The organism is Kocuria sp. CPCC 205231, assembly GCF_040980965.1.
Classification (GTDB): Bacteria; Actinomycetota; Actinomycetes; order Actinomycetales; family Micrococcaceae; genus Kocuria; species Kocuria rosea.
The window spans coordinates 1-57,047 of sequence record NZ_JAVKPP010000012.1; the positions used below are offsets into that span (position 1 = coordinate 1).

Annotated in this window: 51 protein-coding genes, 5 tRNA genes, 1 other RNA gene and 1 riboswitch (1 of these 58 running past the window's edge); of the genes, 42 read left to right on the plus strand and 15 right to left on the minus strand. The window is 72.9% G+C overall.

Annotated elements, in window-relative coordinates:
• Positions 1-1,652, minus strand: a 1,652-nt coding sequence (aceE, locus tag RF640_RS12935; protein WP_368828100.1) for a pyruvate dehydrogenase (acetyl-transferring), homodimeric type, incomplete at its 3' end; no start/stop codon positions are given.
• A 453-nt stretch (positions 1,653-2,105) separates the two neighbouring features.
• Here aceE and RF640_RS12940 point away from each other — a divergent pair.
• From RF640_RS12940 to RF640_RS12955, 4 genes are all read left to right on the plus strand, one after another.
• A complete protein-coding gene (locus RF640_RS12940; RefSeq protein ID WP_017833737.1) occupies positions 2,106-2,522 on the plus strand; it encodes a DUF3052 domain-containing protein in 417 nt (138 codons plus the stop codon).
• Between the two features lie 35 nt (positions 2,523-2,557).
• Entirely contained in the window at positions 2,558-3,016 is a 459-nt protein-coding gene (locus RF640_RS12945) for a peroxiredoxin (protein ID WP_176337497.1), read from the plus strand.
• 31 nt (positions 3,017-3,047) lie between these two features.
• On the plus strand, positions 3,048-3,950 hold the full coding sequence (locus tag RF640_RS12950) for an NAD-dependent protein deacetylase (protein ID WP_368828102.1): 903 nt from the start codon (positions 3,048-3,050) through the stop codon (positions 3,948-3,950).
• A gap of 130 nt (positions 3,951-4,080) precedes the next feature.
• Positions 4,081-4,156 (plus strand) — tRNA-Val (locus tag RF640_RS12955).
• A gap of 42 nt (positions 4,157-4,198) precedes the next feature.
• On the opposite strand, the gene RF640_RS12960 is transcribed toward RF640_RS12955, so the two are convergent.
• Positions 4,199-4,486, minus strand: coding sequence for a hypothetical protein (locus tag RF640_RS12960; protein WP_109267990.1), 288 nt, complete (start codon positions 4,484-4,486; stop codon positions 4,199-4,201).
• Between the two features lie 218 nt (positions 4,487-4,704).
• Between RF640_RS12960 and gndA the strand changes: the two genes are divergently transcribed.
• Positions 4,705-6,162 (plus strand): NADP-dependent phosphogluconate dehydrogenase, encoded by a 1,458-nt coding sequence (gene gndA, locus RF640_RS12965; RefSeq protein WP_126346263.1) that lies wholly within the window; start codon positions 4,705-4,707, stop codon positions 6,160-6,162.
• A gap of 76 nt (positions 6,163-6,238) precedes the next feature.
• Here gndA and epsC read toward each other — a convergent pair whose 3' ends face one another.
• From epsC to msrA, 3 genes are all read right to left on the minus strand, one after another.
• Positions 6,239-6,823 (minus strand): serine O-acetyltransferase EpsC, encoded by a 585-nt coding sequence (gene epsC / locus RF640_RS12970; RefSeq protein ID WP_109222445.1) that lies wholly within the window; start codon positions 6,821-6,823, stop codon positions 6,239-6,241.
• A gap of 158 nt (positions 6,824-6,981) precedes the next feature.
• Complete coding sequence (gene cysK, locus RF640_RS12975) at positions 6,982-7,917, minus strand: cysteine synthase A (RefSeq protein ID WP_035929871.1); 936 nt, start codon at positions 7,915-7,917, stop codon at positions 6,982-6,984.
• A 136-nt stretch (positions 7,918-8,053) separates the two neighbouring features.
• Positions 8,054-8,656, minus strand: a complete 603-nt coding sequence (gene msrA, locus RF640_RS12980) for a peptide-methionine (S)-S-oxide reductase MsrA (protein WP_232035287.1) — start codon at positions 8,654-8,656, stop codon at positions 8,054-8,056.
• Between the two features lie 104 nt (positions 8,657-8,760).
• Between msrA and RF640_RS12985 the strand changes: the two genes are divergently transcribed.
• Both RF640_RS12985 and RF640_RS12990 read left to right on the plus strand, forming a co-directional pair.
• Positions 8,761-9,720 (plus strand): Nif3-like dinuclear metal center hexameric protein, encoded by a 960-nt coding sequence (locus RF640_RS12985; RefSeq protein WP_126350220.1) that lies wholly within the window; start codon positions 8,761-8,763, stop codon positions 9,718-9,720.
• A complete protein-coding gene (locus tag RF640_RS12990) occupies positions 9,717-10,451 on the plus strand; it encodes a zinc ribbon domain-containing protein (protein ID WP_095650532.1) in 735 nt (244 codons plus the stop codon). The genes RF640_RS12985 and RF640_RS12990 overlap by 4 nt, the downstream gene beginning before the upstream one ends.
• Positions 10,452-10,497: 46 nt before the next feature.
• On the opposite strand, the gene rnpB is transcribed toward RF640_RS12990, so the two are convergent.
• An RNA gene (rnpB, locus tag RF640_RS12995) (RNase P RNA component class A) lies at positions 10,498-10,891 on the minus strand.
• Positions 10,892-10,960: 69 nt separating this feature from the next.
• On the opposite strand from rnpB, the gene RF640_RS13000 reads away from it, so the two are divergent.
• Positions 10,961-11,734 (plus strand): YaaA family protein, encoded by a 774-nt coding sequence (locus RF640_RS13000; protein ID WP_368828106.1) that lies wholly within the window; start codon positions 10,961-10,963, stop codon positions 11,732-11,734.
• Between the two features lie 31 nt (positions 11,735-11,765).
• Here RF640_RS13000 and def read toward each other — a convergent pair whose 3' ends face one another.
• The 3 genes from def to orn form a co-directional block, all read right to left on the minus strand.
• Complete coding sequence (def, locus tag RF640_RS13005; RefSeq protein ID WP_368828108.1) at positions 11,766-12,335, minus strand: peptide deformylase; 570 nt, start codon at positions 12,333-12,335, stop codon at positions 11,766-11,768.
• Between the two features lie 98 nt (positions 12,336-12,433).
• Positions 12,434-12,507 (minus strand) — tRNA-His (locus RF640_RS13010).
• Between the two features lie 129 nt (positions 12,508-12,636).
• A complete protein-coding gene (gene orn / locus RF640_RS13015) occupies positions 12,637-13,254 on the minus strand; it encodes an oligoribonuclease (protein ID WP_368828110.1) in 618 nt (205 codons plus the stop codon).
• Between the two features lie 156 nt (positions 13,255-13,410).
• On the opposite strand from orn, the gene mptB reads away from it, so the two are divergent.
• From mptB to ettA, 6 genes are all read left to right on the plus strand, one after another.
• Positions 13,411-14,982 carry a polyprenol phosphomannose-dependent alpha 1,6 mannosyltransferase MptB gene (gene mptB, locus RF640_RS13020; protein WP_368828112.1) on the plus strand — a complete coding sequence of 524 codons (1,572 nt, stop codon included), beginning with the start codon at positions 13,411-13,413 and terminating at the stop codon, positions 14,980-14,982.
• 69 nt (positions 14,983-15,051) lie between these two features.
• Positions 15,052-15,124 (plus strand) — tRNA-Arg (locus tag RF640_RS13025).
• Positions 15,125-15,840: 716 nt separating this feature from the next.
• On the plus strand, positions 15,841-16,071 hold the full coding sequence (locus RF640_RS13030) for a hypothetical protein (protein WP_017834571.1): 231 nt from the start codon (positions 15,841-15,843) through the stop codon (positions 16,069-16,071).
• Positions 16,072-16,507: 436 nt separating this feature from the next.
• Positions 16,508-16,642: a hypothetical protein gene (locus RF640_RS13035; protein WP_017834572.1), complete on the plus strand. Its 135-nt coding sequence runs from the start codon at positions 16,508-16,510 to the stop codon at positions 16,640-16,642.
• Positions 16,643-16,847: 205 nt separating this feature from the next.
• Positions 16,848-17,447 (plus strand): single-stranded DNA-binding protein, encoded by a 600-nt coding sequence (locus tag RF640_RS13040; protein ID WP_368828114.1) that lies wholly within the window; start codon positions 16,848-16,850, stop codon positions 17,445-17,447.
• 134 nt (positions 17,448-17,581) lie between these two features.
• Entirely contained in the window at positions 17,582-19,264 is a 1,683-nt protein-coding gene (ettA, locus tag RF640_RS13045; protein WP_368828116.1) for an energy-dependent translational throttle protein EttA, read from the plus strand.
• Positions 19,265-19,372: 108 nt separating this feature from the next.
• On the opposite strand, the gene RF640_RS13050 is transcribed toward ettA, so the two are convergent.
• Positions 19,373-20,263: an acyl-CoA thioesterase gene (locus RF640_RS13050; RefSeq protein ID WP_368828118.1), complete on the minus strand. Its 891-nt coding sequence runs from the start codon at positions 20,261-20,263 to the stop codon at positions 19,373-19,375.
• 64 nt (positions 20,264-20,327) lie between these two features.
• Here RF640_RS13050 and RF640_RS13055 point away from each other — a divergent pair, with 64 nt between their 5' ends.
• Both RF640_RS13055 and RF640_RS13060 read left to right on the plus strand, forming a co-directional pair.
• On the plus strand, positions 20,328-20,813 hold the full coding sequence (locus RF640_RS13055) for a thioesterase family protein (RefSeq protein ID WP_272026258.1): 486 nt from the start codon (positions 20,328-20,330) through the stop codon (positions 20,811-20,813).
• Between the two features lie 5 nt (positions 20,814-20,818).
• On the plus strand, positions 20,819-21,487 hold the full coding sequence (locus RF640_RS13060) for a hypothetical protein (RefSeq protein ID WP_272026259.1): 669 nt from the start codon (positions 20,819-20,821) through the stop codon (positions 21,485-21,487).
• 13 nt (positions 21,488-21,500) lie between these two features.
• Here the strand turns inward: RF640_RS13060 and RF640_RS13065 are convergent, their stop codons facing one another.
• Together RF640_RS13065 and pepN are read right to left on the minus strand one after the other, a co-directional pair.
• Positions 21,501-21,920, minus strand: coding sequence for a globin (locus RF640_RS13065; protein ID WP_081615853.1), 420 nt, complete (start codon positions 21,918-21,920; stop codon positions 21,501-21,503).
• Positions 21,921-22,042: 122 nt separating this feature from the next.
• Positions 22,043-24,610: an aminopeptidase N gene (pepN, locus tag RF640_RS13070; protein ID WP_272026260.1), complete on the minus strand. Its 2,568-nt coding sequence runs from the start codon at positions 24,608-24,610 to the stop codon at positions 22,043-22,045.
• 246 nt (positions 24,611-24,856) lie between these two features.
• On the opposite strand from pepN, the gene RF640_RS13075 reads away from it, so the two are divergent.
• The 3 genes from RF640_RS13075 to RF640_RS13085 are packed head-to-tail and all read left to right on the plus strand — an operon-like array spanning position 24,857 to position 26,943.
• Positions 24,857-25,378, plus strand: a complete 522-nt coding sequence (locus tag RF640_RS13075) for a ribose-5-phosphate isomerase (protein WP_368828121.1) — start codon at positions 24,857-24,859, stop codon at positions 25,376-25,378.
• Entirely contained in the window at positions 25,379-26,269 is an 891-nt protein-coding gene (locus RF640_RS13080) for an Fpg/Nei family DNA glycosylase (RefSeq protein ID WP_368828123.1), read from the plus strand.
• A 32-nt stretch (positions 26,270-26,301) separates the two neighbouring features.
• Entirely contained in the window at positions 26,302-26,943 is a 642-nt protein-coding gene (locus RF640_RS13085) for a methyltransferase domain-containing protein (protein WP_144836224.1), read from the plus strand.
• Positions 26,944-27,025: 82 nt separating this feature from the next.
• On the opposite strand, the gene RF640_RS13090 is transcribed toward RF640_RS13085, so the two are convergent.
• Positions 27,026-27,096: transfer RNA gene (locus RF640_RS13090), tRNA-Gly, on the minus strand.
• A gap of 225 nt (positions 27,097-27,321) precedes the next feature.
• Here RF640_RS13090 and RF640_RS13095 point away from each other — a divergent pair.
• The 6 genes from RF640_RS13095 (at position 27,322) to RF640_RS13120 (ending at position 32,658) form a co-directional block, all read left to right on the plus strand.
• Positions 27,322-27,394, plus strand: a tRNA-Pro gene (locus tag RF640_RS13095).
• A gap of 109 nt (positions 27,395-27,503) precedes the next feature.
• Positions 27,504-28,955: a trigger factor gene (gene tig / locus RF640_RS13100; protein ID WP_158279214.1), complete on the plus strand. Its 1,452-nt coding sequence runs from the start codon at positions 27,504-27,506 to the stop codon at positions 28,953-28,955.
• Between the two features lie 268 nt (positions 28,956-29,223).
• Complete coding sequence (locus tag RF640_RS13105) at positions 29,224-29,811, plus strand: ATP-dependent Clp protease proteolytic subunit (RefSeq protein WP_229587529.1); 588 nt, start codon at positions 29,224-29,226, stop codon at positions 29,809-29,811.
• A gap of 61 nt (positions 29,812-29,872) precedes the next feature.
• Positions 29,873-30,550: an ATP-dependent Clp protease proteolytic subunit gene (locus RF640_RS13110; RefSeq protein ID WP_017834585.1), complete on the plus strand. Its 678-nt coding sequence runs from the start codon at positions 29,873-29,875 to the stop codon at positions 30,548-30,550.
• A 151-nt stretch (positions 30,551-30,701) separates the two neighbouring features.
• The gene (clpX, locus tag RF640_RS13115) at positions 30,702-31,997 is read left to right on the plus strand and encodes an ATP-dependent Clp protease ATP-binding subunit ClpX (RefSeq protein ID WP_017834586.1); all 1,296 of its coding nucleotides are present in this window, start codon (positions 30,702-30,704) and stop codon (positions 31,995-31,997) included.
• A gap of 64 nt (positions 31,998-32,061) precedes the next feature.
• Positions 32,062-32,658, plus strand: coding sequence for a DsbA family protein (locus RF640_RS13120; protein ID WP_109267982.1), 597 nt, complete (start codon positions 32,062-32,064; stop codon positions 32,656-32,658).
• Positions 32,659-32,748: 90 nt separating this feature from the next.
• On the opposite strand, the gene valS is transcribed toward RF640_RS13120, so the two are convergent.
• Complete coding sequence (gene valS / locus RF640_RS13125) at positions 32,749-35,409, minus strand: valine--tRNA ligase (RefSeq protein WP_109244346.1); 2,661 nt, start codon at positions 35,407-35,409, stop codon at positions 32,749-32,751.
• A gap of 85 nt (positions 35,410-35,494) precedes the next feature.
• On the opposite strand from valS, the gene RF640_RS13130 reads away from it, so the two are divergent.
• The 5 genes from RF640_RS13130 to ndk all read left to right on the plus strand — a co-directional run bounded on the left by RF640_RS13130 (position 35,495) and on the right by ndk (position 42,307).
• Complete coding sequence (locus RF640_RS13130) at positions 35,495-36,274, plus strand: SDR family oxidoreductase (RefSeq protein ID WP_017834589.1); 780 nt, start codon at positions 35,495-35,497, stop codon at positions 36,272-36,274.
• A gap of 347 nt (positions 36,275-36,621) precedes the next feature.
• Positions 36,622-39,978: an isoleucine--tRNA ligase gene (gene ileS, locus RF640_RS13135; protein WP_368828124.1), complete on the plus strand. Its 3,357-nt coding sequence runs from the start codon at positions 36,622-36,624 to the stop codon at positions 39,976-39,978.
• A complete protein-coding gene (locus RF640_RS13140; protein WP_017834591.1) occupies positions 39,975-41,348 on the plus strand; it encodes a folylpolyglutamate synthase/dihydrofolate synthase family protein in 1,374 nt (457 codons plus the stop codon). The genes ileS and RF640_RS13140 overlap by 4 nt, the downstream gene beginning before the upstream one ends.
• Before the next feature lie 64 nt (positions 41,349-41,412).
• A complete protein-coding gene (locus tag RF640_RS13145) occupies positions 41,413-41,847 on the plus strand; it encodes a DUF4233 domain-containing protein (protein WP_081994585.1) in 435 nt (144 codons plus the stop codon).
• 43 nt (positions 41,848-41,890) lie between these two features.
• Positions 41,891-42,307: a nucleoside-diphosphate kinase gene (gene ndk, locus RF640_RS13150; RefSeq protein WP_017834593.1), complete on the plus strand. Its 417-nt coding sequence runs from the start codon at positions 41,891-41,893 to the stop codon at positions 42,305-42,307.
• A gap of 121 nt (positions 42,308-42,428) precedes the next feature.
• On the opposite strand, the gene RF640_RS13155 is transcribed toward ndk, so the two are convergent.
• Complete coding sequence (locus RF640_RS13155; protein WP_035930031.1) at positions 42,429-43,061, minus strand: vitamin K epoxide reductase family protein; 633 nt, start codon at positions 43,059-43,061, stop codon at positions 42,429-42,431.
• Positions 43,062-43,488: 427 nt separating this feature from the next.
• Between RF640_RS13155 and RF640_RS13160 the strand changes: the two genes are divergently transcribed.
• The 12 genes from RF640_RS13160 to nadD form a co-directional block, all read left to right on the plus strand.
• Positions 43,489-46,854, plus strand: coding sequence for an Rne/Rng family ribonuclease (locus RF640_RS13160; RefSeq protein WP_368828125.1), 3,366 nt, complete (start codon positions 43,489-43,491; stop codon positions 46,852-46,854).
• A 193-nt stretch (positions 46,855-47,047) separates the two neighbouring features.
• Positions 47,048-47,782: a nuclear transport factor 2 family protein gene (locus RF640_RS13165; RefSeq protein ID WP_126350212.1), complete on the plus strand. Its 735-nt coding sequence runs from the start codon at positions 47,048-47,050 to the stop codon at positions 47,780-47,782.
• A 49-nt stretch (positions 47,783-47,831) separates the two neighbouring features.
• Positions 47,832-47,925, plus strand: a riboswitch (TPP riboswitch).
• A 42-nt stretch (positions 47,926-47,967) separates the two neighbouring features.
• Entirely contained in the window at positions 47,968-48,792 is an 825-nt protein-coding gene (gene thiM / locus RF640_RS13170; protein WP_017834597.1) for a hydroxyethylthiazole kinase, read from the plus strand.
• Positions 48,789-49,472: a thiamine phosphate synthase gene (gene thiE, locus RF640_RS13175; protein ID WP_368828126.1), complete on the plus strand. Its 684-nt coding sequence runs from the start codon at positions 48,789-48,791 to the stop codon at positions 49,470-49,472. Before thiM ends, thiE begins: the two co-directional genes overlap by 4 nt.
• Positions 49,469-51,004, plus strand: coding sequence for a bifunctional hydroxymethylpyrimidine kinase/phosphomethylpyrimidine kinase (locus tag RF640_RS13180; RefSeq protein ID WP_368828127.1), 1,536 nt, complete (start codon positions 49,469-49,471; stop codon positions 51,002-51,004). The genes thiE and RF640_RS13180 overlap by 4 nt, the downstream gene beginning before the upstream one ends.
• 220 nt (positions 51,005-51,224) lie before the next feature.
• A complete protein-coding gene (gene rplU / locus RF640_RS13185; RefSeq protein WP_017834600.1) occupies positions 51,225-51,536 on the plus strand; it encodes a 50S ribosomal protein L21 in 312 nt (103 codons plus the stop codon).
• A 60-nt stretch (positions 51,537-51,596) separates the two neighbouring features.
• A complete protein-coding gene (gene rpmA, locus RF640_RS13190; protein ID WP_017834601.1) occupies positions 51,597-51,854 on the plus strand; it encodes a 50S ribosomal protein L27 in 258 nt (85 codons plus the stop codon).
• 142 nt (positions 51,855-51,996) lie between these two features.
• On the plus strand, positions 51,997-53,556 hold the full coding sequence (gene obgE / locus RF640_RS13195; protein ID WP_368828128.1) for a GTPase ObgE: 1,560 nt from the start codon (positions 51,997-51,999) through the stop codon (positions 53,554-53,556).
• A 160-nt stretch (positions 53,557-53,716) separates the two neighbouring features.
• Positions 53,717-54,970 (plus strand): glutamate 5-kinase, encoded by a 1,254-nt coding sequence (proB, locus tag RF640_RS13200; RefSeq protein WP_035930013.1) that lies wholly within the window; start codon positions 53,717-53,719, stop codon positions 54,968-54,970.
• Positions 54,967-56,325 (plus strand): glutamate-5-semialdehyde dehydrogenase, encoded by a 1,359-nt coding sequence (locus tag RF640_RS13205; protein ID WP_336649794.1) that lies wholly within the window; start codon positions 54,967-54,969, stop codon positions 56,323-56,325. The genes proB and RF640_RS13205 overlap by 4 nt, the downstream gene beginning before the upstream one ends.
• Positions 56,326-56,447: 122 nt before the next feature.
• Positions 56,448-56,696 (plus strand): hypothetical protein, encoded by a 249-nt coding sequence (locus tag RF640_RS13210; RefSeq protein ID WP_017834605.1) that lies wholly within the window; start codon positions 56,448-56,450, stop codon positions 56,694-56,696.
• Positions 56,697-56,790: 94 nt separating this feature from the next.
• On the plus strand, positions 56,791-57,047 hold the 5' end (the start) of the coding sequence (gene nadD / locus RF640_RS13215; RefSeq protein WP_336649813.1) for a nicotinate-nucleotide adenylyltransferase. 391 nt of this gene lie beyond the right edge of the window; 257 of the gene's 648 nt are visible here — the first part of the coding sequence; the start codon lies at positions 56,791-56,793; its stop codon lies beyond the right edge, outside the window.

A 57,047-nucleotide genomic window follows, 5' to 3' on the forward strand; every position in this document is an offset into this window, starting at 1 on the left:
GTGGGGAAGAACGAGTCCATGCCGAAGGTGCGGGCCTCGTCGGGGACGATGGGCACGATCCGGTGGCCGAACTCCTTCTCCCGCAGGAGGTCCTTCAGGATGCGCACGAAGGCCATGGTGGTGGCCGCCATCTGCTTGCCCGAGCCCTTCTTCGCGGACTTGTACGCGGCGTCCGTGGGCAGCGCGATCTCGTGCTGCTCGTGCGGGCGGTCCGGGACGAAGCCGCCGAGCTCCTTGCGGCGCTCCAGGAGGTACTTGACCTCCGGCGAGTCCTTGCCGGGGTGGTAGTAGGGCGCGCCGTAGAGGTCGCTCTCCAGCTCCTCGTCCGAGATGGGGATGCGCAGCTGGTCGCGGAAGGCCTTGAGGTCCTCCAGGGTCAGCTTCTTCATCTGGTGGGTCGCGTTGCGCGCCTCGAAGTGGCTGCCCAGGCCGTAGCCCTTCACGCCCTGCGCCAGCACCACGGTCGGCTGGCCCTCGTGCTCGGTCGCGGCCTTGTAGGCGGCGTAGACCTTCTGGTAGTCGTGGGCGCCGCGCTTGAGCTCCCAGATCTCGTCGTCGGTCATGTCCGCGACGAGCTCCTTGGTGGCCGGGGACTTGCCGAAGAAGTGGTCGCGGATGAACCCGCCGGACTCGGCCTTGTAGGTCTGGAAGTCGCCGTCGAGGGTCTCGTTCATGATCCGGACCAGCTCGCCGTCCTCGTCCTTGGCGAGCAGCTGGTCCCACTCGCGGCCCCAGAGGACCTTCACGACGTTCCAGCCCGCGCCGCGGAAGAAGGCCTCGAGCTCCTGGACGATCTTGCCGTTGCCGCGCACCGGCCCGTCCAGGCGCTGCAGGTTGCAGTTGATGACGAACGTGAGGTTGTCGAGCTTGTCGTTGGCGGCCAGCTGCAGCAGGCCGCGCGACTCCGGCTCGTCCATCTCGCCGTCGCCCAGGAACGCCCACACGTGCTGCTCCGAGGTGTCCTTGATCCCGCGGTTGTGCAGGTAGCGGTTGAACTGGGCCTGGTAGATCGCGTTCATCGGCCCGATGCCCATGGACACGGTCGGGAACTGCCAGAAGTCGGGCATGGAGCGGGGGTGCGGGTAGGAGGGCAGCCCGTTCGGGGCCTTCGTCTTCTCCTGCCGGAACCCGTCCAGCTGCTCCTCGGTGAGCCGGCCCTCGAGATAGGCGCGCGCGTAGTTGCCGGGGGCCGAGTGGCCCTGCCAGAAGACCTGGTCGCCGCCGCCGGGGTGCTCCGGGCCGCGGAAGAAGTGGTTGAGGCCCACCTCGTAGAGGGTCGCCACACCGGCGTAGGAGGAGATGTGACCACCCACGCCGATCTCCGGGCGCTGGGCCCGGTGCACCATCACGGCGGCGTTCCAGCGCAGGAACGCACGGTAGCGCCGCTCGATCTCCTCGTCGCCCGGGAACTCCGGCTCCTGGTCCACCGGGATCGAGTTCACGTAGTCCGTGGTGGTGACCATCGGCACGCCCACGCTCTTCGCGCCGGCGTGCTGGAGGAGGGCGCGCATGATGTACTGCGCCCGTTCCGTGCCCTGCGTCTCGATCAGGCCCTCGAAGGACTCGATCCACTCCCGGGTCTCCTCGGTGTCGGAGTCCTTCAGGTTGTTGGTCAAGCCACTGAGGATGTGGTGGTTGCTGGATGAAGGCACGTTCAACCTCTCTTCGTCGAGTTGTCCGACGGATCCCGGGCGGGTGCGCGCGCGAGGGCGCGGCCGGGACGTCCGACAGTCTCAAAATACCCGTTGCCCGTTCCGCTGTCCGAACGCCACCCGGAAGGGGCGGACGTCCGGGAACCGGGCCCGTCGTGCGGATCGCGCCGCCGGGGCCGTCTCGGGCGTACGGGGTGTCTGTGGGGACCATGCTTCCACACCCGGGGCCGGCCGTCACACGGCGTGTCAGCCCACGCGTCACCCCCATGATTCGGAGGCGCTCACCGTGCGGGAGCTTGAAAGAGTCCCTGATCCGGTGTTGTCTGGACGGTGAAGCCGGTATCCGGCCCGCCACCGTGCCCCCGCGGTCCGCCGACGGGCAGGCGGAGCCCAGCACCGGTACGCAGTGCGTGGTCGTCGTTCGTCGGCCCGATCCCAGAAGGAGCAAGAACAGTGAGCGAGGCCAAGACCACCGCGGGTGACGCGGTAGTCCAGCTCGGTTTCAAGGATGGCGACTACATCCAGGAGTTCGGATACGACGAGGACGTCGACCTCGACCTGAGGGACGGCATCGAGGAAGTGATCGGGTCGGACCTGCTGGACGAGGACGACCAGGAGGTCGTCGACGCGGTGCTCCTCTGGTTCCGCGAGGGTGACGGTGATCTCGTCGACACGCTGGTGGACGTCACCACCACCCTGGACGAGGGCGGCGTGGTGTGGGTGCTGACCCCCAAGGCGGGCCGCGACGGCTACGTGCCGCCCGCGGAGGTCCAGGAGGCCGCGCCCACGGCGGGGCTGCACGTGACCACGACCGCCCGCGTCAGCGCGGACTGGGCCGCGACCCGGCTCATGCCCAAGCGCAACGTCTGACCGGGCGTCCCGGACCCCAGCGGAGGAGACCACGCATGCTCGAGATCGGCGCGCCCGCCCCGGACTTCACCCTCAAGAACCAGTTCGGCGAGCCGGTGACCCTGAGCGCCCTCCGCGGTCGCCCCGTGGCGATCGTGTTCTACCCGTTCGCGTTCTCCGGGGTCTGCACCGGCGAGCTGTGCCGGCTCCAGGACAGCCTCTCCGTGTTCGACGACGCCGGGGTGAAGCTGCTCGCGGTGTCCGTGGACTCGAAGTACACGCTGCGGGCGTTCGCGCGGGAGGAGTCCTTCGACTTCGACCTGCTGTCCGACTTCTGGCCCCACGGGGAGGTGGCCCAGCGCTACGGGGTGTTCGACCCGGTGGCCGGTCTGGCGGAGCGGGCCACCTTCGTGCTGGACGCGCAGGGCGTCGTCGTCGACGCCTTCCGGTCGGAGCGCGGCACGCCGCGGGAGCTCGAGGCCTACCGCACCGCCCTCACCAGGCTGCACGGCTGAGCCCGGCCGGCCCGGTCCCCCGCGAGCAGCGATGCCCACCGTCCGCGCCGGCTACGGCGCCCCCGTGCACCCCGACCAGTTCCCGGACCCCGACGCCGCCGGGCTCGAGGCGGGCCTGGCCGGGGCGGCCGCGCTGCTGGGCGGGCGGCGGACCGCCGTCCTGACGGGCGCGGGCATCAGCACGGAGTCCGGGATCCCGGACTACCGCGGCCCCGGCTCCACTCCCCGCACCCCCATGACCTTCGACGAGTTCATGGGCAGCGCCGCCATGCGCAGCCACTACTGGGCGCGCAACCAGTACGGGTGGCGCCACCTGGCACGGGCCCGGCCCAACGCCGGGCACGCGGCCCTGGCCCGGCTCGAGGAGTCGGGGTCCGTCACGGGAGTGGTCACCCAGAACATCGACCGCCTGCACCAGGCCGCGGGGTCCCTCAACGTCGTGGACCTGCACGGGCGCTACACGCAGGTCGGGTGCATGCGCTGCGCCACCCGCATCCCCCGGGCGGTGCTCTCCGACCTGTTCGACGAGCTCAACCCCGGCTTCTACGACTCGATCTCGTCCCCGGACGACATCGACTTCGCCCCGGACGCGGACGCGGTGGTGCCGCGCACGGCCGGGTTCCGGGTGCCGGACTGCCCGGTCTGCGGCGGGGTCCTGAAGCCCGACGTCGTGTTCTTCGGGGAGAACGCGCCCCGGCACCGGGTGCTGCGCGCGCTGCGCATGGTGGACGCCGCCGACGCCCTGCTGGTCGTGGGCTCGTCCCTGACCGTGAACTCGGGGCGCCGCTTCGTCCGGCACGCGGTGCGCGCCGACGTGCCCGTGGTGATCGTCAATCACGGGCGCACCCGGGGGGACGCCGCGGCGCGGCTGAAGGTCGACGCGTCCGCGACCGCCTTCCTGGTGGGGCTCGAGCGGCGACTCGCCCGGCCGTAGGGCGGGCGGCGAATATGGCGAACGTCACGCCGGGCGGAGCCCGCACCCGGTCGGCACCGGTGCGCCCCGGCGGGTAGCCTGTTCGGGAACCGGGTGCCGGCGGTTGCGAAAACCGCCCACCCGGTTGTCAGGGTCTTTAGCTCAGCTGGTAGAGCGCCACGTTTACACCGTGGATGTCATCGGTTCGATCCCGGTAGGACCCACCACCAGCCGGTCGCGACGCCCGCGGGAGCCGGTGCGGAGCACGACTAGCGGAAGTACACCTGCTTGGACCCGGCCCGGGTGCACAGGACCACGATGCTCCCCGTGCTATCGGCCTTCCGGGCCTTCTTCACGTAGGAGGAGGCCTTGCCCCCGCACAGCTGGGCCGCCTTCTCGCTGGCCCGGGCGATCGTCGCCTCGTTGAGCACCTCCTTGGCGCCCACGACCACGTCGACCTTGCCGTCGGCGGCCGCCGCGGCAGGTGCGAACCCGGCGCCCGACCACAGGGCGGCGCAGGCCGCGGCCCCGATCATCGTCCTCTTCCACGCGTCCATGCCAAGCCCCCCGGCTCTCGTGCTCCACCACCAATGTAGGAGCCCCGGCGGGGGGATTGGCGATTGTGACGCAGGTTCTTCCGCGGACTTCTCCGCCGGGCCTCCGGTCCGGACTCCGCCCCGGCCCCCGCCTCGGCGATCGCGCCGTGACCCCGGCGGGCCGCGGCAACAAGTGCGCACCGGACGGAGCGCCCTCCCGGAGTTTGTAGGCTGGGGGCATGGCAGCAGAACAGAAAGCTCAGATCGGGGTCACCGGCCTCGCGGTCATGGGCGCGAACCTCGCCCGCAACTTCGCCCGGCACGGTTACACCGTCGCCCTCCACAACCGCTCCGTCGAGAAGACCGACGCCCTGCTCGACGCCCACGGCGACGAGGGGACGTTCATCCGCACAGAGACCCTCCAGGAACTCGTGGACGCCCTCGAGACCCCCCGCCGCATCCTCGTGATGGTCAAGGCCGGCGCCCCCGTGGACGCCGTCATCGAGCAGCTCGTGCCGCTGCTCGAGAAGGACGACATCATCATCGACGGCGGCAACTCCTACTTCCAGGACACCCGGCGCCGCGAGCGCGAGCTCGCCGAGAAGGGCCTGGACTTCGTGGGCATCGGCGTCTCGGGCGGTGAGGAGGGCGCCCTGCTCGGGCCCTCCATCATGCCCGGCGGACCCCGCAAGTCCTACGACTCCCTCGGCCCCCTCCTCGAGGACATCGCCGCCAAGGCGGAGGACGGCACGCCGTGCTGCGCCTGGATCGACACGGACGGCGCCGGCCACTTCGTGAAGATGGTGCACAACGGCATCGAGTACGCCGACATGCAGGTCATCGGCGAGGCGCACGAGCTGCTGCGCTCCGTCGCCGGGCTCGAGCCGGCCGAGCAGGCCGACGTCTTCGAGCAGTGGAACCGCACCGAGCTGGCCTCCTACCTCATCGAGATCACCGCGCACGTGCTGCGCCAGGTCGACGCCCGCACCGACCGGCCCCTCATCGACGTGATCGTGGACGCCGCGGGGCAGAAGGGCACCGGCCGCTGGACCGTCCAGGAGGCCCTCGAGCTCGGCTCCCCGGTCACCGCGATCGCCGAGTCCGTCTTCGCCCGGGCGCTGTCCTCCGCCGAGCCGGAGATGCGCCTCGAGGCGCAGCGCGTGCTGCCCGCCGGCATCGGCGGCACCACCGAGGACGTCGTGCACGACCCCGAGTTCGTGGAGGACGTGCGCAAGGCCCTCTACGCCTCGAAGCTGGTCAGCTACGCCCAGGGACTCGACATGCTCACCATGGCCGGCCGGGAGTACGGCTGGGACCTGGACCTCGCGACCATCGCCGGCCTGTGGCGGGAGGGCTGCATCATCCGGGCGGAGCTGCTCGAGGTCATCATGGAGGCGTACAAGGGGGACAAGCAGCCGCTGAACCTGCTGTTCGCCCCGGAGTTCGTCGCCGCCGTCGAGGAGGCCCTGCCGTCCTGGCGGCGCGTCGTGGCCCGAGCCGTGGAGCGCGGCATCCCCGCGCCGGTGTTCGCCACCACGCTGAACTACTACGACTCGCTGCGCCGGCCCCGGCTCAACGCGGCCCTGACGCAGGGGCTGCGCGACTTCTTCGGCGCCCACACCTACCGGCGCACCGACGACGCCGAGGGTGTCTACCACACCCTGTGGAGCGGGGACCGTTCCGAGGTCGTCTCCTGACCCGGACCCCGCACGACGACGCCGGCCGGCCGTCCCCGTCCCGGGGGCGGCCGGCCGGCGTCGCAGCGGGGCAGGGTCAGATCCACATCGCGGGGTCGATGTAGCTGGAGGGGTCCACGAGGGGCTGCTGCTTCTCGGGGGTGCGCGGGCGGACCTTGCCGGGGATCCCGGTCACGATCGAGTCCTCCGGCACGTCCTTGACCACCACGGCGTTGGCGCCCACGGCGGAGTCGGCGCCGATCTCCACGGGGCCCAGGATCTTCGCCCCGGCGCCGATCACCACGCGGTCGCCCACGGTGGGGTGCCGCTTGACCTTCTCCAGGGAGCGCCCGCCCAGGGTCACCCCGTGGTAGATCATCACGTCCTCGCCGATCTCCGCGGTCTCCCCGATGACCACGCCCATGCCGTGGTCGATGAAGAAGCGGCGCCCGATGGTCGCCCCCGGGTGGATCTCGACGCCCGTGAGGAAGCGGCCGAGCTGGGAGACCGTGCGGGCCAGCAGCCGCCGGTCGGGGTGCTGCCACAGCCGGTGGGACAGGCGGTGGACCCAGATGGCGTGCAGACCCGAGTAGTTGAGGGCGATCTCCACCCTGGACCGCGCGGCCGGGTCGTGCGTCCGGGCCGTCTGCAGGTCCTCGGCGAGTCTGCTCCAAATACTCACGGTCTTCCTCTGTTCTTCCGGGGGCGGGGGTCCTGGCCCGCCGGGACCGGCGGGACGTGCTGGGGCGCGGACGGGAACGACCCGCCCACCACCGGGAGCAACGTCACCGGCAGGCGGCGCTATTCCCGGCGGGGACGGGTCGTGGTCAGCGGCGCGGCTCAGCCCCGGATGTCCTCGTAGAGCAGGGTGGAGATGTAGCGCTCGCCGAAGTCGCACACGATGGCGACGATCAGCTTGTCCCGGTTCTCCTCCTTGGCCGCCTCCTGGAGGGCGGCCCACACGATGGCGCCCGAGGAGATCCCGCCGAGGATGCCCTCCTTGGTGCCGAGCTCGCGGGCGACCCGCACGGAGTCCTCGACCGTCACGTCGTAGACGTCGTCGTAGATCTCGCGGTCCAGGATGTCGGGGATGAAGTTCGCGCCGAGGCCCTGGATCTTGTGCGGACCGGCCTTGCCCTCGGTGAGCAGGGGGGAGTCGGCGGGCTCGACGACGACGAGGCGCACGTCCGGCTTCTGCTCGCGCAGGTAGCGGCCCGCACCCGTGATGGTGCCGCCGGTGCCCACGCCGGAGATGAACACGTCGACCTGGCCGTCGGTGTCCTCCCAGATCTCCGGGCCCGTGGTCGCGTAGTGGACGGCCGGGTTGGCCTCGTTGGCGAACTGGCTGGCGAGGACCGCGTTGTCGGTGGTGTCGACGATCTCCTGGGCCTTCTCGACGGCGCCGCGCATGCCCTCCGCGCCCGGGGTGAGCACGATCTGGGCGCCGTAGGCGCGGAGCATGACCCGGCGCTCCGTGGACATGGTCTCCGGCATGGTCAGGATGACCTTGTAGCCGCGGGCGGCGCCGACCATGGCCAGCGCGATGCCGGTGTTCCCGGAGGTGCCCTCGACGATCGTGCCGCCCGGCTTCAGCTGGCCGGACTTCTCGGCGGCGTCGATGATGGCCACGCCGATCCGGTCCTTGACGGAGTTCGCCGGGTTGTAGAACTCCAGCTTCACGGCGACGTTGCCGGGCAGGCCCTCGTCGAGCCGGTTGAGGTGGACGAGCGGGGTGCGGCCCACGATCTCGGTGACGTCGTTGTAGATCTTCGGCATGTGCGTACCTCGGTTTCTGCGTGGTCGGTTCTCTGTCGGATCTGGGTGCTGCTCGGGTCGTGCTGCGGCCGCCGGCGCTCTGGGGGTCCGCGGCGGCGCGGTCCTAGCTCAGCCTAGCCACGCGCCGCAAGCGCTACTATGCGGTAAGCCACGCGGAGTAACGTTTCCGGACCTTCGCCAGCTTGGGGTTGATGATCACCTGGCAGTAGCCGTTCCAGGGCTGCGCGGCGTAGAAGTCCTGGTGCTCGGGCTCCGCCTCCCAGAACGGGCCCAGCGGCTCCAGCGTCGTGACGATCGGCTGGTCCCACGCCGGCTGCGTCCGGCGGATCGACTGCTCGAACAGCTCCCGCTGGGCCTCGTCGGCCCAGAACATGGCGGACCGGTACTGGGTGCCCACGTCGTAGCCCTGCCGGTTGAGGGTGGTCGGGTCGTGACCGGTGAAGAACAGGTCCAGGATCACGTCCGCCGGCACCACCGCCGGGTCGAAGGTCACGGCGACCGCCTCCGCGTGGCCGGTGGTGCCCGTGCACACCGCGTAGTAGTCGGCACGCCCGGGGTCGCCGCCGGTGTAGCCGGAGACCACGGAGGTGACGCCCCGGGTGATCCGGTAGACCGCGTCGAGGCACCAGAAGCACCCGCCCGCGAGCACGAACGTCTCGGTCGCGGCGGGCTCCGCCGCGTCCGGGCGGGGATCGGGGGCGGGGCGTGCGTCGTCGTCGTCGTGCGCGGAGTAGGCCATGACCCGTACAACACCGCACGGCCCGCATCATTCCCGCACCCGCCCCGGGCGTCTCCGCGCCCGCCTCGGCGGCCGGCGCGGAACGGACTCCTAGACTGGGGCGCATGAGCGAGCAGAGCACGTCCCCGCCCCGGCCCGCCCCCACCCTGTCGGAGGTGCTCGAGACCGTCGAGCAGCTGTGGCCGATGCACCTGCAGGAGCCCTGGGACGCCAGCGGGCTCGTCACCGGCCGCCCCGACCAGCCCGTGCGCCGGATCCTGTTCGCCGTGGACCCCGTGGCCGGGGTCGTCGCCGAGGCCGTGTCCGCCGGCGCCGACCTGCTGGTCACCCACCACCCCCTGCTCCTGCGCGGCGTGACGTCCGTGGCCGCCGACGGCTTCAAGGGCGCCGTGGTGCACGAGCTCATCGAGCACCGGTGCGCCCTGCTCGCCTGCCACACCAACGCGGACTCCGCCCCGGACGGCGTCTCGGACGCCGTGGCACGGGCCGCCGGCCTCACGACGACGACGCCCCTCGCGCCGCACCCCGCCGACCCGGCCGTGGGCATCGGACGCGTCGGGGACCTGGCGCGGCCCGTGCGCCTGCGGGAGCTGGCCCGGCGCCTGGCCGACGCCGTGCCGCCCACCGCCCACGGGGTCCGGGTGGCCGGGGACCCCGACGCCCTCGTCCGGCGTGTCGCCGTGTGCGGGGGAGCCGGGGACTCGCTCTTCGACGCGGTGCGGTCCTCCGGGGCCGACGTCTACGTGACCGCGGACCTGCGCCACCACCCGGCGTCCGAGGCGCGCGAGGCCGCACTGGGCCCCGGCGCCGGCGGCACCCCGTACCTCGTGGACCTCTCCCACTTCGCGAGCGAGTGGCTGTGGCTGCCCGTGGGCGCCGCCGCGCTGCGGGAGGCGCTCGCGGCGCGCGGCCACGACGTCCAGGTCGACGTCTCCGAGCGGTGCTCCGACCCGTGGGACTTCCGCCTCGACCACCCCGGCCACGACGGGTCCGACCCCGTCCGGTCCGGCCACGACCGTTCCGCCCCCGACCCCGCCGCACCGACCGCAGGAGGACCCGCATGAGCACCGCCACGCCCGAGCAGCAACGAGCCCTGCTGGAGCTCGAGCGGGTGGACGCCCGGCTGCGCCGGATCGCCGCCCGGATCGCGGAGCTGCAGACCGACCCCGAGGTCGCCGCCGCGCTGCAGCTCCGGGCCCGGGCGATCGCCACCGCCAAGGAGCTCGGGGCCGCCGAGCAGGACGTCCGGGACCGGCTGGCCGCCGCCGAGCAGAAGGTCGCCCGTGTCCAGGCCTCGATCGAGAAGGACCGCCGGCGCCTCGAGCAGGGCGGCTCCGCCAAGGACCTCATGGGCCTGCAGCACGAGATCGACACCCGCACCCGGCAGCTGGCAGAGGCGGAGGAGGCGGAGCTGGAGGTCATGCAGGAGCTCGAGGACGCCGTGGCGCACCGGGCCCGGATCACGCCGCGGCTCAAGGAGGCCGACACGGAGGCCCGGCGCCGGGTCGAGGCCCGGGACGCGGAGGGCCGCGCCCTGACGGCCGAGCGGGACGAGCTGGCCCGCACGCGCCCCGCCGCCGCGGAGGGCGTGGGGCACCCCGGGCTGCTCGCACGGTACGAGAAGATCCGGACCGGGCGCGGCACCGACCGTCCGGCGGCCGCGGAGCTGCGGGGCACCGCGTGCGGGTCCTGCGGCACGGCGCTCAGCCCCACGGACGCCGCGACGTTCCGGGCTGCGGCCCCGGACGAGGTGCTCACGTGCCCCGAGTGCGGGGTTCTGCTCGTCCGCTCCTGAGGTTTCACGGTGCCGCTCGAGCCCGGAGCGCACGGTGCGGGGGCGGGGGACAGGCCGGCCTGTAAGCCGGGTTCTGTGCGCACGGCCGGTCGCCCGTGCCGTGCCGGTGACCATCCATCTAGGCCCACCGTTGCCGGTGGGCTCGAGCGGCCTACCCGGGTGCTCGGGCGAGCAGCCCTCGGGCGCACCCTGTCTGGCCTTGCTCCGGATGGGGTTTACCGAGCCGCGCCGGTCACCCGGCGCGCTGGTGGTCTCTTACACCACCTTTTCACCCTGACCCGCCGCCCGGACGGACCGGGGACGGGCGGTCTGTTCTCTGTGGCACTTTCCTGCGGGTCTCCCCGAGTGGGCGTTGCCCACCATCCTGCTCTGCGGAGCCCGGACTTTCCTCGCGCCGCGACAGCCGGAGCTGCGCGGCCCGCGGTCACCCGGCCGACCTGTCCGAGGCCCATCCTACCCGCCGGTCCGCGGCGCCCGGACCGGCCCGCGGGGTCACTAGACTGCTGCGAGTGCTGATCCTCCTCCCGCCCTCCGAGACCAAGACCGCCCCCGGCGCCGGCGCCCCCGTGGACCCCGCCGTCCTGTCCTTCCCCCAGCTCACGGCCGCCCGGGAGCAGGTGCTCGCCGAGCTGGCCGCGACGAGCGCCCGCGAGGACGCGCTCGAGGTGCTGGGCGTGGGGGAGCGGCTGCGCGGTGAGGTCGAGCGCAACACCCGGCTGGGCGCCGAGCCGGCCGCACCGGCCCTGAGCGTCTACACCGGGGTGCTCTACGACGCCCTCGACCCGGCCGGGATGACCGGGGCGCAGCGGACCGCCGCGGCGGCCTCCCTCGTCGTCGTCTCGGCGCTGTGGGGCGCGGTGCGCCCCGACGACCGGATCCCGGCCTACCGCCTGTCCATGGGTGCCGAGCTGCCGGGGCTCGGCAGGCTCGCGGCGCACTGGAAGCACCACCTGCCCGCGGTGCTGGAGCCGGCGGCCGGGGACGGGCTCGTCGTGGACTGCCGGTCGGCCGCCTACGCGGCGGCGTGGCGCGGTCCCCGGGCCCGGACGGTGGGGGTGAAAGCGGTGCGGGAGCGGAACGGGAGGCGCCAGGTCGTCTCGCACATGGCCAAGCACACCCGCGGCCTGCTGGCCCGGCACCTCGTCGAGCGCGCCGCCGCCGGCGAACGCCTGGAGACGCCGCTGGACCTGCTCTCGGCGGCGCAGGAGCGCTGGCGGGCCGAGCTGACGGAGCCCACGGCCCGGTCGGCGGGCGAGCTCGTCGTCGTGCTGACGGAGGACTGAGCGGGCGCGCCGGGGCCGGTGCGCGGACGGATCAGTGGCCGAACGGGTCCTCGTCGACGCCAGGGGTCCAGGTGTGGCCGCCGCGGCCCCAGCCCTCGGCCTTGACCGCCTTCCGGGCCTTGCGGGACCACTTGTCGTTGAGCCGGTCCACGTAGAGCTTGCCGTCCAGGTGGTCGTACTCGTGCTGCATGACGCGGGCGAACCACCCGGTGGCCTCGAAGTCGACCGGACGGCCCTCCACGTCGAAGCCGGCGACCCGGACCCAGTCCGCCCGCTTCAGCGGCCAGCTGTAGCCGGGCACGGACAGGCAGCCCTCGGACTCCTCGTCCGGGTCCGGCGCCTCCTGGGAGATCTTCCCCGGCGTCAGCACGGGGTTGACGAGCACCCCGCGCGGCGCCACGTCGTCGTTCTGGAACGTGTAGGTGAAGATCCGCAGCCCCACGCCGATCTGCGGGGCGGCGAGCCCCACGCCGTGGGCGGCGTCCATGGTCTCGTACATGTCCGCCACGAGGGCGCGCAGGTCCTCGTCGAACTGCGCCACCTTGGCTGCGGGGCGGTGGAGGACGGGATCGCCGGTGATCACCACGGGACGGACGGCCATAACGCACTTCCTTCGACTTGCCGGGGCCTGCACCCCTTCGAACCGGTTCGGGAACGACGAAAGGCCGCCCCGAGTCAACGGGACGGCCTTTCACAGTGGGTGAGCGACGGGGGTTGAACCCGCGACCTCCTGGACCACAACCAGGCGCTCTGCCGAACTGAGCTACGCCCACCATGAACGCCCGCCGGAAGACCTGCTTCCGCTGGGCAACGCATACGAGTGTACCGCATTCCCGGAGGGCTCCGGACCACGCCGGGACCCCCGCCCGTCCGGGCCGGGGTCCCGGCGCCGGACGGGGGACTCAGGCGCCCGTGCGGGACGCGGCGATCTCCGCGGCGATGCCCTTCGCGGTCACCGAGTCCGGCCCCGGCTCGGCGGCGAACACGGCGCGGCGGTAGTACCGCAGCTCGTCGATCGAGTCCCGGATGTCGCCCAGGGCCCGGTGGTTGCCGGTCTTCGGCGGGGCCTGGAAGTAGGCGCGCGGGAACCACCGGCGGGAGAGCTCCTTGATGGTGGAGACGTCGATCACGCGGTAGTGCAGGTGCGCCACGAGCTCCGGCATGTCGCGCACCAGGAACGTGCGGTCCGTGCCCACCGAGTTCCCGCCCAGCGGGGCCTTGCCGGGCTCGGGCACCCACTCCTTGACGTAGGCGAGGACCTGCTCCTGCGCCTGCTCCATCGTCAGACCGGAGGGGAGCTCGTCGAGCAGCTTGGAGGAGGTGTGCATGTTCCGCACGAAGTCCCCCATCTGCGCCAGCGCCGCCTCGTCCGGGCGGATCACGACGTCGACGCCCTCCCCGAGGACGTTGAGCTCGTCGTCGGTGACGAGCGCCGCGACCTCGATCAGGGCGTCGTCCTCGATGGACAGCCCCGTCATCTCGCAGTCGATCCACACAATGCGTCCGTTCGAATTAGCCACCCGGACAATCTACCGTGCCGCCCCGACGCCGCCGGTCGCCGCCGGGACCGGTCGGGGACTCCCCGAGGAGCCGGGGATAGGATCGGGGCGACCACGGGTCCGTGCTGCGCCCAGCCGGGGCGCCCGCAGCCACCGGACGGGCGCATCGGGAGAGCAGTGCAGATCACTTCGACGACGCCGGCGCCGGGCGAGGGACCCGACGGCGTCCGGCCGCCGGCGGATCCCGGGAGCTCGTGGTACGACTCCGACTCGCTCCTGCGGACGGTGCTCATGGGCACGCTCGGGTCGCTCATGCTCCTGGTCGGCTCCCTGGGCGTCGGCTGGCTCGCCTCCGTCTCCCCGCTGCGGCAGGCGCCGGTCATCATCGGCATGCGCTTCACGACCACCGGGGTGATCGTCTCCATCCTCCTGCTCGCCGTGGGCGGGATGCTCCTGATCCGTGAGTGGCTGCGCCTGGGGCAGAAGCTCAACACGTGGGGACCCGGCAGCGGCCGGTGGGTGCTCATCGCCATCGCGGCGTGGGCCGCCCCCATGCTCGTGACGATCCCCCTGTTCAGCCGGGACGTGTACTCCTACATCGGCCAGGGCCGGGTGATGGCCAGCGGGCTGAACCCCTACGAGCACGGCGTCTCCACGATCGACAACTTCTTCCAGCTCGGGGCCGACCAGATGTGGTCGGAGTCCCCGCCGCCCTACGGGCCGCTCTTCCTGTGGCTCGAGCAGTTCGTGGTGGCCGTCACCGGCGCGGACCCGGACGCCGGGGTGCTCTGGTTCCGGGGGATGTGCGTGCTCGCCGTGATCGCCTGCATGTGGCTGGTCCCGCGGCTCGCGCGGCTGCACGGCATCAACCCGGCCCGGGCCCTGTGGCTCAGCGTGGCGAACCCCCTGTTCCTCACGAACTTCATCGTCTCCGTGCACAACGACGCCATCATGATCGCCCTCGCCCTCGGCGGCACCTACGCCGCCGCGGTGCACCGCAACTGGAAGGGCGGTCTGCTCGGGACCACGCTCGTCACGCTGTCCGTGGCGATCAAGCCCATCACCCTCGTCTTCCTGCCCTTCATCGGCCTGCTGTGGGCGGGCCGGAACGCGTCGTGGACCCGCCGCTTCGTCATCTGGTTCCTGGTCCTCGTCTACGCGGTCGCCCTGCTCGGGCTGATGGGTCTGCTCAACGGCTTCGGCTTCGGCTGGGTCTCCGCCATGTCCACCCCCGGCTCCGTGTCCATCTGGTACGCCCCGGTGGGTCTCGCCGGCGTGCTCGCCACCACCCTGGCCGCGGCCGTGGGCGCCGACGCGGGCCAGTGGCGGGAGGTGGTCCACACGGCGGGCCAGGCCCTCGCGGTGCCCGTCATCCTCTGGCTGATGTTCGTGGGCCGGGACGAGCGGATCATCCGCCGGCTGACCTGGGCGTTCGCCGCGATCGTGCTGTTCTCCCCGATGATCCAGGCCTGGTACGTGGTGTGGCTCATCCCGCTGTTCGCGGTCACGGGCATCCGCAGCGACTGGCAGGTCGACATCCTGTTCTTCCTCACCGTCTTCTTCATGATCTACGCGGTCTCCGACCAGCTGGACGTCTTCCCGTACCTGGACCTCGACCTCAGCTCCGGCCGGCTGATCGCGGCGGTCGTCGCCCTCTCCTACGGCGTGTACCTGTGGTTCATCGACCCGGCGACCCGGCGGCTCTTCCGCGGCCGCTACCAGCCCCCGGTGCAGAGCGCCGTGATCTGAGGAGCCGGTGTGGCCCCCGCGAGTTGATAAACTCGACCGCGGTGCCCGGGACGCGGTCCCGGGCGGCACGCCCCAGTAGCTCAGTGGATAGAGCAGGAGCCTTCTAATCTCTTGGTCGGGGGTTCGACTCCCTCCTGGGGCACACTCGCGATCCCCGCCATTCCGGCCCTCACGGCTCAGGGTGGCGGGGATCTCGTCGTCTCCGACGCCAGATCCGACGGCACGTCGTGCTGCGGTGCCCGGCGGGACCTCTCCGGTGGCGAGACGCACGGCCCTTGCGGGCAGGGCCGGCGGACCGGATGAGCGTGCCGGCGCCCGTTCGGTGGACCGGTACCTCCGAGCGGAGCGGAGGCGGGGTAGGCTGTGCGGTGGGCACGCAGATCTCGCCGTCTGTGTGTCCGCGGCTCGCTCGGTCTTACTGGACCGGGCGGGCCATCTTTCGTCGGTGGCGGAGCCGGCAGGTGCTGAGCGGCGTCCCGGCAGGCGCCCGGAGCCGGAGCACTTTCCCGCCACACCCCGGACGACCGGCCCACCTGCGGCCCTCGGCGGGCACGGCCCGGCCGTCCCCCTCCCAGGCAGTCCTGCCGGTGCCTCTTCCCGAGCTACAACCCGCTCTGGATTGTTTGCGGTCGCGAAAGTGTGGACAAGCACCACCCTGTGAATTCGCATACGTTAAGTAGCACATCGAGGGGTGCAGTGATCCGGCCACCTGAGCTCCGCGCCAGGACGGACGAGGAGCCGGAGCAGCACCTCCGCGACGACCCCGGCGGCAGCCCGCCGGGACGGCCGCAGTTCCCGGACGGGGTGCCCGGGGCGGCCGCGGACCACGCGTCCGGATCCGATTCAGGGGGAGGAACCATGAGCGTCACCATCATCAGGCAGTGGACCGGCCGGGGGGCCCGTTACTACCACTACGACACGGTGGAGGAGGCCACGGAGGACACCCGTGACTTCATCGTCCGCAACGTCGGCCCGGACATCGATCCGCAGCAGCTGGAGGCGATCACCCGGGGCGTCGTCGCGCTGCACTGCATGCACCTCGACTTCCGGGAGGACTGCATCGTGGTCGAGCCGGGGCACGCCGCCTAGTCGAACGGAACGCACGGGGGCCGGCGGCGAACCGGGCACGGCGCCGTTGCGCCGTGCCCGGGAGACTGCGGGGGTCGTCGCACGCGAGGCCGACCGCCGCCTCCCGTCCGGGCGCCCGCACTGCACCGGCACCGGCCTGCCGTGGCGAGATCGCGGCCGACGCCCGTGGCTGACGTCCGCGGTCGACGCCCCGCCGCGCGGAGCGACGGCTCCGAGGGGCGGGGCGACGGCTCCGCGCAGCGGGGCGACGCGCGGGGACGGGGTAGGCGCGGCGCCCGCTCCGGCGGTCCGGGCGCCGTGCCGGCCCCGAAAACCGGGCCGCGGTGCATCCACAGGAGCCACTGCGCCGGTAGTAGGGGTGAGGACACCCGCGCAGGATGTCGTCCGGCAGGCCGTCACCTGCCAGGCCACTGCAACGAACATCGAGGTGAGTCCGATGGCCCGGATCCGACTCTGCCAGTGCGGCGCCCCACCGCTCTACGGCCCGTGGTGCTGGGCATGCTCCCACGAGCAGGAGCGGCACCGGGAGCCCCTCGCCGTCATCGCCTGGAACGCCGTCGACATCGACTGACGGGCGCTCGCGGACCGTGAGCCGGTCTCACGCTGGTCGCCCGGCGGTCGCACTGCACAGCGCGTGGTCCCGGAACCCGAGGAGCGCGGCCGTCCACAACCGGGGCCCGCCCGCCGCGGCGGCACCGGCTCCTGCAGGACGCTGGGTGCACCCCGCCACCGGGGCCAGCACCGGCCGCACCGGCCGCCGTCCAGAGGAGTTCCCGATGACCGAGCAGATCACCGTCCGCGGCTACGTGGCCACGGACCCCGAGTCCCGCAACCTGCCCGACGGCACCGTGGTGGTGACCTTCCGCCTCGCCTCCACCCCGCGCTGGTTCGACCAGCAGGCCGGTTCGTGGCGGGACGGGCACACCAACTGGTTCTCCGTCCAGGCGTTCCGTGCGCTGGGGCTCAACGCGCTGGCCAGCATCAAGAAGGGCCAGCCCGTGGTGGTGGTCGGCAAGCTCAAGGTCCGGTTCTGGGAGGGCGAGCACGGGCGCAACACGGCCGTGGACGTGGACGCCGTGTCCCTCGGGCACGACCTCGCCCTCGGCACGGCCTGCTTCCAGCGCACCGTGACCTCCTCGCCGCCCGCCGAGCAGACGGGGGAGCGGCCCGCCGGGCAGCCCGAGGACGCGGCGGAGACCGGTGCCGCGGGCGCCCCGCCGGCCCCGGACGGGGACCCGGCGGAGCCGAGCGGCGACCCCGGAGGCGGGGACGGGGCCCCGGAGGTCCCGGCAGACGTCGACCCGGAGACCGGTGAGCTCCTCGCGGCCGCCGCTGAGCCCGGCCGGCGCCCGCGCCGCCAGCCGGCCACCGCCTGAGCTGCCCGGGCGGAGCCGTCCCGCGCGGGGACGGAGCCGGGGACGGACCCGGGGTCCGCGGCGCCGCCGCCCCCGGTCCGTCCCCGTCCGGCAGCCGCCGCTCGGCCGCCGCCGAGCGGGGTAGCCTTGAGGGCATGGCGGAATTCATCTACACAATGTCCAAGGCCCGCAAGACCGTGGGCGACAAAGTCATCCTGGACGACGTCACCATGTCGTTCTACCCCGGCGCGAAGATCGGCGTCGTGGGACCCAACGGGGCCGGCAAGTCCACCATCCTCAAGATCATGGCCGGCCTCGACCAGCCGTCCAACGGCGAGGCCCGGCTCAGCCCCGGCTACACCGTCGGCATCCTGCTCCAGGAGCCGCCGCTGAACGAGGAGAAGACCGTCCTGGGCAACGTCGAGGAGGGCGTGGGCGAGATCAAGGCGAAGGTCGACCGCTTCAACGCGATCTCCGAGGAGATGGCCCAGCCGGACGCCGACTTCGACTCCCTCATGGAGGAGATGGGCAAGCTCCAGGAGGACATCGACGCCGCCAACGCCTGGGACCTCGACTCCCAGCTGGAGCAGGCGATGGACGCCCTGCGCTGCCCGCCGCCGGACGCCGACGTCTCGGTCCTCTCCGGTGGTGAGCGCCGCCGCGTGGCCCTGTGCAAGCTGCTGCTGCAGAAGCCGGACCTCCTGCTCCTCGACGAGCCCACCAACCACCTCGACGCCGAGTCCGTGCTGTGGCTGGAGCAGCACCTGAAGGACTACCACGGTGCCGTCATGGCCGTGACCCACGACCGGTACTTCCTCGACCACGTGGCCGAGTGGATCTGCGAGGTCGACCGTGGCCGGCTGTACGGCTACGAGGGCAACTACTCGGCCTACCTCGAGACCAAGCGCGCCCGCATGGAGGTGCAGGGCAAGAAGGACGCCAAGCAGGCCAAGCGGCTGGCCGACGAGCTCGAGTGGGTGCGCTCCAACGCCAAGGGCCGCCAGGCGAAGTCGAAGGCCCGCCTGGCCCGCTACGAGGAGATGGCCGCCGAGGCCGAGAAGACCCGCAAGCTGGACTTCGAGGAGATCCAGATCCCGCCGGGACCGCGCCTGGGCAACCTCGTGATCGAGGCGAAGGACCTGCAGAAGGGCTTCGGGGACCGCTCCCTCATCAAGGGCCTGTCCTTCTCCCTGCCGCGCAACGGCATCGTGGGCGTCATCGGCCCCAACGGCGTCGGCAAGTCGACCCTGTTCAAGACCATCGTCGGCATGGAGGAGCTGGACGGCGGGGAGCTGAAGATCGGCGACTCCGTCAAGATCTCCTACGTGGACCAGAACCGTGCGAACCTCGACGCCAGCAAGTCGCTGTGGGAGGTCGTCTCGGACGGCCTGGACTACATCAACGTCGGCAACGTCGAGATGCCCTCGCGCGCCTACGTCTCCGCGTTCGGCTTCAAGGGCCCCGACCAGCAGAAGAAGGCGGGGGTGCTCTCGGGCGGAGAGCGCAACCGGCTGAACCTGGCCATGACCCTCAAGCAGGGCGGCAACCTGCTGCTCCTCGACGAGCCCACCAACGACCTCGACGTCGAGACCCTCGGCTCCCTGGAGAACGCGCTGCTGGAGTTCCCGGGCTGCGCCGTGGTCGTCTCCCACGACCGGTGGTTCCTCGACCGGGTCGCCACCCACATCCTGGCGTGGGAGGGCACCGAGGACGAGCCGGACCAGTGGTACTGGTTCGAGGGCAACTTCGAGTCCTACGAGGCCAACAAGGTGGAGCGCCTCGGCGCGGACGCCGCGCGGCCGCACCGCGTCACGCACCGCCGCCTCACCCGCGACTGACCCGGGGGCCGGGCCGCGCCCGGACCCCGTGCCGCCGAAGGGGCACGCCGGGCGGGAAGGAGCAGCTCCTTCCCGCCCGGCGGGCCCCTTCGGCGTGCTCCGGTGCGGTCAGGAGAACTCCGGGAAGCGCATCATGCCCTCCTGGGCGGTCGTGGCGACGAGCCGGCCGTCCCGGGAGAACATCCGGCCCACCCCGAGGCCGCGGGCCGAGGAGGCGTTGGGGGAGGACTGCACGTAGAGCAGCCACTCGTCCGCGCGGGTCTCCCGGTGCCACCACATCGCGTGGTCGAGGGAGGCGATGTTCATGCCGGGCTCGATCCATGTCCTGCCGTGCAGGCGCAGGATGGGCTCGAGCAGCGTGTAGTCGCTCGCGTAGGCGAGTGCGGCGCGGTGGATGTTCGGGTCGTCCGGCAGCGGCTTGAGGGTCTTGATCCACACCGCGTTGAACGGCTCGCCCCGGGAGTCCGGCTTGAAGTAGATCGGCTCCGTGATGTACCGCATGTCGAAGGGCCGCTCGTGCGCGATCGCCTGCGCCTCGGGGGCGTCGACGTGACCCAGCAGCTCCACGGCGCTGGGCAGGGACTCCGGCTCGGGCAGGTTCCGGGGGGACTCGTCCTGGTGGTCCAGGCCCCGGGCCGGGGCCTGGAAGGACGCGATGGCCGAGAGGATGGCGCGCCCGTCCTGGTAGGCGTGCACCCGGCGGGCGGAGAAGGACCGCCCGTCCCGGATCCGCTCCACCCCGAAGGTGATCGGCTGGGAGACGTCCCCGGCGCGCAGGAAGTACGCGTGCATCGAGTGGATGATCCGCTCCGGCTCCACGGTGCGCATGGCGGCGGTCGCGGCCTGCGCCAGGACCTGCCCGCCGTAGACCCGGCCGCGCGCGGGGGAGATGGAGTGGCCCACGTAGATGTCCTCGAGGGTGCGCGCGCCACCCCCGTCCGCGAGGTCGAGCATGTCGAGCAGGGCCTGCGTGGGGTCCGGGATCGGGCTGTAGGTCATGGCCTTCACTCTAGCCAAGCCGCCGGTCGCGCCGGGGCGCGCCCGGGTGTGATGGGATGGGGGCATGTCTTCGCTGCTGATCCCCATCCAGATGCGCTTCGGCGACATCGACAGCTACGGCCACGTCAACAACGTCACCATGCTCCAGTACCTGGAGGACGCCCGGGTCCGGCTCATGGCCCGTCCGCTGCCCGCGGACGCCGCCGCCGGGGTGCCGGAGGGCGCGACGTTCCGCACCCTGCTGGGGGACCTGATGACCGTGATCGGCCGGCAGGAGGTCGAGTACACGCAGCAGCTGCTGTACCGCGACGACCCGGTGTCCGTGCGGGTGTGGGTCTCCTCCGTGGGTGGGTCGAGCTTCGTGCTGGACTACGCGGTCCAGGAGGAGGACGGTTCGCGCGTCTACGCCGTGGCCCAGACGGTCGTCGTCGTGATCGACCGCTCCTCCGGGCGGCCGGTGCGCCTCGACGACACGCAGCGGGGCCTGCTCGAGCAGTGGCAGGACGCCCCGACCCGCTTCGCCCGCCGGCCCGCGCCGGCGGAGGCCTGAGCCCCGTGGGCCGGTCCCTCCCGCTGACGGATCCGCGGGACGTCGCCGACCTGCGGACGTATCTGTCCCGGGCCCGCGGCGTGGACCCGCAGGGCGCGGTGCGCTTCCAGGCGCGCGGGCGAGTCCTCGGCGTCTACGTGTGCGTGCTCGAGCCCCACGGCCTGCTCGACACCACGCCCACGGTCCTCGGCCTGCGCACCGCCGCGCTGGCCGAGGAGCAGGCCCTGGACGTCACCGTCCCGCTCGGCGGGGTGCTCGACCGGATGCCCCGCCAGGACCAGGACGCCACGGACGTGGGCCTGCCCCCCGTGGACGCGAACGTCTCGTGGGCGGGCATCGCCCCGCCCCTGGGCGGGTGGACCCCGGTGGGGTCCGTTGCCGGGGACGCGCTGCGCGAGGCCGCACGGGCCGGGATCGCCGAGGTCGCCCGGGCCGTGCCCACCGACGCGGGCGCCGCCGTCGTCGACACCGTGCGCTCGCAGGTCTGGGGCCGGTCGTCCGGGTGGGCGGAGCCCCTCGCGGGGCGGCTGACCGGGGCGCCGCTGCCGGACGGCGCGGCGTTCGCCGCGTACTCGCTCGGCTTCCTGCGCCCGGGCGCCGAGGTCGCCGTCGCGGAGAACGGCCGCTGGGTGCGCCTGAGCACCCCCGGCGGGCACGTCCTGGCCAAGCGCTGACACTCCCGGGACCTCAGCCGGGACGGTTGATCATGGCGTGGGCGGCGCGGTCGAAGTAGTCCCAGATGATCCCGTCGTGCAGCGGGGAGAGCTCCAGGGTGTCCAGGGCCGCGCGCATGTGCGTCAGCCACGTCTCGCGCGCCCACGTGTCCACGGGGAACGGCATGTGCCGCATCCGCAGCCGCGGGTGCCCGCGCTGCTCCGAGTAGGTGGTCGGCCCGCCCCAGTACTGCTCGAGGAACATCCTCAGCCGCTCCTCGGCGGGGCCGAGGTCGTCCTCCGGGTAGAGCGCCCGGAACCGCTCGTCCTCGGCCACCCGGGCGTAGAACTCGTGCACGAGCTTCACGAACGTCTCGTGCCCGCCCACCTGGTCGTAGAACGACGACGCCGTGCCCGCCTCGGCCTGCTCCCGCTCGTCGCCGACCTGGGGCACGGGGCGGCGCAGCTGGGACAGGGGCGCCCCGACCGCGAAGGAGCGCGCCCCGGGCGGCGCCGCGGCGGCGGGGTCGGTGCGCGGGTCCTGGCCGGCCGGACCGGGGCGCTGCTGCTCGCCGCTCATGCGCGCACCACCTCGTAGGCGGCGTCCACGGCCTGCGCCCGGACCGCGCGGGCCGTCGCGTCGCGCTGCTCGAGCACCAGCCGGCGGAGCCCCTGCAGGTCCTCGGGCAGGTCCGCGAGGAAGGCGTCCGCGGCGTCGACGGTCTCCTGGGCGGGGATGTTCGGGTACATGCCGATCGCGATCTGCTGGGCCAGCTCGTGGGTCCGGGTGCGCCACACGCCGGGGATCGCCGCGAAGTACTCCTCGGCCCAGGGCGCCAGCAGGGAGGTGTCGGCGGCCGTGCGGAAGCCGTCGATCGCCGCGTCCTGGATGGAGTTGGGCAGCGACCCGTCCACCATGATCTGCTGCCACGCCCGGGCCTTGGCCTCGGCCGTGGGGATGGCGGCCCGGGCGCGGGCGGCCGCGATCGCGCCGTTCTCGGTGTTGTCCTGCGCGAGCATCGCGTCCACCTCCGCGTCGCCGGCACGCCCGCCGGCGCACAGCGCGGTGAGCAGGCTCCAGCGCAGGTCGGTGTCCAGCGCCAGGCCCTCCAGGGTGCGCCGCCCGTCGAGGAGCTGCTCGAGGACGTCCAGCTGCTCGTCGGTGCGGGCGTGCCGGGCGAAGGCCCGGAGGAACTGCAGCTGCTGGTCGGAGCCGGGCGCCGCCTCCTCGGTGAGCCGGCGGAGCCGGTCGGCGGCGGCGCGCACGGTGGCCCCGCGCACGGGCTCGGCCACGTAGCCGTCGAGCACGGTGTCCAGCTGGCGCAGCTGCACCTGGATGCCGGTCGAGGACGTCTCGTGGGCGATGTTGCCGAGCACGAGCTCCACGTAGCGGCGGGCGGGCGTCTCGCCGTCGTGCACGCCGTCCCACACGGACGCCTGGACGAGGGCGCGCGGGAGCGTGTCCTCGAAGTTCTTCAGGTGGGTCAGGGCGGTGTCCAGGGAGCACTCGTCGAGGCGGATCTTCGCGTAGGCGAGGTCGTCGTCGTTGAGCAGCACGAGGTCCGGCAGCTCCCGGCCCACCAGCTGCGGCACCTCCGTGGACGGGCCGTCGACGTCGAGCTCGACCCGGTGCGTGCGCACGAGCTTGCCCTGCTCCCCGTCGTGGTCGTAGAAGCCCACGGCCAGGCGGTGCGGGCGCAGCGTGGGGTGCTCGTCGGGGGCGGTCTGCCGGATCCGGAAGGAGCGGATGATCCCGTCCTGGTCGGTCTCGAGCTCCGGGGTCAGCGTGTTCACCCCGGCGGTCTCGAGCCACTTCGCGGCCCACTCGTCGAGGTCCCGGCCGCTGGCCTCCTCGAGCCGGACCATGAGGTCGCGCAGCTCGGTGTTGCCCCACGCGTGCTCCCGGAAGTACCGGTTGAGCCCGACCATGAACTGCTCCTGGCCCACCCAGGCCACCAGCTGCTTGAGCACCGAGGCGCCCTTGGCGTAGGTGATGCCGTCGAAGTTCACCAGCACGTCCTCCAGGTCCCGGATCTCGGCCTTGATGGGGTGGGTGGTGGGCAGCTGGTCCTGTTCGTAGCCCCAGGACTTCTCCCCGGCGGCGAACGTGGTCCACGCCTCCGTGTACCGGGTGTTCTCCGCCGCGGCGAGGGTGGACATGAACTCGGCGAAGGACTCGTTGAGCCACAGGTCGTTCCACCAGCGCATGGTCACGAAGTCCCCGAACCACATGTGGGCCAGCTCGTGCAGGACCGTGATGGCCCGCCGCTCCACCCGGGCCTGCGTGGGCCGGGAGCGGAAGACGTAGAGCTCCACGAAGGTCACCGCGCCGGCGTTCTCCATGGCCCCGGCGTTGAACTGCGGGACGAACAGCTGGTCGTACTTCTCGAACGGGTAGGGCACCCCGAACTGCGCCTCGAAGAACTCGAAGCCGCGCTTGGTGATGCCGAACATCTCCTCCGCCTCGACGTGCTCCACGAGCGAGCGGCGGGCGTACAGGCCCAGGGGGATCGTGCGGCCGTCGGCGCTGGTGAGCTCGTCGTGCACGGACGCGTACGGGCCGGCGATCAGCGCCGTGACGTAGCAGGGGACCACCGGGGTGGGGGTGAAGGACCACGTGGCGGCGCCCTCGCCGGCGGCGACGGGCTCCGGGGTGGGCTGGGTCGAGACGACCGTCCAGTGCGCGGGGGCCGTGACCGTGAACGCGAAGCGCGCCTTGAGGTCCGGCTGCTCGAACACGGCGAACACGCGCCGGGTGTCCGCCACCTCGAACTGGGTGTAGAGGTAGACCTCGTCGTCGACCGGGTCCACGAACCGGTGCAGGCCCTCGCCGGTGTTCATGTACCGGCAGTCCGACTCGACCGTGAGCACGTTGTCCGCGGCGAGCCCGGGCAGCTGGATCCGCACGCCGTCCGAGACCTCGGCGGGATCGAGCTCGGTGCCGTTGAGCACCACGGAGTGCACCGCGTCGGTGATCGCGTCGATGAACGTCGAGGCGCCCGGGGTCGCCCGGAAGCGCACGGTGGTCGTGGAGCGGAAGACGCGCTCGCCGCGGGTCAGGTCGAGGACCACCTCGTAGGCGTCCACCGCCACGGTCTCGGCCCGCGCGGCCGCCTCCTGGCGGGTCAGGTTGGTTCCGGGCACTTCAGTGCCGTCCTCTCGTCGGGGTCGGGGTCGGGGTCGGGGTCGGGTCGGGATGGCTCGGGATCGGGGCGTCCGCGACCGGTGGGCCGCAGGGGATCGTCCCATTATGTCAGCCGGGTCCCGGCCGCCCGGGGAGGCCCTGCGGTGTGCGCGGCACGCACTACGCTGGAGGGCGGCCGGTCCGTCCGCGCGGGCCCTGCGCCTCGATCCCGCCCCGTTCCCGCGAACCCCAGGAGCACGCCGCCCATGCGCGTCCACATCGCCACCGACCACGCCGGCCTGGACCTCTCCCGCTACCTGGTCGAGGAGCTCGTCGCCGCCGGCTACGACCTCGTCGACCACGGCCCCGCCGAGTACGACGCCCTCGACGACTACCCCGCGTTCTGCATCAGCGCCGCGCGCGCCGTCCGGGCGGACCGGGAGGCGGGGCTCGACTCCCTCGGGATCGTCCTGGGCGGGTCGGGCAACGGCGAGCAGATCGCCGCCAACAAGGTCGAGGGCATCCGTGCCGCCCTGGCCTGGAACCTGGACACCGCCCGGCTCGCGCGCCAGCACAACGACGCCCAGGTCGTGGCCGTCGGTGGGCGCCAGCACCCGCAGGAGGAGGCGCTGGCGATCGTCCGGGCGTTCCTCGCGGAGCCCTTCTCCGGGGACGAGCGCCACGAGCGCCGGATCGCCCAGATCGGCGAGTACGAGTCCACCGGCACCGTCGCGGGAAAACTCGAGGACCTGCGCCCGCGCGAGTTCCCGGCCGCCCAGGAGGCCTGAGTGCCGGAGGGCCACTCGGTCCACCGCCTCGCCCGCCAGTTCGCCGACTGCTTCTCAGGCCAGGCCCTGGCCGTGAGCTCCCCGCAGGGACGCTTCGCCGCCGGGGCGCACGCCCTGGACGGCGCCGTGCTCGAGGGGGCGCGGGCCCACGGCAAGCAGCTGTTCCTCGACTTCGCGGGGGACCGGGTGCTGCGCTCGCACCTCGGCCTCTACGGCGCGTGGAGCTTCGGCGGCACCGACCGCTTCCGCGGCGCCTCCTCCATCGGGGCCCCGCGCCGGATCGGGGAGCGGGAGGCGCACGACGACGACGCCGCCCCCGCCGGCCCGCTGCTGCCGCCGGCGCCCGTGGGGGCGGTGCGCGTGCGGCTGGTCGGGGACGAGGGCTGGGCCGATCTGCGCGGGCCGACGCTGTGCGTGCTGGAGAGCTCCGCCGAGGCCGAGGCGGCCCGGGCGCGGCTGGGCCCGGACCCGCTCGACCCGCACGCGGACCCCGCGCCGTTCGTGGCCGCCGTGCGGCGCAGCCGCCGCCCGGTGGGCGCGCTGCTCATGGACCAGGCCGTGCTGGCCGGGGTGGGCAACATCTTCCGGGCGGAGTCCCTGTTCCGCCGCGGACTGGACCCGATGACGCCGGGGCGCGCCCTCGACGAGCCGGCGCTGCTGGAGCTGTGGGCGGAGAACGCGGCCCTCATGCGCACGGGCGTGCGGCTGGGCCGGATCCTGACGACCGACGCCGCGGACCGCCCGGGGATCTCGGAGGCGCAGGCGTGGCCCGGGCACGCCCACCTCGTCTACAAGCGCCAGGGCCTGCCGTGCCGCCGGTGCGGGACGCCCGTGGCGGCGGGGGAGCTGGAGGGGCGCACGCTCTACTGGTGCCCCTCCTGCCAGCGCTGACCGCGGCGGGGTCCACGGCGTAGCCTGGAGCCGTGTCCAGTTGCTGCGGCGCGCCCGGCTACCGGCGCGTCTTCGGCCCCCGCTTCGCGCGGCGCCTCGCCCGCCGGTACCGGCGGCGGGGCCTCGACCGCGCCTCCCGGCGGGTCGTGGAGTTCCTCGCCGCCCAGGGCGTCGAGGGGGCCAGCGTGCTGGAGATCGGCGGCGGCGTGGGCGGGATCCAGCTCGAGCTGCTGCGCCGGGGCGCCGCGCGGAGCACGAACCTGGAGCTCGTGGACTCCTACGAGGCCGAGGCCGCGGAGCTGGCCGCCGCCGCCGGGGTGTCCGGCCGCGTGGTGCGCATGCAGCTCGACATCGCGACGGACCCGGAAGCGGTCGCCCCGCACGACGTCGTGGTGCTGCACCGGGTCGTGTGCTGCTACCCCGACCACGAACGGCTCCTGGGCGCCGCCGCGGACCGTGCCACGCGCCTGCTCGTGTTCAGCCACCCGCCCGGGCACCGCCTCCTGCGGGCGCTCGCCGCCCTGGAGAACCTCGGCCTCCGCGCCGCCGGGACGCCCTTCCGCACCTACGTGCACTCCCCGGCGGCCATGCTCGCCGTCCTGCAGGAGCACGGGCTGCGTCCCGTGCACGCGGACCGGGGCGCGGTGTGGCGGGTGGTCGGGCTGCGCCGCTGAGACGCGCCGGGGGCCGGGCCGAGGTGCCGCCGGGGACGACGAACGCCCCGGTCCAGCGGGACCGGGGCGTTCGTGCACGGAGAGGGGATGACGGGAATCGAACCCGCGTAATCAGTTTGGAAGACTGAGGCTCTACCATTGAGCTACATCCCCGCGGAGCGCTCTGTCGAGGCCTTCCCATTAACCGGCCCGGCGCGCGCGGTGTCAAATCCCGGGGCGCGGGCGCACCCGCGGAGCGCGGTCGGCAGGACGCCGGCGGGCCGTGCGGAGCGGGGTCCGGCGGGCCGAGGTGCGGCCCCGTCCGCCCAGCCGGTAGACTCGCCGGTGGTCCGTGCTCGTGCACCGGACCGCAGTCGTTGCAGCCGAGGCTGCAGGTACCGGGGCGTAGCGTAGTGGCTAGCGCGCCTGCTTTGGGAGCAGGAGATCGCAGGTTCGAGTCCTGTCGCCCCGACGTTGGAGCGGCTGCCCGGTCCTGCCGGGCAGCCGCCTTCCCGACTGTCCCGGGCCGGAGAGCGGCACCGGAAGACCCAACCGACCTACCACTCAGGAGTGCAGCGGAAGTGAAGAGCGCCGTCGAGAAACTCAACCCCACCCAGGTCAAGATCGTGGTGGACGTCCCGTTCGCGGAACTGAAGCCGTTCATCGACCAGACCTACACCTCGCTCGCCAACCAGATCCAGGTCCCCGGCTTCCGCCGCGGCAAGGTTCCGGCGCGGCTGATCGAGCAGCGCGTGGGCTTCGACTTCGTCGTCGAGAACGCGCTCAACGAGGGCCTGAACACCTTCTTCCAGCAGGCGCTGGCGGAGAACGAGATCACCCCGCTGACCCAGCCCCAGGTCGAGGTCCTCGCCAAGCCGGACGAGACGGACCGCGAGGCCGACGTCAAGGTCGAGATCGACGTGGCCGTGCGCCCCGAGATCGAGCTGCCCGACTACAAGGGCCTCGAGGTCGAGGTGGAGGCCCGCGAGGCCTCCGCCGAGGACGAGCAGAAGGCCCTCGACGAGCTGCGCGGGCGCTTCGGCACCCTCAAGACCGTGGACCGTCCCGCCGTCGAGGGCGACTTCGTCACCCTCGACCTGCAGGCCCTGGTCGACGGCGAGGAGGTCGACGCCGCCAACGACCTGTCCTACCAGGTGGGCGCCGGCACGATGCTCGAGGGCATGGACGAGGCCATCACCGGTCTGTCCGCCGACGAGGACGCCACCTTCGAGACCAAGCTCGCCGGCGGCGAGCACAGCGGCGAGGACGCCGTGGTCAAGGTCAAGGTCACCGCCGTCAAGGAGCGCGAGCTGCCCGAGGCCGACGACGAGTTCGCCCAGCTGGCCTCCGAGTTCGACACCATCGAGGAGCTCAAGGAGGACCTGAAGAAGCAGGCCGCCGAGGGCACCGTGGTGGAGCAGGGCGTCGAGGCCCGCGACAAGGTCCTGGAGAAGCTGCTGGCCCTCGTGGAGATCCCCGTGCCGCAGGCCGTGATCGACGAGCAGATCGCCCAGCACTTCGACAACCCGCAGGCCGAGGCGGACCACGACACCGCGGACCACCGGGCCGAGGTGCAGAAGAACGCCGAGGACGCGTTCCGCAACGAGATCGTGCTGGACGCGGTCGCCGAGGCCGAGGAGATCGGCGTCGAGCAGTCCGAGCTGATCGACTACATCATCAACATGTCCCAGCAGTACGGCATGGACCCGAACCAGTTCGCCCAGCTGCTCGACTCCTCGGGCCAGGCCGGTCTGATGGTGGGGGAGGTGCGCCGCCGCAAGGCCCTGGCCAAGGTGCTGGAGTACGCGACGGTCACCGACACCGAGGGCAACACGGTGGACCTCTCCGAGTTCGTGCGCCCGCAGGGCGAGGAGCAGGCGGGGGAGCCCGCCGAGGAGGTCGAGCCCGAGGAGACCACCGCGGCCCCGGCCCCCGGCACCGAGGAGGAGTCCGCCGACTCGCCCGAGTCCGCGGAGTCCGCCGACTCCCCGGAGTCGGCCGACTCGGCGGACTCCCCGGACTCCGCCAAGTGACGTCCTGACGCCGCTCCCGACGACGCCGCCGTCCCGCCCGGGACGGCGGCGTCATCGTCTGCGGGGGGCACGCCCTCCGACCATGCGCCATCAGCGAACAACCCGGACGGGGACCGGCCGGGACCCGGGGCGGGCACTAGTGTTCTGTTCAGAGATCACCGGACCACACGGACGAAAGAGGCACTGTTACATGACCTCCGCTCACGAGTCGCCGTTCGGCTCGACCCACGCAACCTCCACCGGCCCGCGCCTGCAGGGCGGCGGCCCCATGGGCGGCCAGGACGACTACGTCTACAACCGGCTGCTCAAGGAGCGCATCATCTGGCTGGGCTCCGAGGTGCGCGACGACAACGCGAACCTCATCTGCTCGCAGATGCTGCTGCTCTCGGCCGAGGACCCCCAGGCGGACATCTTCCTGTACATCAACTCCCCGGGCGGCTCCGTCACCGCGGGCATGGCGATCTACGACACCATGCAGCTCATCCCGAACGACGTGGTGACCGTGGCCACCGGCCTGGCCGCGTCGATGGGCCAGTTTCTGCTGTCCTCGGGCACCAAGGGCAAGCGCTACTCCACCCCGAACGCCCGGATCCTCATGCACCAGCCCTCCGGCGGCATGGGCGGCACCGCCTCGGACATCCGGGTGCAGGCCGAGCTGATCCTGTCGATGAAGCAGCGCCTCGCGGAGCTCACCGCCGAGCAGACCGGCCAGTCCCTGGAGACGATCCTCCGGGACAACGACCGCGACAACTGGTTCGACGCCCAGCGCGGCCTCGAGTACGGCTTCTTCGACCACATCGCCAGCTCGGCCGGCTCCATGACCGGCGGCGGCGGGACCATGAAGGACCAGGAGTAGGACCTCGGCGGTCCCACCACGTCATCAGGCACGCTCTTCCAGACCTCCGAGGAACTCAACCATGACCTTCACCCACGGACCTTCGTCCACGGCCGGTTCCGCGGCCGCCCTGCCCACCAGCCGCTACGTGCTCCCGGACTTCGAGGAGCGCACCCCCTACGGGTACCGCCGGCAGAACCCCTATACCAAGCTGTTCGAGGACCGGATCATCTTCCTGGGCGTCCAGGTCGACGACGCCTCGGCCGACGACGTCATGGCGCAGCTGCTCGTGCTCGAGGCGCAGGACGCCGACCGGGACATCACGATGTACATCAACTCCCCGGGCGGGTCGTTCACCGCGATGACCGCGATCTACGACACCATGCAGTTCATCCGCCCCGAGGTCCAGACGGTGTGCCTCGGACAGGCCGCGTCCGCGGCGGCCGTCCTGCTCGCGGGCGGCACCCCCGGCAAGCGCCTGGCCCTGCCGAACGCCCGCGTGCTCATCCACCAGCCGGCCATGTCCGGTCAGGGCGGGGGCCAGGCCTCGGACATCGAGATCCAGGCCAACGAGATCATGCGCATGCGCGAGTGGCTGGAGGAGACCCTGGCCCTGCACTCCGGCAAGACCGCCGAGGAGGTCAACCGGGACATCGAGCGCGACAAGATCCTCACCGCGTCCGCCGCCAAGGAGTACGGGATCGTGGACCACGTCCTGGAGTCCCGGAAGATCCACAAGCCCGCGACCGTCACCTCCTGACCCGGGCGACCCGCCGCAGCCCACCCGCAGCGCCCCGGTGCGCCGCGACCCGACCGGTCGCGGCGCACCGGGGCGCCCTGGTGTTGGGGCGGGACCCGGTCCTCGCCTATCCTGGACGAGGATTCCCGTACCCCGACCAGAGGACTGTTTCATGGCGCGCATCGGCGAGACCGCGGATCTGCTCAAGTGCTCCTTCTGCGGCAAGAGCCAGAAGCAGGTCCGCAAGCTCATCGCGGGCCCGCGCGTCTACATCTGCGACGAGTGCATCGAGCTGTGCAACGAGATCATCGAGGAGGAGCTGAGCGAGGTCAAGGACCTCGAGCAGCAGGAGCTCCCCACGCCCCACGAGATCTACCAGCACCTCCACCAGTACGTGATCGGCCAGGAGACCGCCAAGCGGGCGCTGGCCGTGGCCGTGTACAACCACTACAAGCGGGTCCGGGCCGGCGAGAACGGCAAGCCCCTGTCCCTGGCCACGGCGGCCGGTGACGAGGACGTCGAGATCGCCAAGTCCAACATCCTGCTGGTCGGCCCCACCGGCTCCGGCAAGACGTACCTGGCCCAGTCCCTGGCCCGCAAGCTCGACGTGCCCTTCGCGGTGGCGGACGCCACGTCCCTCACGGAGGCCGGCTACGTCGGCGAGGACGTCGAGAACATCCTGCTCAAGCTCATCCAGGCGGCGGACTACGACGTCAAGCGGGCCGAGACGGGGATCATCTACATCGACGAGATCGACAAGATCTCCCGCAAGTCCGAGAACCCCTCGATCACCCGCGACGTCTCCGGCGAGGGCGTGCAGCAGGCGCTGCTGAAGATCCTGGAGGGCACCGTGGCCTCGGTGCCCCCGCAGGGCGGGCGCAAGCACCCGCAGCAGGAGTTCATCCAGATCGACACCACCAACGTGCTGTTCGTCGTGGCCGGCGCCTTCGCCGGGCTCGAGGACATCGTGGACTCCCGGGCGGGCCGGACGAGCATCGGCTTCGGCGCGGAGCTGAAGCAGAGCGGGCCGCGCCACGAGGTGATGGCCGACGTCATGCCGGAGGACCTGCTGAAGTTCGGCCTGATCCCCGAGCTGATCGGCCGTCTGCCCGTGGTGACCACGCTGCGCGAGCTGTCGGTGGCCGACCTCACCCGCATCCTCACGGAGCCGCGCAACGCGCTCGTGAAGCAGTACAAGAAGATGTTCCAGCTGGACGGCGTCGAGCTGACGTTCGACCCCGAGGCGCTGACCGCCGTCGCCGAGCTCGCGATCCAGCGGGGCACGGGCGCCCGCGGGCTGCGCGCCATCCTCGAGGACGTGCTCCAGCCCGTCATGTTCGAGCTCCCCAGCCGGGAGGACATCGCCGCCGTGCTGGTCACCGCCGAGGCCGTGGCCAAGCAGGCCGAGCCGGAGATCATCACCCACGAGATGATCCGCGAGGAGCAGAACCGGAACAAAACAGCCTGAGCCGTGGCTTCTACCCGGTGAAGCGTCCGCCACTCCCGGCGGACGCCCGCACGAGAGGAAGCTGATGACGGACAAGGTGGAGTTCTGGTTCGACCCCCTGTGCCCCTGGGCCTGGATGACCTCGCGGTGGATGGAGGAGGTCGAGCGGTTGCGCGACGTCGAGGTGCACTGGCGGATCATCTCGCTGGGCATCCTCAACGAGGAGAACCCCGGCAGCCACCACCACGGCCACGAGGAGTCGATGTGGCTCGTGCGCGTGGTCGAGGCCGCGGCCCGTGCCCACGGTGACGAGTACAACAAGAGGCTCTACGACGCCATGGGCACGCGGCGCCACCCCGGGGGGATCGAGGACCTGGAGCGGATCATCACCGAGTCCCTCGAGGAGGTCGGCCTGCCCGCGGAGCTCGCCGCGGCCCGGCACGCCACCGAGTTCGACGACGCGCTGCGGGCCTCCACGGAGGCCGCCCAGGCGGTCGCCGGCGAGGACATCGGCACGCCCTGCATCTCCGTCAACGGCGTGGGCTTCTTCGGCCCGGTCTTCACGCCGGCGCCCCGGGGCGAGGACGCCGCCCGGGTCTGGGACGGCTGCCTGGCCCTGGTCTCCCACCACGGGTTCTACGAGCTCAAGCGCGGTCGTGACGAGGGCCCGATCTTCGACTGAGCAGCGACCCGGACCGACCCGGGTCCCGGACAGCACGAGGGCCCGGCCGCCGCGGCGGCCGGGCCCTCGTGCTGCGCACCGGGGACGGCGCTACCGGGCCGGCTCCTCCGCGGGGACCAGCTCGACGTCGCGCACGGCGAGGCCCTCGGGCCCGGCGACGAGCACGAGCTCGGCGGCGTTGCCCGCGGCCTTGAGGTCGCCCAGGCCCGCCTCGAGGCGGGCGACGTCCTCGGCGGCGGCCGTGATGGTCGCCGAGCGCACCTCGGTGCGCTGCTTGACCTTGGCCTCGGACTTGGCCTTGCGCAGCCCCGAGAGGGCCTCGCCCACGGTCGTGAGCACCTCCGGGTCGGCGTCGGTCACGGCGTCCGCGAAGCCCTCGACGCCCGGCCACGAGGCCCGGTGCACGGAGCCGGTGCGCCACCAGGACCAGACCTCGTCCGTGGCGAACGGCAGGACGGGGGCGAACAGGCGCAGCAGCGCGTCGAGGGTCGTGGCGAGCGCGGCGTGCACGGACGCCTGCGCGGCCGCCCCGCGGGCCCCGTAGGCCCGGTCCTTCACGAGCTCGACGTAGTCGTCGGTGAAGGTCCAGAAGAACTGCTCGGTGAGCTGCAGGGCCCGGGCGTACTCGTAGTCCCGGAACGCCTGGCCGGCGCGCTCCACGACCGTGGCCAGCTGGGCGAGCAGCGCACGGTCCACCGCGTCGGTCACGACGTCCGCGGACGCCCCGGCGCCGAGCACGGAGGCCTCGGTGACGCCCTGGGCGAGGACGAACTTCGAGGCGTTGAGCAGCTTGATGGCCAGCCGGCGGCCGATCTTCATCTGCCCCTCGTCGTAGGCGGTGTCCGCGCCCAGGCGGGCGGAGGCGGCCCAGTAGCGCACCGCGTCGGCCCCGTAGTTCTCGAGCACCTCGGTGGGGACCACCACGTTGCCCTTGGACTTGGACATCTTCTTGCGGTCCGGGTCGAGGATCCACCCGGAGAGCGCGGTGTTGGTCCAGGGCACCGTGCCGGCCAGCGACTCGGAGCGCACCACCGTGGAGAACAGCCAGGTGCGGATGATGTCGTGGCCCTGGGGCCGGAGGTCCATCGGGAAGGTGTTGGCGTGCAGCCGCTCGTCGAACGCCCAGCCGGTGGCGATCTGGGGGGACAGCGAGGACGTCGCCCAGGTGTCGAGCACGTCCGGGTCGCCGGTGAAGCCGTGCGGCTGATCCCGCTGGGTCTCGTCGAAGCCGGGGGCCGGGTCGGCGGCCGGGTCCACGGGCAGCTGGTCGAGGGCGGGCAGGACGGGGTCGTCGTAGTCCGGGTTGCCGTCGCCGTCGAGCCGGTACCAGACCGGGAAGGGCACCCCGAAGAAGCGCTGGCGGGAGATCAGCCAGTCGCCGTGCAGGCCCTCGATCCAGTTCTCGTACCGGGACCGCATGAACGCGGGGTGCCAGGCCATCTCACGCCCGCGCCCGATGAGCGCCTCGCGCCGGTCGGCGTCGCGGCCGCCGTTGCGGATGTACCACTGGCGGGAGGTGACGACCTCGAGCGGCTTGTCGCCCTTCTCGTAGAAGTTCACCGGGTGCATGACCTTCCGGGGCTCGCCCACCAGGTCCCCGGACTCCCGGAGCATCTCCACGACGGCCTGCTGCGCCGAGAACACGGTCCTGCCCGCCACCTCGGCGTAGCGCTCGGCCGGGGCGCCGGCGGCGATCCACTCCGGGGTCTCGCTCGCGAAGCGGCCGTCACGGCCGATCAGCGCCCGGGTCGGGAGGTCCAGCTCCCGCCACCACGTCACGTCGGTGAGGTCGCCGAAGGTGCAGATCATGGCGATCCCGGAGCCCTTGTCCGGCTTGGCCAGCGGGTGCGCCCGCACCTCGACCTCGACGTCGAACAGGGGGGAGCGCACCGTGGTGCCGAACAGCGGCTGGTAGCGCTCGTCGTCCGGGTGGGCCACGAGGGCCACGCACGCGGGCAGCAGCTCGGGGCGGGTGGTCTCGATGTGCACCGGCTCGCCGTCGGGACGGTGGAAGGCGACCCGGTGGTAGGTGCCCTCCCGCTCCCGGTCCTCGAGCTCGGCCTGGGCCACGGCGGTGCGGAAGGTGACGTCCCACAGGGTGGGGGCCTCGGCCATGTAGGCGTTGCCGGCCGCGAGGTCCTGGAGGAAGGCGCGCTGGGAGACGGCCCGGGAGCGGGCGTCGATGGTGCGGTAGGTGCGGGTCCAGTCCACGGACAGGCCCAGGGTGGAGAACAGCTGCTCGAAGACCTTCTCGTCCTCGACCGCCAGCTCCTCGCAGAGCTCGATGAAGTTCTTGCGGGAGACCACGTCCCAGTCGCGCTGGTTCTTCGCGGGCTTCTCCGGCGGGCGGTAGCCCTCGACGTAGGGCCTCGTGGGGTCGCAGCGCACGCCGTAGTAGTTCTGCACGCGGCGCTCGGTGGGCAGGCCGTTGTCGTCCCAGCCCAGCGGGTAGAAGACGTTCTTGCCGCTCATCCGCTGGAAGCGGGCGATCACGTCCGTCTGCGTGTAGGAGAACATGTGGCCGACGTGCAGGGAGCCCGAGGCGGTCGGCGGGGGAGTATCGATCGAGTAGACCTGCTCGCGCGTGGTGTCCTCGTCGAAGGCGAAGGTGCCCTCCTCGCGCCACCTGCGCGCGTACTTCTGCTCGAGGCCCTCCAGGGCGGGCTTGTCGGGAACGGTCACGGGCGTGGTCTCGGGCGTGGTCTCCGGTGCGGTCCCGGGCGTGTCTGTGCCCTGCGTGTTGTCAGCCATGCCGACCAGTCTCTCACGAGCCCCGGCGCGCGCCCCGACGCCCCGGTGCTTGGGCGGCGCCCGGCGCCCGGCTAGCGTGGGGCCCATGACCGATCAGCAGAGCTCCACCACGCACACCGGCAGGGTCGCCGTCGTCACCGGCGCGTCGACCGGCATCGGGGAGGCCACCGCGCGCGAGCTGCGCCGGTCCGGCTGGACCGTCTACGCGGTGGCCCGCCGCGCCGAACGGCTCGAGGCCCTGGCCCGCGAGACGGGGGCCGTGCCCGCGCCGTGCGACATCACCTCGGACGCCGACGTCGAGGCCCTCCGGGACCAGGTGCTGGAGGAGCAGGGCCGCGTGGACGCGCTGCTCAACATCTCCGGCGGCGCCCGCGGCACGGACCGCGTGGCCGAGGCCAGCACCGAGGACTGGGAGTGGATGTACCAGGTCAACGTGCTCGGCACGATGCGCCTGACCCGCGCCTTCCTCCCGGCGCTGCGCGCCAACGGCGAGGGCACCGTCCTGAACCTCACGTCCCTCGCCGCGCACCGGGCCTACGAGGGCGGCGGCGGCTACAACGCCGCGAAGTTCGCCGAGCGGGCCATGACGGAGGCGCTGCGGCTCGAGGAGGCCGAGCACAACGTGCGCGTCGTCGAGATCGCCCCGGGCCTCGTGCACACCCCGGAGTTCTCCCTCAACCGTCTCGGCGGGGACCAGGAGGCCGCGGAGAAGGTCTACGCGGGCGTGGACAAGCCCCTCACCTCCGAGGACGTCGCCCAGGTGTGCGCCTTCGCGGTGAACCTGCCCCACCACGTGGACCTCGACACCGTGACCATCAAGCCGGTCGCCCAGGCGGCCCCGCACAAGCTGATCCGCGGCCGGTAGGCCTCCCCGCGAACTCACCCGCCCCCGCCGAGGTCGTGGCTGGCGGCCACCGGAGACCGCCGGGTCGCCGGCAGCCGCAATCTCGGCGACGTCCCGGGTGGGTTAAGATGGGGGCAGTCATCACGGCGTCGATCCGGCCATCACCGGGGAGTCTTCGGAAGAACAGGGCCCCCGGGCCCCCAGTAGAACCGAACGGGTAAGCCCGTCACAGCAGTCGACGAGCGGCGGCCCGTGTCCCCCAGGGGACCGGGGCGCAAGCGAGGTGGTACCGCGTTCCGCCCCGGGCGACCGGCCGGCAGCGTCCTTGCACCCTGACCCGCACGAGAAGCACCGACGTCAGAACGAGGATGGACCCCGTGTCAGACCAGCCCGTCTACCCCAAGGCGACCACCGACCCCGCCGCCCGGGGCGTGCCCGCGGCGCCCGCGTTCCCCGCCGTGGAGGAGCGCGTCCTGGCCTACTGGGCGCAGGACCGCACGTTCCAGGCCAGCGTGGACCAGCGCGACCCCGGCCGGGACGGCTCCAACGAGTTCGTCTTCTACGACGGCCCGCCCTTCGCCAACGGGCTGCCGCACTACGGGCACCTCCTCACCGGCTACGTCAAGGACCTCGTGGCCCGCTACCAGACCCAGCGGGGCCGCCGGGTGGAGCGCCGCTTCGGCTGGGACACCCACGGCCTGCCCGCCGAGCTCGAGGCGATGAAGCAGCTCGGGATGGCGGACAAGCAGGAGATCGAGCGGATGGGCGTCGCGGCGTTCAACGACGCCTGCCGGTCCTCCGTGATGAAGTACGCCTCCGAGTGGCAGGACTACGTCACACGCCAGGCCCGGTGGGTCGACTTCGACAACGACTACAAGACCCTCAACCCGGACTACATGGAGTCCGTGATCGCCGCGTTCAAGGCGCTCGACGACAAGGGCCTCGTCTACTCCGGCTACCGCGTCCTCCCTTACTGCTGGAAGGACGAGACCCCGCTGTCCAACCACGAGCTGCGGATGGACGACGACGTCTACCAGGACCGCCAGGACCAGACGGTGACCGTCACCTTCCCCGTGCTCGACGACGCCTCCTGGGCGGTCCGGCCCGAACTGGCCGCCGAGCTCGCCGGGGTGGAGGCCCTCGCCTGGACCACCACGCCCTGGACGCTGCCGACCAACCAGGCGATCGCCGTGGGCCCCGAGATCGTCTACGCCGTGGTCCCCGGCGCCGGGGAGCTCGAGGGCCGGCGCTTCCTGGTCGCCGAGGAGCTGCTGGGCGCCTACGCGAAGGACCTCGGCTGGGGCGAGGCCGAGGACCCGGCGGCGGCCGCGGCCGCGGCCGTGACCGCCCGGCACCGCGGGGCCGACCTCGAGGGGCTGCGCTACCAGCGGCTGTGGGACTACTTCGCGGACGCCGAGCGCTTCGGCACGGGCACGTCCTGGCAGTTCGTCGTGGCCGACTACGTCACCACCACCGACGGCACCGGGCTCGTGCACCAGGCGCCCGCCTACGGCGAGGACGACCAGAACGTCTGCGCCCGCTACGACATCCCCGTGGTGCTCTCCCTCGACGAGTCCGGGGTGTTCTACCGGCTCTTCGAGGACGAGCGGCTCGCCCCCGGCGCGCCCCTGGCCGGGATCGCCGGGCGCAACGTCTTCGACAAGGACGTGGCCCGCACGGTGGTCCGGGACCTCAGGGCCCAGGGCCGGCTGGTCCGGGAGGCCAGCTACGAGCACCCGTACCCGCACTGCTGGCGCTGCCGGAACCCGCTCATCTACCGCGCGGTGTCCTCCTGGTTCGTGGAGGTCACCCGGATCAAGGAGCGGATGGTCGAGCTCAACCAGCAGATCACCTGGATCCCGGAGAACGTCAAGGACGGCCAGTTCGGCAAGTGGCTGGAGAACGCCCGCGACTGGTCGATCTCCCGCAACCGGTACTGGGGCACGCCCATCCCGGTGTGGGAGTCCGACGACCCCGAGCACCCGCGCCGCGACGTCTACGGCTCCCTCGCCGAGCTGGAGGCCGACTTCGGCCGGCTGCCCGTCAACGACCGGGGCGAGGACGACCTGCACCGGCCCTGGATCGACGAGCTGACCCGCCCGAACCCCGACGACCCGACGGGCGCCGCCACGATGCGCCGCGTGCCCGAGGTGCTGGACGTGTGGTTCGACTCCGGGTCGATGCCGTACGCCCAGGTGCACTACCCCATGGAGAACCGGGAGTGGTTCGAGACCCACAACCCCGGCGACTTCATCGTGGAGTACATCGGCCAGACCCGCGGCTGGTTCTACACGCTGCACATCCTGGCGACCGCGCTGTTCGACCGGCCCGCGTTCCGCAACGTCATCAGCCACGGCATCGTGCTGGGCTCGGACGGGCAGAAGATGTCGAAGTCCCTGCGCAACTACCCGGACGTCAACGAGGTCCTGGACCGGGACGGCGCGGACGCGATGCGCTGGTTCCTGATGTCCAGCCCCATCCTGCGCGGCGGGAACCTGGTGGTCACGGAGCAGAGCATCCGCGACGGCGTGCGCCAGATGATGCTGCCGCTGTGGAACGTCTACCACTTCTTCGGCCTCTACACGAACGCCGCGAACGGCGGCGCCGGCTACGAGGCCCGGACCCGCCACGACTCGGAGCACGTGATGGACCGCTTCGTGCTGGCCGCCACCGGCCGGCTCGTGACGGACGTCCAGGACGCCTTCGACCGCTACGACGTCTCCGGGGCCGCGGATCGCCTGCGCTCCTACATGGACACCCTGACCAACTGGTACGTGCGCCGCTCCCGGGACCGGTTCTTCGACGAGGACACCGTCGCCTTCGACGTGCTGTACACCTGCCTGGAGACCGTCTGCCGGGTGGCCGCCCCGCTGCTGCCCCTGGTTGCGGAGGAGATCTGGCGCGGGCTGACCGCCGGGCGCTCCGTGCACCTGACCGACTGGCCGGACGCCTCGCTGTTCCCCGCCGAGGCCGACCTGGTGGCGCGCATGGAGACGACCCGCACGATCTGCTCCAACGGCTCCGCCCTGCGCAAGGCCCACCAGCTGCGCGTGCGCCAGCCGCTGGCCGGGATGACCGTGGTGGTGCCCGGGGGAGACGAGCTCGCGGGCACCTTCGAGCGCATCGTCGCGGACGAGCTGAACCTCAAGTCGGTGACCCTGCTCGACGCCGGCCAGGCCTCCGCGGAGCAGTTCGGCATCTCCCAGCAGCTCAAGGTCAACGCCCGCGCCGCGGGACCCCGCCTGGGCAAGGGCGTGCAGGCCGTGATCAAGGCCGCGAAGTCCGGGGACTGGGGCACGGCCGAGGACGGCACCGTCACCGCCGGCGGAACGGCGCTGCAGGAGGGCGAGTACGAGCTCGAGACCGTCGTGGCGCAGGACGCCGCGGCCGGGTCCCGCGCCGTGGCGGTCCTGCCCGGCGGCGGCTTCCTCGTCCTCGACACCGAGCTCACCCCCGAGCTCGAGGCCGAGGGCACCGCCCGGGACATGGTCCGGGCGATCCAGCAGGCCCGCAAGGACGCCGCCCTCCAGGTCTCCGACCGGATCCGTACCGTCGTCACCGCCGACGAGCGGACGGTCGCCGCCCTCGAGGCCAACCGCGGGCTCGTGGCCGGCGAGACGCTCTCCGCCGAGCTCGAGCTGCGCGTGGGCGAACCGGCCGTGGCCGTGTCCGTCGTGGGCGCCCCGACCGGAGCCTCCGCCGGCACCGGGGCGGTGCGGGCGTGAGCGCCCCCTTCGCCGGGACCGGTGGGGCGGGGACCGTCGAGGAGGTCTACTCCCGGCTGCTCGAGCGCGCCCCCGAGAACCGGATGGCCCCGCGCCTGGACGCGATGCGCCGGACCATGGAGGTCCTGGGGGAGCCGCAGCGCGCCGCCCCGGTGATCCACCTGACCGGCACGAACGGCAAGACCTCGACCGCCCGGATGGTGGAGGCCCTGCTGCTCGCCCACGACCTGCGGGTGGGCCGCTACACCAGCCCCCACCTCTCCCGGGTCACCGAGCGGATCAGCGTGGACGGCGCGCCCGTCGACGACGAGACCTTCGTGCGCGTCTTCGGCGAGATCGCCCCGTACCTGGGCTTCGTGGACGCCGAGCTGGCCGAGCGGGGGGAGCCCCGGCTCAGCTACTTCGAGACCGTCACGGCGCTCGCGTTCGCGGTCTTCGCGGACGCGCCGGTCGACGTCGTCGTCCTCGAGGTGGGCATCGGCGGTTCCTGGGACGCCACGAACGTGGCGGACGCCGCGGTGTCCGTGGTGACCCCGATCGACCTCGACCACACGGACCTGCTCGGCGACACGCTCGGGGAGATCGCCGCCGAGAAGGCCGGGATCCTCAAGCCGGGCGGGTTCCTCGTCTCCGCCGCGCAGGACCCGGAGGCCGCCGAGGTGCTCCTCGCCCGGGCCCGGGAGCTCGGCGTCCCGTTCCGCTTCGGCGGCGTGGAGTTCGGCGTGGAGGCCCGCGCCACGGCCGTGGGCGGTCAGGTGCTCACGCTCCAGGGCCTGGCCGGGCGGTACCCCGAGGTCCTGCTGCCGCTGTTCGGCGCCCACCAGGCGGAGAACGCGGCCCTGGCCCTCGCCGCTGTGGAGGCCTTCCTGGGCGGCGGGGAGAAGGAGCTCAACCCCGAGCTGGTCCGCACCGGGCTGGGCGCCGTCGAGTCTCCGGGACGCCTGGAGCTGGCCCGCAAGGCGCCCCCGGTGGTCCTCGACGCCGCGCACAACCCGCACGGGCTCACGGCCGCGGCGGCCGCCCTCAAGGAGGCCTTCACGTTCGGGAAGCTCAACCTCGTGGTGGGGATGCTCCGGGAGAAGGACGCCGAGGCGATGCTGCGGGTCCTGCTCGACGAGTACGAGGAGTTCCACACCGAGTTCTGGTTCACCCGGTCCTCCTCGCCCCGGGCGGTCGACCCGCAGGAGCTCGTGGAGCTCGCCGTGGACCTCGGCTTCCCGGAGGACGTGGTCCACGCCGTCCCGCAGCTCGACGACGCGATGACCGAGGCCGTCCAGGACGCCGCCGCCCGCCCGGAGTTCGACGGCGCCGTGCTGGTCACGGGCTCGATCACCGTGGTCGGCGAGGCCCGCACGCTGCTGGGGCTGTGACCGTGCCCCGCGCCCCGCACCGACCGCACCCCCCGCAGGAGAGGACCCGTCCCACGTGGCACGCATGACCAGAGCCCAGCGCGACCGGAGCCCCGGGCAGCCCCGGCCGCGGCGCTCGATCCGCACGATGTTCGCCTCCTCGGTGCTGGTCATGGAGGCGTTCATCGCGTTCTTCGCGGCCCTCACCGCCTACGGTGTCCTCGGCCGGGAGCTCGGGGACGGGGCCCGGACGGCGATCCTGGCCGGCGGGACCGCGCTCGCACTGCTCCTGGGGCTGGCCCCCGCCGTGCTGGGCCGGCCCTGGGGGTACACGGTCGGCTGGGTCCTGCAGGCCGTGTTCCTGGCCACCGGCTTCGTGCTGCCCACGATGTTCTTCGTGGGCGGGCTGTCCGTGCTCGCCTGGTGGTACGCCGTGCGCACCGGGGCGCGGCTGGACCGGGAGAACGCCGCTCGCGACGCCGCCCAGGCGCAGTGGGAGCGGGAGCACCCGGACGGCTAGGCTGGGCACCGACATCCTGGACCCGCACCTCGGAAGGACCCCCATGACCACGGAACGCACCCTCGTCCTCGTCAAGCCCGACGGCGTGGCCCGCGGCCTCACCGGCGAGGTGCTCGCCCGGATCGAGGCGAAGGGCTACCGCCTCGTCGACCTGCGCCTGCTGCACGCGGAGCGCTCCGTGCTGGAGCAGCACTACGCCGAGCACCAGGGGAAGCCGTTCTACGAGCCGCTCGTCGAGTTCATGCTGAGCGGCCCGGTCGTGGCCGCCGTCGTCGAGGGCCACCGGGTGATCGAGGGCTTCCGGTCCCTGGCCGGGACCACCGAGCCGACCACCGCTGCGCCGGGCACGATCCGCGGCGACCTCGGCCGGGACTGGGGCGAGAAGGTCCAGCAGAACATCGTGCACGGCTCCGACTCCCCGGAGTCCGCCGAGCGCGAGATCGGCATCTGGTTCGCCTGAGCCCTGAGCCCGCCGGACCCCGGTGCGCACCGACGACGACGGCCTCCGCCCAGCACGGGCGGAGGCCGTTCGTCGTCGGTGCCGTGCCGCGTCCGGCGGAGCCGCACGGCACCGGGCGGGCTCAGGCCGGGAAGATGACCCCGGCGAACCGGACCAGGACGGTCCCGAAGAGCAGCACGAGCAGGGCGGCGGAGACGAACCACGCCCACTGCTCGGCGCCGCGCGCCACGCCGGCCGGCGCCGGCAGCACCCCGCCGCGCAGGTTGCGGGTCGTGGTGTGCACCAGCAGGACGGTCTGCATCACCCACACGAGCATGCAGTACAGGCACAGGGCGTTGATCTCGAAGGTGGTCTGCCACCACAGCCACAGCACGAAGACCCAGCCGAGGGTCACCCCGATCTGCAGCCCCCACCAGTACCAGGCGGCGAACCGCGCACCCGCCAGCACCGCGAGCGCCACGGCCACGACGACCGCGTAGGCGACGATGCCGATGAAGGGGTTGGGGAAGCCGAAGGCCTCCGCCTGGGGCGTGCGCATGACGGTGCCGCAGGACAGCCACGAGTTGATGTCGCAGCTGGTGCGGTGGCCGGCGTCGAGGAAGAGCTGGAGCCGCTCGTACACCAGCGTGGCGGCGCCGTAGAAGCCCAGGAGCCCGGTCACGAGGGCCACGAGGCCCCAGCGCCGGTCGGCGCGGGCGTCCGGGCCGCGGGACACGGCGGGGGAGTCGTCGAGGCGGGGCGGAGTGGAGGTCACACGCCGATCCTAGGCGATGCCCCCTGATGCTCCCCGGGGGCTCTCCCGGCCCCGTGCCCGCGGGTTGCGGGCCGTGACGGAGCCAATCCGGCCCGCACCGGGGCGTCTGTGAGATACTGGCCACGGTCGAGCCCGCCCGTACGCGGGATCTCGGCCCAGTCGGACTTCGACCCCAGGTCGGCAGGACCCGCGGCTCTCATCGGATTGAGCGCGTCCGCCGCCGGCCCAAGACCGTTGCCCTCGTGAGCAGCGGCTCGAAGCCCCGGACTGGCTCGCTGCCGTCCCCGCCCGTTCGCGAGGTGTGCGGGACGCGACGGGTACGCACAGGACTTCTGGCCGCCGCGTGGACCCCCACCGGCGATACGCCGACCAAGCAGCTGCGGGGACCGGGTACGGACGGCGTACCGCGGCAGGAGCACAGCTGTATATGGATGCCGAACAGGTGAACCAGGCCGGGGCGCAGGACGCCCTGGACGCTGGTCAGCAGAACACATCGCACGACGCCCGCCGGGACCTCCCGGTGGCGGAGGCAACGGTGCAGGACACCGCCCCCGAGACCCCGGGCCACGTGCCCGGGGAGCCGTCGGAGGACGCGCCGGCCGTGCCGGACGCCGCCCCCGAGGTCTCGGGCCACGTGCCCGAGGAGGCGTCGGAGGACGCGCGTCCCGCGCCGGACGCCGTCCCAGAGGCCGGGCCCGGCACGCCGGGCGAGGTTCCCGGCGAGCCTTCGGAGACCGTGCCGTCCGCGCCGGCCACCGGCGACGCCGCGGGGACCGACACCCTCGACGTCGCGCCCGGGACCGCGGTCCCCGGCGACGAGCGCCCCGGTGCGGTGGCCGAGGAGGCCGTCGCGCCCGCGAACCCCGCGCCCGGCACGCCCGGCGCGGAGGAGGCCGCCGAGGGCGTCGAGCCCGCCGGCGAGACCGAGGACCTGGGTCCCGGGGCCCAGGCGCCGGCCGTCGACGCGCCGGCCGGAGCCGGGCAGGACCCCGCCTCGTCCGCCGAGGACGACGAGGCGGACACCGACGACGGCGGGGACACCGTTGACGAGGACACCGACGACGAGGACACCGACGACGACGGGGAGCCGCGCACGGCGCCGGCCGCCGCGGTGACGGCGACCTCGCTGATGTTCCACGCCCCGGACCTCGACGAGCTGCGCGAGGCCGCTCAGCAGCGCGCCGCCCGCCGCCGGGAGGCGCGGCGCCGCCAGCAGGAGGAGAACGCCTCCGCCGAGGACCCGGGCGACGGTCCCGAGGAGCCGGACACGGCGGAGCTCGCCGACGAGGGCGAGGAGGCCGGCCAGGGGACCGGCGGGAGCGCCACCAGCCGCCGCCGTCGGCGCCGCCGCCGCGGCGAGGTCGACATGGAGCTCGTGGGCGGCAGCGACGACGACCCGCCCAACACGGTGACCCGGGTCCGGGCGCCCCGCGCCGCGGAGACCGCCACGGTCGACGAGGTCGTGGCCGTGAAGGGCTCCACGCGGCTCGAGGCCAAGAAGCAGCGCCGGCGCGAGTCCCGCCAGACGGGCCGCCGCCGCCAGGTGATCACCGAGGCCGAGTTCCTGGCCCGCCGCGAGTCGGTCGAGCGGCAGATGCTGGTCCGGCAGAAGGACAACCGGATCCAGATCGGCGTCCTCGAGGACGGCGTCCTCGCCGAGCACTTCGTCTCGCACACCCAGCAGGACTCCCTGATCGGCAACGTCTACGTGGGCAAGGTGCAGAACGTGCTGCCGTCCATGGAGGCCGCGTTCATCGACATCGGCCGGGGCCGCAACGCCGTGCTCTACGCCGGCGAGGTCAACTGGGACGCGTCGCGGCTCGAGGGCGGGCCGCGCCGGATCGAGGTCGCGCTGAAGTCCGGGGACTCGGTCCTGGTGCAGGTCACCAAGGACCCGGTGGGGCACAAGGGCGCCCGGCTCACGAGCCAGATCTCCCTGCCCGGCCGGTACCTGGTCTACGTCCCGGGCGGGTCGATGACCGGGATCTCCCGGAAGCTGCCCGATGTGGAGCGCGCCCGGCTGAAGAAGATCCTCAAGGACCGTCTGCCGGACGGGGCGGGCGTCATCGTGCGCACCGCCGCCGAGGGGGCCTCCGAGCAGGAGCTCACCCACGACATCAACCGGCTGCGCGCCCAGTGGGAGCAGATCCAGGAGCGGGCCGGGTCGACCAGGACGCTCGCGCCCGAGATGCTCTACGCGGAGCCGGACCTCACGATCAAGACGGTGCGCGACGTCTTCAACGAGGACTTCACCACCATGGTCGTCCAGGGCGACGAGGCGTGGGACAACATCGAGGCGTACGTGACCTACGTCGCACCGGACCTGCTCGACCGGCTCAAGAAGTGGGACGAGGACGAGGACCTGTTCGTGAACTACCGCGTGGAGGAACAGATCCAGAAGGCACTCGAGCGCAAGGTCTTCCTGCCCTCGGGCGGCTCGCTCGTCATCGACCGCACCGAGGCGATGACGGTGGTCGACGTGAACACCGGCAAGTTCACCGGCTCCGGGGGCAACCTCGAGGAGACCGTCACCAAGAACAACCTGGAGGCGGCCGAGGAGATCGTCCGGCAGCTGCGGCTGCGGGACATCGGCGGGATCATCGTGATCGACTTCATCGACATGGTCCTCGAGTCCAACCGGGACCTCGTGCTGCGCCGGCTGGTGGAGTGCCTGGGCCGGGACCGCACCAAGCACCAGGTGGCGGAGGTGACCTCGCTGGGCCTCGTGCAGATGACCCGCAAGCGCATGGGCACCGGACTGCTGGAGGTGTTCTCCGAGCCGTGCGAGCACTGCGCCGGCCGCGGCGTGGTGGTCCACGACCACCCGCTCGAGGGCCGCTCCGGCGGTGCCACGAGCGAGTCCCGCGACCAGCGGCCGAACCGCACGGAGCGCAAGCGCGGCCGCGGGGGCCGCAACGAGCAGCAGCCCGCCCGGACGGAGCAGCGCTCCGCCGAGGCCGATCCCGCGGAGAGGGCCAAGGCCGAGGCCGCGCGGACGGCGTTCGCGACGATCGCCGCCGCCACCCACCACGAGGAGGCGGCCGCGGACGAGCCGGAGCGCGCCGAGGAGGCCGCCCAGCCGGCGGAGTCCCGGCCCGAGGGCTCGGGGCGCTCCCGGAAGAAGCGCCGCGGCAAGCGCAGCCGCGGACGTGGCCAGGGCGGGGACACCGCCGCCGAGCAGCAGCCGGAGGAGGGGGAGGACACCGCCCCCGCCGCCCCGGAGCAGCTCCCCGCCGAGGAGGCGCCGGGCGAGCAGGGCTCGCGCCTGACCATCAACGGCGAGGTCATCGAGCTGCCGCAGGGCCACGCCGTGGTCGTCGAGCCCGCCGAGGCCCGGCCGCTGAGCCTGGACTCCCTCGCGGAGGTCTTCGGGCAGCGGGGACCGGACGCCGGCTCCGCCGCCCCGGAGGCCGCCGCCGAGGCGGTCACCGGTGCGGATGACGCCGCGGAGGGGGCCACCGCCGCGGCGGAGGCCCCGGCCCAGGAGAGCACGGCACAGGAGCGCACGGAGCGGCAGGCGCCCGCTCCCGCCGCGGCGGTCGCCGCGGAGCAGGCGGACGTCGAGCCAGTGCGACCCCGGCGGCGCTCGCGGCGGGCCTCTGCCCCGGCGGCGCGGCCCGGCGAGGCCGAGGTGACCGCCGGCCGGGCGGCCGCCGCGGAGGGCGCCCGGCACGAGGCGAGGACCGTCGCCCAGCGCGCCCCGGAGGAGTCCTCCCGCCGGGCGCCGACCGTCGTCGGCGTCGGCGTCAAGGCCGAGGACCTCACCAGCGGCCGGCCCGCCGACCGGGGCTGACCCGCCCCGCCGAGCAGCACCACGGAGGACCCCGACCGGCACGGTCGGGGTCCTCCGTCGTCGCGGACCGTCACGGACCGCCCCGGCCTGCCCGCCCTCCGCGCGGCGGCGTACCGTGGTGCGCACCACAGCACACCCGGGGCCGCCGTCCCGTCCGCCGGGAGAGCGGCCGCCCGTTCCAGGGAGCATCGCCATGACCAGTGCAGACACCATCCGCACCACCGGCACGGAACTGTTCGTCCACCGGGATCCGTCGGCCGTGGACCGTCACTACACGGAGGACTTCGTCCAGCACTCGCCGCTCGCGCCGGACGGGCGCGAGGGTCTCAGGCAGTTCGTGCAGAGCATGCCCGACGACTTCCGCGTGGACATGGTCCGGATGCTCGACGACCACGGGACGGTGGCCGTCCACTCGGTGTACGAAGGGCTCGGTCCGGAGCCGCTGGTCGGCTTCGACGTCTTCCGGGTGGAGGACGGACGGATCGCCGAGCACTGGGACGTCCTCGAGCCCCTGCGCACGGGCCCCGACGGCGCCCGCCCCCAGCTCGACGGTCCCGTCGCGGTCACGGACCACGAGCGGACGCAGGACAACAAGCGCATCGCCGCCGAGTGGGTCGAGGCCGCCCTCGTCGGGGGCGACCGCCACGCCGTCCAGGACCACATGAGCCCCCGGGGCTGCACCGAGCACACCGGCGGCACGCCGGACGGCCCGCAGCCCGCGTACCAGCGGCTGCGCCGCGTGGTCGGCGAGGGGAACTTCGTGCTGACCGTCGCGGAGGCCGTTCCCGGAGGGAGCCGCGACGGAGGATCCACCGGAACGGTCGCCTGCTACGACCTCTGGCGCCTCGACGACGGCCGGATCGTGGAGCACTGGGGCGTCGCGCAGCCGGTGCCCGAGCGGATGGCCCACGCCAACGGCATGTTCTGATCCCGTGCGGGGTCCGTGCCGACTCCCGCACGACGACTAGACTGGCAGGACACCAGACACGGGGTGCCGCACGAGCGGCTGAGAACACACCCGTCGAACCTGATCTAGCCAGTACTAGCGAAGGGATGTCGCAGATGCGCGATGCCGTACCCCCGTCCGACCGCACACCAGGACCCGGGAGGCCGGTGCCGCCGGACCCCGCGCTCGCCGAGGACGCCGCCGCGGCCCTGGCGGACCTGCGCGCCGCGGCGCCGCTGGTGCAGTGCATCACCAACGCCGTGGTCACCAACTTCACCGCCAACGTGCTGCTCGCCGTGGGCGCGTCCCCGGCGATGACCGACATCCAGGGCGAGGGCGGGGTCTTCGCGGAGCTCGCCGACGGCCTCCTCGTCAACACCGGCACGCCCACCGCCGAGCAGCGCGGCGCCGCCTACGAGGCCGTCGGGGCCCGGCGCCGCGCGGGCCGGGCCTGGGTCCTGGACCCGGTGGCGGTGGGCGCCCTGCCCGTGCGCACGGCGCTGGCCCGCGACCTGCTCGGGTTCGAGCCGGCGATCGTGCGCGGCAACGCCTCCGAGGTCATCGCCCTCGCCGGCGGCGCCGGCGGCCGCGGCACGGACGCGACCCACGGCGTCGACGCGGCCCGGGACGCCGCCGCCGCGCTCGCCGAGCGGGCCGGCTCGGCGGTGGCCGTGTCCGGGCCCGTGGACCTCGTGCGCTCCCCGGACGGCACGGTGGTCCGGGTGCCGCACGGCACGCCCCTGCTGACCCGCATCACCGGCGGCGGGTGCGCCCTGGGCGCCCTCATGGCGGCGTTCACCGCCGTGCGCACGGACCCGGCCGCCGCGGCGGTGGCCGCCACCACGGTGTACACCCTGGCGGCCGAGGACGCGGCCGCCGACTCCGCCGGGCCCGGCTCCTTCGCCGTGGCGCTGCTGGACCGGCTGCACGCCGTCACCCCGGAGGGGATCGCCGCCCGGGCGGAGCTCGTGCGCGAGGAGGTCGCCCGGTGAGCCCGCGCCTCGACCCCGCGGCCCTGTCCCTGCACCTGGTGACGGACACCGCCCTGAGCGCCCCCCGGACGGTCCCGGACGTCGTGGCCGCCGCCGTGCGCGGGGGAGCCACCATGGTCCAGGTGCGGGAGAAGGACGCCCCGGTCCGCGAGCTCGTCGCCCTGCTGACGGCCGTGGCCGAGCGCGTGGGCCGGGAGGTGCCCGTGCTCGTGGACGACCGCGCCGACGTGTACCTCGCCGCCCGCGCGGCCGGCGCCCCCGTGGCCGGCGTGCACGTGGGCCAGTCGGACCTGCCCGTGGCGCTCGCCCGGGAGATCTGCGGCCCGCAGGCCGTGCTCGGCCTCAGCGCCGCCACGGCGGAGGAGCTCGATGCCGCCGCCGCGCTGCCGGCCGGGACGGTCGACTACCTGGGCGTCGGGGCGGTGCGGGCGACCCGCACCAAGCCCGACCACCCCGAGCCGCTGGGCGTCGAGGGCTTCGCCCGCGCCGCGGCCCGCACGGCCCTGCCCTGCCTGGCCATCGGCGGGGTGCGGGTCGAGGACGCCCCCGGCCTGCGCGCCGCCGGCGCCGCGGGGCTGGCCGTGGTCTCCGGGATCTGCGCCGACCCGGACCCCGCCGCCGCGGCCGCCCGCTACCTGCGGGCCTTCACCGCCGTGCCCGCCGGGGAGGTGGCCCCGTGACCGCCCGCGTGCCCCGCGTCCTGGCCATCGCCGGCACCGACCCCACGGGCGGGGCCGGCCAGCACGCGGACCTCAAGTCGATCGCCGCGATGGGCGGCTACGGGATGAGCGCCGTCACCGCCGTCGTCGTGCAGAACACCGTGGGCGTGCGCGACATCCACGTCCCGCCGGTCGAGTTCCTCTCGGCACAGCTGGACGCGGTCGCCGAGGACGTCGAGATCGACGCCGTCAAGATCGGGATGCTCGGGTCCGTGCCGGTCATCGAGGCCGTCACCCGGTGGCTCGGGACCCACCGGCCGCCGGTCGTGGTCCTGGACCCCGTCATGGTCGCGACCTCCGGGGGCCGCCTGCTGGAGCGCGAGGCCGAGGACGCCCTGCGCTCGATGCTCGGCCTCGCCGACCTGATCACCCCGAACCTGCAGGAGCTCGCCGTGCTCGCCGGGGAGGACACGGCGTCGTCGTGGGACGAGGCCCTCGCGCAGGGCCACCGTGTGGCCCGCGCCCACGGCACCCTGGTGCTCGTCAAGGGCGGGCACCTCACGGGGGACCGGACGCCCGACGCGCTCGTGGGCCCGGACGCCCCCGAGCCCCTCGTGGCGTTCGACGGCGCCCGCGTGCCCACCGAGAACTCCCACGGCACCGGGTGCTCCCTCTCCTCGGCCCTGGCCACCCTCCAGGCCCGGCACGGGGACTGGCCCCGGAGCCTGCGGATCGCCCGGGACTGGCTGCGCGGCGCCCTCGAGGCCGCCGGGGACCTCGAGGTCGGCCACGGCAGCGGGCCCGTCCACCACTTCCACCACGTCCAGGACGCCCTCGAGAGCTGGGGCACGGGCCCGGAGCGGTTCACCGACGAGCTGTGGGAGGCCTCCGCGGCCGTGCGGCGGGAGATCGAGGAGCTCGAGTTCGTCCGCCTCCTCGGCGACGGCCGGCTCGAGCCGGACCGCTTCCTCGCCTACCTCGACCAGGACCTGCAGTACCTCGACGGCTACAGCCGGGCGCTGGCCCTGCTGGCCGCCAGGGCGCCCGACGAGGAGCAGCGGCTGTTCTTCGCGGCCGGCGCCGTGTCCTGCACCGAGACCGAGGCGCAGCTGCACCGGGCCCGGCTGCGGCACGCCGGGGACGGCGGCGCCCGGGCCGGCGGTGCCCGGGACGGTCTCGGCGAGGTGACGCGGCGCTACACCACGTTCCTGCTCGCGGCCACCGCCGCGGAGCCCTACCCGGTGGGCCTGGCCGCCGTGCTGCCGTGCTACTGGGTCTACGCGGACGTGGGCCGGCACCTGAACGAGCTCGCCGCGGCCGACGGGACCGACGGGCACCCCTACGCGGACTGGCTGGCCACGTACGCGGACGAGGGGTTCCAGGAGGCCACCCGCACGGCCCGCCGGCTGCTCGACGACGCCGCCCGGGCGGCCCCGGCGGACGTCCGGGCGAGGATGCGGGATGTGTTCCTGGAGGCCTGCGCGCTCGAGCGGGACTTCTTCGCCGCGCCGGTGGCGGAGCGCCGGTTGGCGGGCGCTGACCGGATCGAGTAGTCTTGATCTTCGGTGCCCTGCCGGTGCGCGCGTGTAAAAACTCGACACCCCACCTGGCGGCACATGCGGGTGCAGTTCCTGAATTGCGGCGAACCTGCGCTGACCTCGGCCTAGTCCCACGGGCCGGTCACCGTCAGCTCGTCTCAACGTCGTTGGTCCTGACAGGTATGCGCTCGACCCACACTGTTTACACATGACGTCGAGAGAAGTGAGTTCCCAAGTGGTGTACGCGATTGTCCGCGCTGGCGGCCGCCAGGAAAAGGTTTCCGTCGGAGACCTCGTTACCCTTGACCGCGTCGCCGGCGGAGCAGGCAGCACCATCGAGCTCCCTGCCCTGCTGCTGGTCGACGGGGACAAGATCACCTCGGATGCCCAGACCCTGGCGAGCGTCAAGGTCACGGCCGAGATCGTCGAGAACCTCCGCGGTCCCAAGATCTCCATCCAGAAGTTCAAGAACAAGACCGGCTACAAGAAGCGCCAGGGCTTCCGTGCCGAGCTGACCACCGTGAAGGTGACCGGCATCGACGCCTGACCGGCCCGGTCCCCGTCCAGACTCCACCAGCCAGTAAAGACCCGAAGGTAGGCACACCTCATGGCACACAAGAAGGGCGCGAGCTCCACTCGCAACGGTCGCGACTCCAACGCGCAGTACCTCGGCGTGAAGCGCTTCGGCGGCCAGACCGTCAACGCCGGCGAGATCCTCGTCCGGCAGCGCGGCACGCACTTCCACCCCGGCCTCAACGTCGGCCGCGGTGGCGACGACACCCTGTTCGCCCTGGCCGCCGGTCAGGTCGAGTTCGGCACCCGCCGGGGCCGCAAGGTCGTCAACATCCAGGCTGCCGCAGAGTAGTCCACAGGGCCGGCGCTGCCGGCCCCGGTGCGGGTCACGACCCGCACCACCCATGTTTGGTCTGTAGAGGGTGGGTGCGTCCAGCGCCCGCCCTCTACAGTCTTAACGTGGCCCGTCCGTTCTTGAACCAGAGGAGTTCCCCGTGGCCAGTTTCGTCGACCGCGTCGTCCTGCACGTCTCCGGCGGCTCCGGCGGGCACGGCTGCGTGTCCATCCGCCGCGAGAAGTTCAAGCCGCTCGGCGGTCCGGACGGCGGCAACGGGGGGGACGGCGGCAGCGTGGTGCTGCGCGTGGACGGCCAGACCACCACGCTGCTGAACTACCACCACGCCCCGCACCAGTCCGCCCCCAACGGCGGACCAGGCAAGGGCGACCTCCGCCACGGGCACAAGGGCGAGGACCTCGTGCTTTCCGTCCCCGACGGCACCGTGGTCAAGGACCAGGACGGCAACGTCCTGGCCGACCTCGTGGGCCAGGGCTCCGAGTTCGTGGCCGCCCCCGGCGGGCAGGGCGGGCTGGGCAACGCCGCGCTGGCCTCGGTCAAGCGCAAGGCCCCCGGCTTCGCGCTCCTCGGCACGCCGGGCTCGGCCCGGGACGTGGTCCTGGAGCTGAAGTCCATCGCCGACATCGCGCTGGTCGGCTACCCCTCCGCCGGCAAGTCCAGCCTGATCGCCGCGATCAGCGCCGCCCGCCCCAAGATCGCCGACTACCCGTTCACCACGCTCGTCCCGAACCTCGGCGTGGTGGAGGCCGGGGACGTGCGCTACACCGTGGCGGACGTCCCGGGCCTGATCCCCGGCGCCTCCGAGGGCAAGGGCCTGGGCCTGGAGTTCCTCCGCCACGTCGAGCGCTGCGCCGCGCTCGTGCACGTCCTCGACTGCGCGACCCTCGAGCCCGGGCGCGACCCGGTCTCCGACCTCGAGACGATCGAGGCGGAGCTCGCCGGCTACGCCGTCGACGGCGACCTCGACGGCGGCCAGGCGGTGCCGCTCAACGACCGGCCCCGGCTCGTGGTGCTGAACAAGATCGACGTCCTCGAGGCCCGGGAGCTCGCCGAGTTCGTGCGGCCCGAGCTCGAGTCCCGCGGCTACCGCGTGTTCGAGATCTCCACCGCCTCCCACGAGGGGCTGCGGGCGCTGACCTTCGCCATGGGCGAGGTCGTGCAGGAGGCCCGGGCGACCCGCCCCGCCCCGGCGGAGGCCCCGCGGGTCGTGCTGCGACCCAAGGGGGTGCGCGGACCCGAGTTCACCATCACCCGGGAGGAGCGCAACCTCGAGCCGCTGTGGCACGTGCGCGGCGACAAGCCCGACCGGTGGATCCTGCAGACCGACTTCAACAACGAGGAGGCCGTCGGCTACCTCGCCGACCGGCTCGCGAAGCTCGGTGTCGAGACGGAGCTGTTCAAGCAGGGCGCCCGGCCCGGCGACGCCGTGCTCATCGGCCCCGAGGACGACGGCGTGGTCTTCGACTGGGAGCCCACGATGGTCGGCGGCGCCGAGCTGCTGGCCGGGCCCCGCGGCACCGACCTGCGCTTCGCGGACATCGACCGTCCCACCCGCGAGCAGAAGCGCCAGCAGTACCAGGACCGCAAGGACGCCAAGGCCGCCGCCCGCGCCGAGCTCGAGGCCGAGCGCTCCGCCGGGGTGTGGACCGAGTCGGTCGACGCCCGGCGCGGCGAGGCCCCGGCCGGCACCGACGACTGAGCCCGCCCGCGGGGCGGACCGCGGCCGCACGTGCCGGGAGCCCCCAGGCCACCACCCGACGACCGACCCGACACACCGACCGACCCGACACACCGACCGACCCGACACACCGACTGACCGACACACCGACGACGCCCACCGGACGAGGGAGACGCCCAGGATGAACGAGCAGACGAACGAGATCGACGTCGAGCAGCTCGAGGAGGTCGCGGAGAAGTCCGCGGTCCAGCTCAGCAGCGAGAACCGCGGCAAGAACCGGCGCAGCCCCATCGAGCGCCGCGAGGACATCCCGCGCGCCCACCGCGTGGTGGTCAAGGTCGGCTCGTCCTCGCTGACGTCCATCGAGAGCTCGATCGACGAGCAGGCCGTGCGGATGATCGTGGACGCCCTCGGCGAGACGAAGGCCCGCGGCATCGAGCTCGTGTTCGTGTCCTCGGGCGCCATCACGGCCGGTCTGGCGCCCCTGGGGCTGTCCCGGCGGCCGAAGAACCTGGCCGGCAAGCAGGCGGCCGCGGCCGTGGGCCAGGGCCTGCTCATGGGCCGCTACATCGAGTCCTTCGCCCGCTACGGCGTCACGGTGGGCCAGGTGCTGGTCACCGCCGAGGACCTGATGCGGCGCAGCCACTACAAGAACACCCACCGCCAGATCGAACGGCTCCTGGACTTCGGGGTGCTGCCCATCGTCAACGAGAACGACGCCGTGTCCAGCCAGGAGATCAAGTTCGGCGACAACGACCGGATCGCCGCCCTGATTGCCCACCTGATCAAGGCCGACGTCCTGCTGCTGCTCTCCGACGTCGACGCCCTCTACACCATGGACCCCCGCAAGGGCGGGGAGCGGATCCCGGTGGTGAACGACCCCATCAAGGACCTCGAGGGCGTGCAGATCGGGTCGGTCGGCCGCGCCGGCGTCGGCTCCGGCGGCATGGTCACCAAGGTCCAGGCGGCCCGGATCGCCGCGGCCTCGGGCATCCCCGCGCTCGTCACCTCGGCCCAGAACATCACCCGCGCCCTGGACGGCGAGGACGTCGGCACCTGGTTCGCGACCTCCGGCGGGCGGCGCAACGTCCGGCTGCTGTGGCTGGCCCACCTCGCGGACATCAAGGGCTCCCTGACCCTGGACCCGGGCGCCGTCGAGGCGATCCGCGACCGCAACTCGCTGCTGGCCGCCGGGGTCACCGGCGTGTCCGGGACGTTCGAGGCGGGGGAGCCCGTCTCGCTGCGGGACCAGGAGGGCAAGGAGATCGCCCACGGGCTCAGCAACTACTCCTCGGACGAGATCCCGCCGATGCTCGGCAAGTCCACCTCCGTGCTGGCGGAGGAGCTCGGGGACGACTACAGCCGGGAGCTCGTGCACGTGGACAACCTCGTGGTCCTGCGCGCCCGCGGCGCACGGACTAAACTGAAGAAATGACTTCCGCCGCACACGATTCCGTGACCACCGACGAAGCCACCCGCACGACCGGCAAGGCGGTCGTGACCGACACCGGCGTCATCGCCACCTTCGGGGAGGACCCCGTCGCCGGCGTCGCCGCGATGGCCGACGACGCCCGGGACTCCGCCCGCGTCCTGGGCCGCGCCACCCGGGCCTGGAAGGACCGGGCGCTGCTCGCCATCGCCGACCGCATCGAGCGCAAGCAGGACGTGGTGCTCGCCGCGAACGCCAAGGACCTCGAGCGCGGCCGCGTGAACGGGACCTCCACGGCCCTCCTGGACCGGCTCAAGCTGGACGCCGAGCGGATCACCGGCCTGGCCGAGAGCCTGCGCGAGCTCGCCGCGCTGCCCGACCCCGTGGGCGGGTTCGTCCGCGGCAGCACCCTGCCCAACGGCCTGCGGATGCGCCAGGTGCGCGTGCCGATGGGCGTGGTCGGCGCCATCTACGAGGCCCGCCCCAACGTGACCGTGGACATCGCCGGGATCGCCCTGAAGTCCGGCAATGCGGTGCTGCTGCGCGGCGGCTCGGCCGCGGAGGAGTCCAACCGGGCCCTCGTGGGCATCATCCGGGACTCCCTGGCCGACGTGAAGCTGCCCGTGGACTGCGTCCAGAGCGTCGACGAGTACGGCCGCGAGGGCGCGAACGCGCTCATGGCGGCCCGCGGTAAAGTCGACGTCCTCATCCCGCGCGGCGGGCACGGTCTGATCCAGTCCGTCGTCCAGAACGCCAAGGTCCCCGTCATCGAGACCGGCGAGGGCAACGTCCACCTCTTCGTCGACCACTCGGCGTCGAAGAAGATGGCCGTGGACGTGGTCGTCAACTCCAAGACCCACCGCACGAGCACGTGCAACACCACGGAGACCCTCCTGCTGCACCGCGGCTTCGAGCACGGGGCCGCGGTGCTCGCGGCCCTCGACCGGGCCGGCGTCACGCTGCACGTGGACGAGCGGGCCGAGGCCCTGCTGCCGGCCGGCAGCCACCACCTGCGCGCCACCGACGAGGACTGGGGCACCGAGTACCTGTCCATGGACCTGGCCGTGAAGGTGGTGGACTCCCTGGGCGAGGCGCTCCAGCACATCGACCGGTGGTCCACCCGGCACACCGAGGCGATCGTGACCAACGACCTCGCCTCCGCCGAGCGGTTCGTCGCCGAAATCGACGCCGCCGCGGTCATGGTCAACGCCTCCACCCGGTTCACCGACGGGGGCCAGCTGGGCCTCGGCGCCGAGATCGGCATCTCCACCCAGAAGATGCACGCGCGCGGACCCATGGGCCTGGAGGAGCTGACCACCACGAAGTGGATCGTCCAGGGCGACGGGCACGTCCGCGCCTGAGCCCCGGACGCGGCGGGCCCGCCGCGGATTCAGTACGATGAGAGCCGTCCGGGCCAGCCGGCCGAGGCGGCAGGGCCGTCCACCGACCACCCGCCGCCACGTCGGCGACAGAAGGGATCCCCATGTTCCAGCAGACCGTCACCACCGTCCTCGCAGCAGCCGAGGGCGGGCACGCCGCCGCCGAGGCCGGAGTTCCCCCGTGGGTCTGGGGCGCCTCCGTGTTCGTCGTGCTGATCGGCCTCATGGTGGTGACGCTCTCCTTCGCGAACCGGGGCCTCAGCCCGGAGGTCGGCCAGCACCAGGACCCCGCCGACCTGCCCGCGGACGAGCGAGCCATGCTCGACGAGTACGCGGCCAAGCGCCACGGCTGAGCCGGCGAACCCCACCGTCGTGACGACCGCTCCGCAGGACACCGCCGCCCGGACCCGGGACCTGCCCCTGACGGGCACGGCCGTCCCGCCCCGGATGCCGGGCCGCACCCGGCTCGGCGTCATGGGCGGGACGTTCGACCCCATCCACCACGGCCACCTCGTGGCCGCGTCCGAGGTGGCGGGGGAGTTCGACCTCGACGAGGTCGTGTTCGTCCCGACCGGGCACCCCTGGCAGAAGGCCGCAGGGGCGGTGAGCCCCGCGGAGCACCGCTACCTCATGACGGTGATCGCCACGGCCTCCAACCCGCGGTTCACGGTGAGCCGGGTGGACATCGAGCGCGACGGCCCCAC

Excerpts from the sequence above, each read along its gene's own strand:
- RF640_RS12945 (WP_176337497.1), top strand. The coding sequence starts at position 2,558 with ATGCTCGAGATCGGCGCGCCCGCCCCGGACTTCACCCTCAAGAACCAG.
- RF640_RS12950 (WP_368828102.1), top strand. The coding sequence starts at position 3,048 with ATGCCCACCGTCCGCGCCGGCTACGGCGCCCCCGTGCACCCCGACCAG.
- RF640_RS12960 (WP_109267990.1), bottom strand. The coding sequence starts at position 4,486 with ATGGACGCGTGGAAGAGGACGATGATCGGGGCCGCGGCCTGCGCCGCC.
- gndA (WP_126346263.1), top strand. The coding sequence starts at position 4,705 with ATGGCAGCAGAACAGAAAGCTCAGATCGGGGTCACCGGCCTCGCGGTC.
- cysK (WP_035929871.1), bottom strand. The coding sequence starts at position 7,917 with ATGCCGAAGATCTACAACGACGTCACCGAGATCGTGGGCCGCACCCCG.
- msrA (WP_232035287.1), bottom strand. The coding sequence starts at position 8,656 with ATGGCCTACTCCGCGCACGACGACGACGACGCACGCCCCGCCCCCGAT.
- RF640_RS12985 (WP_126350220.1), top strand. The coding sequence starts at position 8,761 with ATGAGCGAGCAGAGCACGTCCCCGCCCCGGCCCGCCCCCACCCTGTCG.
- RF640_RS12990 (WP_095650532.1), top strand. The coding sequence starts at position 9,717 with ATGAGCACCGCCACGCCCGAGCAGCAACGAGCCCTGCTGGAGCTCGAG.
- def (WP_368828108.1), bottom strand. The coding sequence starts at position 12,335 with ATGGCCGTCCGTCCCGTGGTGATCACCGGCGATCCCGTCCTCCACCGC.
- RF640_RS13030 (WP_017834571.1), top strand. The coding sequence starts at position 15,841 with ATGAGCGTCACCATCATCAGGCAGTGGACCGGCCGGGGGGCCCGTTAC.
- RF640_RS13035 (WP_017834572.1), top strand. The coding sequence starts at position 16,508 with ATGGCCCGGATCCGACTCTGCCAGTGCGGCGCCCCACCGCTCTACGGC.
- RF640_RS13040 (WP_368828114.1), top strand. The coding sequence starts at position 16,848 with ATGACCGAGCAGATCACCGTCCGCGGCTACGTGGCCACGGACCCCGAG.
- ettA (WP_368828116.1), top strand. The coding sequence starts at position 17,582 with ATGGCGGAATTCATCTACACAATGTCCAAGGCCCGCAAGACCGTGGGC.
- RF640_RS13050 (WP_368828118.1), bottom strand. The coding sequence starts at position 20,263 with ATGACCTACAGCCCGATCCCGGACCCCACGCAGGCCCTGCTCGACATG.
- RF640_RS13055 (WP_272026258.1), top strand. The coding sequence starts at position 20,328 with ATGTCTTCGCTGCTGATCCCCATCCAGATGCGCTTCGGCGACATCGAC.
- RF640_RS13075 (WP_368828121.1), top strand. The coding sequence starts at position 24,857 with ATGCGCGTCCACATCGCCACCGACCACGCCGGCCTGGACCTCTCCCGC.
- RF640_RS13105 (WP_229587529.1), top strand. The coding sequence starts at position 29,224 with ATGGGCGGCCAGGACGACTACGTCTACAACCGGCTGCTCAAGGAGCGC.
- RF640_RS13110 (WP_017834585.1), top strand. The coding sequence starts at position 29,873 with ATGACCTTCACCCACGGACCTTCGTCCACGGCCGGTTCCGCGGCCGCC.
- clpX (WP_017834586.1), top strand. The coding sequence starts at position 30,702 with ATGGCGCGCATCGGCGAGACCGCGGATCTGCTCAAGTGCTCCTTCTGC.
- RF640_RS13120 (WP_109267982.1), top strand. The coding sequence starts at position 32,062 with ATGACGGACAAGGTGGAGTTCTGGTTCGACCCCCTGTGCCCCTGGGCC.
- valS (WP_109244346.1), bottom strand. The coding sequence starts at position 35,409 with ATGGCTGACAACACGCAGGGCACAGACACGCCCGGGACCGCACCGGAG.
- RF640_RS13130 (WP_017834589.1), top strand. The coding sequence starts at position 35,495 with ATGACCGATCAGCAGAGCTCCACCACGCACACCGGCAGGGTCGCCGTC.
- ileS (WP_368828124.1), top strand. The coding sequence starts at position 36,622 with ATGGACCCCGTGTCAGACCAGCCCGTCTACCCCAAGGCGACCACCGAC.
- RF640_RS13145 (WP_081994585.1), top strand. The coding sequence starts at position 41,413 with ATGACCAGAGCCCAGCGCGACCGGAGCCCCGGGCAGCCCCGGCCGCGG.
- ndk (WP_017834593.1), top strand. The coding sequence starts at position 41,891 with ATGACCACGGAACGCACCCTCGTCCTCGTCAAGCCCGACGGCGTGGCC.
- RF640_RS13160 (WP_368828125.1), top strand. The coding sequence starts at position 43,489 with ATGGATGCCGAACAGGTGAACCAGGCCGGGGCGCAGGACGCCCTGGAC.
- RF640_RS13165 (WP_126350212.1), top strand. The coding sequence starts at position 47,048 with ATGACCAGTGCAGACACCATCCGCACCACCGGCACGGAACTGTTCGTC.
- rpmA (WP_017834601.1), top strand. The coding sequence starts at position 51,597 with ATGGCACACAAGAAGGGCGCGAGCTCCACTCGCAACGGTCGCGACTCC.
- proB (WP_035930013.1), top strand. The coding sequence starts at position 53,717 with ATGAACGAGCAGACGAACGAGATCGACGTCGAGCAGCTCGAGGAGGTC.
- RF640_RS13205 (WP_336649794.1), top strand. The coding sequence starts at position 54,967 with ATGACTTCCGCCGCACACGATTCCGTGACCACCGACGAAGCCACCCGC.
- RF640_RS13210 (WP_017834605.1), top strand. The coding sequence starts at position 56,448 with ATGTTCCAGCAGACCGTCACCACCGTCCTCGCAGCAGCCGAGGGCGGG.